Raw genomic sequence first — 56314 nt, 5'->3', positions numbered from 1 at the left:
CCTGCGCGAGATCGCGGGTTTTCCCACCGGCGAGGTCTATGATCCGAAGAAACTCGATCAGGTTCAGTCGCGACTGCAGCGCACCGGGATTTTCTCCTCCGTGGCGATCACCGAGGCGAAGACGCTCAACCCCGATGACAGCCTCGATGTGAACCTCGCCGTGGTCGAGCAGAAGAAACGCAAGATCGGCCTCGGCGCTGAACTCAGCTCCAGCGACGGGCTCGGCCTCAACGGCTACTGGCTCCACCGAAACCTCTTCGGCGGCGGCGAACGCTTCCGCGTCGATGCGGGCATCTCCGGCATCGGCGGCGCGACGGGCGGCACGGATTACTCGATCGGCGCGCGGATCGACCGCCCCGCGACCTTCAACCCGGAAACCAGCGCCTATATCACGACCGAGATCAGCCAGAAAAACGAAGAGGATTACACCGAGAACGCCTTCGATATCGGCTTCGGTCTGACGCGGATCTTCAACGACAAGCTGACCGGCGACGTCTCGATCAATTACGGCTGGTCCAAGGTGACCGACGACTCGGGGCAAACCTATTTCCGTCAGGTCTATCTGCCGACGAAACTCACCTGGGACGATCGCGACAACAAGCTCGACCCGACCAAGGGCTATTTCATTCAGGCAGGCGTGACGCCCTTCGTGGGGATCGGCGGCGATACCGGCACCGGGGCGCAGGTCATGGGCGATCTGCGCGCCTATCGGGGCTTCGGACAGAACGATCGCTTCGTGCTCGCGGGCCGCGTGCAGCTTGGCGGGGTCTATGGCTCCGATCTCGAGGAAACCCCGCGCGACTATCTGTTCTATTCGGGCGGCGGCGGCACCGTGCGCGGTCAGCCCTATCAGTCGCTTGGCGTCGAAGTGCTCGACGGCGGCACGCTGAAAACCGGCGGCACTGAATTCGTGGGCTTCCAGGGCGAGGCGCGCATCGGCATCACCGACAAGATCGGCGCGGTCGCCTTCTACGATTACGGCTATATCGCGGGCGGCGGCGACTCGGGCTCGCAGGCAGGCGCGGGTCTCGGCCTGCGCTACAAGACGGGCATCGGCCCTATCCGCCTCGACGTCGGCTTCCCGGTCTCGGGCGGCACCGGATCGGGGGCGCAACTCTATATCGGTATCGGGCAGGCCTTCTGATGAAACGTTTCGCTATCCTTCTCGCTTTCTGCCTCACGCCGCTGGTCGCCACCGCGCAGGACAGCGCGCCGCAGACCGCGGACGGGGCAGGGGCCGCGACCGACGAGCAGACGCAGCGCGACCGCTCCTATCTGACCGGTCTGATCGAGGATAACCTCTCGGGCGCCGGGCGTACCGTGCGGCTCGACGGGTTCTCGGGGGCGCTCAGTTCGCGGGCGACCTTCGATCAGCTCACGATTTCCGACAAGGACGGCGCGTGGATCACGATCAAGGATGGCGCGCTCCAGTGGAACCGCACGGCGCTGCTGACCGGCAAGATCGAGATCGACGAGCTCTCCGCCGCCGAGATCGACCTGCCGCGCCTGCCGACCTCCGAGAGCAGCTCGACCGCTCCCAGCCCCGAGGCCAAGCCCTTCCAGCTTCCTGACCTGCCCGTCTCGGTGCAGATCGGCAAGATCGACGCGAAGAAGGTGATCCTCGGCCAGCCGATCCTCGGGCAAGAGGCGACGGTCAAAGTCTCGGGCTCGATGTCGCTCGCCGGGGGCGAGGGCAATGCCAAGCTCGACATCGCCCGGATCGATAGCAAGAAGGGCCAGTTCTCCCTCACCGCATCCTACGAAAACGCCACGCGTGAACTGGGCCTCGACCTGCTGGTGGACGAGGGCAAGAACGGGATCATCGTCCAGAAAGTCGGCCTTCCGGGCAATCCGGCGATGACGCTCGCCGTTTCGGGCAAGGGCCCGCTTGACGATTTTACCGCCGATATCGTGCTGAGCACCGAAGGTCAGCAGCGTCTGGCGGGGCAGGTCTCGGTGGGCAGCAAACTGCCCGAGGGCGCACCCGAAGGCAGCGACAAGGTCACGACCTTCTCCGTCGCGCTGGGCGGCGATATCCGTCCGCTTCTGCCGCCCGACTACCACGAATTCTTCGGCAACGAGGTCGCGCTGGTCGCGGATGGCACGCGCACGGCCTCGGGCCAGACCACGCTGAACACGCTCGATCTGAAATCGCGCGCGCTGCAGCTGAACGGCTCGGCGCAGACCGGCGCCAACAACATGCCGGTGAAATTCGACCTCACCGCCAAGCTCGGCCTCGGCGATGGCCAAGAGGTGCTGCTGCCGATCTCGGGGCCGAAAACCTATGTGCAGTCGGGTACGCTCGATCTCTCTTATGACAAGGCCGAAGGCGATGGCTGGAAGCTGACGGGCCGTCTGAACCAGCTGCGCCGCGAGGATGGCACCAAGATGCTGACCGCGAACCTCTCGGGTTCGGGCCGCATCCGGCAGGCTTCGCCGCCCTCTGCGGGTGGCACCGTGCTTTTGGGCATCAACGGGCTGGAGCTGTCCGATCCAAAGCTGAGCGCGGCGGCAGGCAGCGCCGTCACCCTGCGCACCGTGTTCTCGTGGCAGCAGGACAAGCCGCTGCGCCTGTCGCAACTGGCGCTGAAAGGCTCCGGCTACAGCCTGAATTCCAACCTCACGATCGACAATATCAGCGAGGGCGTCACCATCGAGGGCGCGGCGCAGATCGACCATTCGAACCTCTCGATGCTGTCGGGTCTGGCGGGGCGTGATCTCGGCGGCGCGGCGCGGATGACGGTCGCGGGGAAATACACCGTTCTCAGCGGCGCCTTCGACGCCAATCTCAACCTCGTCGGTCAGGACATTTCGGTCGACGAGCCGCAGGCGGATCGCGCCTTGGCGGGCCGGTCGGAAATCGCGATCTCGGCCAAGCGGGATGAGACCGGGCTGACACTGGATTCGCTTAACGTGCAGACAAGCGCGGGCACGCTTCAGGCGCAGGGCGATCTGGCGAGCGAGAACGGCAAACTGACCGCCACGCTCGATACCAATGACCTGTCGCTCCTGGGCGATCAATATGGCGGCAAGTTGGCCGCCGATGCGACTGTGACGCTGAATGGCGGCACCTATGGCGTGACGCTCAAAGGCACCGGCAATTCCCTCGCGATTGGTATCCCCGAGGTGGACCGCGCGCTGGCGGGACGGTCGGAGTTTTCCGTCACTGGCACCCGCAGCGATGCCAGCATGACGCTCGACTCGCTCGATGTGAAAACCGCGGCAGGCGAGCTGCAGGCGCAGGGCAATCTCGACGGCGACAAGGGCAAGGTGACCGCGCATCTCGACACCAAGGATCTGTCGGTGCTGGGCGCGAAATATGGCGGCACGCTTGTAGCCGATGCGACGGCGACGATGGATGGCGCGACTTATGGGCTGACGCTCGATGGCACCGGCAAATCTCTCGCCGTGGGTCAGGCCGAGGCGGACAAGCTTCTGGCGGGCACGACCAACCTCTCGCTGCAGGCCAAATACGCCAATGGCGCGGTCGAAGTGCAGAACCTCGACCTGAAGAACCCGCAGCTCGACGTCTCCGCCAAGGGGACCGCGGGCGAGACCTCGCGCAAGGTCGACCTGAACGCGCGCCTCGCCAATGCCGCGCTGCTTGCGCCGGGCTTCCCGGGACCGGTGACGGTGTCGGGCACGGTCACCGAGGATGGCTCTGGCTATAATCTGAACCTCTCGGGCACCGGACCCGGCGGCTTGGACGCGAAGGTCTCGGGGCGCATGGCGACGAATTTCGCCGATGCCGATCTCTCGATCACGGGGCAGGCGCAGACGGCGCTTGCCAACAGCTTCATCGAGCCGCGCTCGGTCCAGGGCCCGCTCAGCTTCGATCTGCGGATGAACGGCAAACCGGGGCTGGCGGCACTGTCGGGCACGGTGACGTCGAATGGCGCGAAGGTTGTCGCCCCCAATCTCGGCATGGTGCTGGAAAACGTCGACACGCGCGTGCAGCTGTCAAATGGCAGCGCCCAGCTTGGCGTGACCGGGCGTCTGGGCACGGGCGGGCAGATCACCGTCAACGGCCCGATCAACCTCTCCGCGCCTTACAACGGCAATCTCACGATCCGCTTCGACCGCGCGCGGCTGAAGGATCCCGAGCTGTATGACACGCGCGCCTCGGGCACGATCACGATGGACGGGCCGCTGACCGGCGGTGCGAAAATCGCCGGGCGCATCACGCTGAGCGATACCGAATTGCGGGTGCCCTCCTCGGGCGTCGGCGGCGGGGCTTCGGTCCCCGACGGTATCCAGCATGTCGGCGAGAGCGGCGCGGTGCGCGAGACACTGAAGCGTGCGAGCCTGCTGAACAATGGTCAGAGCGATGCGAGCGGTGGCGCGAAGGCCTCCGGTCCGTCCTTCCCGCTCGATGTCACCATCGCCTCCGAGCGCGGTATCTTCGTGCGCGGCCGGGGTCTGGATGCAGAGCTTGGCGGCTCGCTGCGGATCAACGGCACCACGGCGAACGTGATCCCGATCGGGCAGTTCCAGCTGGTGCGCGGGCGGCTCGACATTCTGGGCCAGCGATTCACGCTCGATCAGGGCCGGATCGCGCTGCAAGGCGCACTGGTGCCTTACATCGACTTCACCGCGACCACGACGCAGGACGATTACACGATCTCGATCAACATTCAGGGGCAGGCGAATGCGCCACTGGTGACCTTCGCGTCCTCGCCGGACTTGCCGCAGGACGAGGTTCTCGCGCGGCTGATCTTCGGGCGGTCCATCGACAATCTCTCGCCCTTGCAGGCGGCGCAGTTGGCCTCGGCAGTCGCGACGCTCGCGGGCAAGGGCGGCGAAGGGATCATCGGCAAGCTGCGGAAGAATTTCGGGCTGGATGATTTCGACGTCTCGACCGATGCGCAGGGCAACACCCAGCTCAAGGTCGGGAAATACCTGTCGGACAATATCTATACCGATGTCACGGTGGGCGGCGACGGCACCTCGCAGATCAACCTCAATCTGGATGTGACCAAAAGCCTCACCGCGCGCGGCACCGTGGGCTCCGACGGCAAGAGCGGCATCGGCCTCTATTTCGAGAAGAACTACTGATCCATAAGTTTCACTTCATTTCCGCGCCCGGAAATAAGTGAAACTTATGACGAGGATGCTTCCTTGGCCTTAGCCTCGTCGTCGCCCTCGATCGCGTCGCGGAGTTTCTCTTGCGCGCGACGCTTGCGGAAGGCGGCGAGTTCGGCGTTCAGCGCCGCCCCCATCAGCACCGAAAAGGCGCTGAGATAGAGCCAGACGAGAAGCGCGATCACCGCCCCGATCGAGCCGTAGATCTTGTTGTAATTGCCGAAATTCGACAGGTAGAAGGTCAGCCCGATCGAGCTGAGCCCCCAGAGCGCCGTCGCCAGCACCGCGCCGAGCGTCAGGATCGGATCGCGCTTGCCCTCGGTATTGGGCCCGTAGCGATAGAGAATTCCGAGCGCGGTCAGCATCAGCAAAAGCATCGCCGCCCAAGGCAGACCCGAGAGCAGAATCTTGGAATATTCGTGGAAGGGCAGGAAGTTGATGGCGACGGGGACGACGACCACCGTCGCCATTGCGGCCAGCATCACGCCGACCAGCGCGATCGTCATCAGGTAGCCCATGATGAAGCTCCAGATCGTCGCGCGGGGCCGGGTGCCGTGGATCACGTTGAGGCTGAGCACCAGCGCGGCGACACCCGCGCGGGCCGAGAACAGGGTCACGGCGGCAGAGAACATCACGCCCAGCCCGATCGTCGCGCGTGGCCCGATCAGCCAGTTCTGGATCTGGTCGTTGATCAGCGCATAGGCTTCGGGCGGGATGAAATCATCCGCCACGTTGAGATAGGTGCGGATCACCGTCGGATCGGCAAACGCGCTCCAGAGCGCGATGGTCGCGGAGATGCCGGGGAAGATCGCGAGCATGGAATAGAAGGCGACCCCCGCCGACACGAGGGTGATATTCGATTGGAACAGCCGCCCGAACAGGCTGACCGCGAATTTCGCCGTTTCTCTCACGCGCTACTCCTCGTTTCATTCACCATTGCTCAAGCCCCGCGTGATCGCAACGCGGGGCCCGCGCTTTGCTGAAAGCTGTTGCGTCTCAGGCGCTTGGCGTCGCGCGAGCCGAACCGTGCCTGTGCCCGATAGGGCCGAAAACACAAAATCATGCTGGAATAGGGTCTATTTTTGGCCACCGCTCATGTCAGTGCGGGCCGAGCCACGCGCGCCCTCCGCCCGTGGTCGGGGCCAGGATCACGAAAGCGCCAGATTGTCACAAAAGGGAATCACTTCGCCGTTAGGAGCGTCGTGAACGCAACTAGCCAAGGGATCAGCCATGTCGCTTCGTACGACCCTCCTCCAAGCCACCGCTATCGCTGTGCTGCCGCTTGCGGCGCATGCCGGTGACATCTCTTTCTCGCCCGTTCCTTTCGCCAAGGATGACGCCGCCAAACGTCAGGCCATCGCCTCCGACACGGTCACCATCGACGGCAAGGATTACAAGATCGGCTATCACGTGATGGCGCGCTCGGGCGACAAGATCGGTGACAACACCTTCGCCCTGCTGACCGACAAGGACGGCAACCCGGTCAAGTCGGCTGACGGCTCCGAGCATATCTCGGACTCCGCCGATTTCACCTCGCTCCTCCGTCAGGGCGACAAGCTTTATTCGGTGACGCATTTTGAATCGCGCCCCGGTGCGATGTATCTCAGCGAAGTCGAGCAGGATGCGGATGGCAACCTGAAGCTGGTCTCCACCAAACCGATCGACTTCTCCGAATATCACGGTCTCTGGGTTCCCTGCGCGGGGTCCGTGACGCCGTGGGAGACGCATCTGGGCTCGGAAGAATATCCGGCCGATGCGCGCGTGATCGAAGCGGCGACCTCGCTCGACGAGATCGACGACTACGATTTCCCGATGGTGCGTTATGCGGGCGTGAACCCCGAGGGTATGAGCCTCGAGCAGTTCCGCGACGCTTACAAACCCTATCGCTACGGCTACCCGACCGAGATCACCGTCTCGGAAGACGGTTCGGCCAAGGCTGACAAGCATTTCGCGATGGGCCGCGTGGCCGTCGAGCTGGCCTATGTCATGCCCGACCAGAAAACCGCCTATATCTCGGATGATGGCACCAATGTCGGCCTGTTCCGCTTTGAAGCCGACACCGCAGGCGACCTGAGCGCCGGGACGCTCTACGCGGCCAAGTGGAACCAGACCTCGGCAGAAAATGGTGGCGCGGCCGATCTGGAATGGGTCGATCTGGGCCATGCCGACGATGCGACGATCCAGAAGGCGATCGAAGCTGGCACCCAGTTCTCGGATCTCTTCGAGACCGCCGAGATGGGCGAGGACGGTTCCTGCGCCGACGGCTTCTCGGCTTCGAACGCCGAAGGCAATCCCGAGTGTCTGAAGGTCAAGGACGGCATGGATGCGATCGCCTCGCGTCTGGAAACCCGCCGTTACGCTTCGATGAAGGGCGCGACGACCGAGTTCCGCAAGATGGAAGGCATCACCTACGACGCCGACAAGCATCAGATGTATCTGTCGATGTCGGCGGTCGAGAAAGGCATGGAAGACGGTGCCAAGCAGGATCTGGGCGGGATGAACGCGATCAAGCTGCCCAAGAACAAGTGCGGCACGGTCTATTCGCTCTCGCTGGACGACAAGTTCACCGCGACGAAGATGATGGGTCTGATCTCGGGCAAGCCGCTGACCGAAGAGCACAAGGTCAAAGCGCAGGACGCAAGCTGCGATCCGGCGCATGACATGTGCGGCGACACGGCAGAGCTGAACAGCTGCGATATCAACGGCATCGCGAACCCGGACAACATCACCTACATGCCAGGCTACAACACGCTGATCATCGGTGAAGACACTGGTTCGGGCCACCAGAACGACGTGATCTGGGCGATGAACACCGACACCAGGGAGCTGACCCGCATCCTGTCGACGCCCTACGGTTCGGAAACCACCTCGACCTACTGGTACCCGAACGTCAACGGCCACGGCTACCTGATGGCGGTCATCCAGCACCCCTACGGCGAGAGCGACGAAGACAAGCTGACCGACCCGGCGCAGGCGCGTGCCTATGTGGGTTACGTCGGTCCGTTCCCGCAGATGGATGCCACCGCGAAGACCCAGTAACGGGCGCTCGCGAGACATTTCTGGCGAGGCCCGGCGGAGACCCGGGCCTCGCCTTTTCTTTCAAGACTGAGGGCTGACGGATGCTGCGGATTTCGATTTTGGCGCTGCTGGGTATGACCACGATGGCGGGGGCGGTCGATCTGAAGACCACGGTGCTGGGCAATCCGACGGCCTATATTCCTCCGCAATGCTATACCAAGACGGAAGACACGGCGGGCGAGGTGCATAACCCCTGCCAGACCTGTCACACCTATCCGCGCCATCCCAATTATGTGCGCGATGCCGATCTGCAGACCGAATATGCGTTTCCGGGACCTGCGCTCGAGAACCCGTGGCGCAACCTCTTCGTGGATCGCCGTGCCGCGGTGGCCGCGACGAACAGCGCGGAGATCCGCGCCTATGTGCGGCAGGACAATTACCACGATGCGGCGGGCGGGATCGCCCTGGCCGCGAAGCTCGCCGATCCGCCTGCGGCTTGGGACGCGAACGGCAATGGCGAATGGGACGGCTATATCCCCGACGTTCAATTCGCTTTCGACGACGAGGGGTTCGACCGCAGGCCCGATGGCAGCCTGACCGGCTGGCGCGCCTTCGCCTATCAGCCGCTGCCCGGCACGTTCTGGCCGACGAATGGCTCGACCGATGACGTGATGATCCGTCTGCCGGAGGCGTTTCGACAGAGTGCCGAGGGGGTCGAGGATGTCACCATCTACAAGACCAACCTCGCGATCGTGCAAGCGCTGATCACCCGCGCGGATGTCGCGATCGAGCCCACCGACGAGGTCGCGATGGGCGTCGATCTGGACCGCGACGGGGTGATGGGGCAGGCGGAGGTGGTGAAATTCGCCTTCGCGCCTCTCGACGGGATCACGATGCATTGGGCCGGGCGCGCGGGCGTCGAAGGTGCGCAGCTTGCCGCCGGGCTTTATCCCAAGGGCACGGAATTCGTCCATTCCGTGCGCTATATCGACCCGACGCCCGCGGGCATCGAAATGGCCGCGCGACTGAAAGAGCTGCGCTACATGGTCAAGACGGATTGGGAGAGCTATGCCGATCTTGAAGAGACCGCGCTGGCCGAGCTGAAGGAAGACAGCGCCTTTCCCGACCGCACCAAGCAGTTCTTCGGCAGTTCCGAGACCGGCGTGCCCAACACGTTCGGCTGGCGGCTGCAGGGGTTCATCGAGGATGCGACGGGCGATCTGCGCCCGCAGAGCTTCGAGGAAACCGTGTTCTGTGTCGGCTGCCACGGCACGCTGGGCGTGAACGACGATTCCACCTTCGCCTTCGCGCGCAAGCTGGGCAAGGAGGCCTATCGCAGCGGCTGGTATCACTGGACGCAGAAGGGGCTGGCGGGCACGCCCGACCGAGTGCGCGCCGATGGCAGCGGCGATTACGCCCATTACCTGCGCACCAACGGGGCCGGCGACGAGTTCCGCGCCAATGCCGAGCTCATCGAGGCTTGGCTGAAAGCGGGGACACTTCCGCCCGAGAAAGAGGCGGCTTTGGCCGAGGATATCGGCCCGCTGATCCTGCCCTCGCCGGAGCGTGCCGATGCGCTCAACGCTGCCTATCGGATGATCGTGCGCGACCAGAGTTTCACCCAAGGCCGCGACGCGACGGTGGCCCCGGTCGACGGCACGGTCTGGCGTGAGGTGGAGCAGGATCAGCCCACAGGGATCGAGGAAATCGCCCAGCCGTGGTATAAGCGCCGCTAATCTGAACCAATCTGCGCCAGCCGATTGCGTTTTTCGCCGTCAATTGGCAGTGTTTGCGCAAATCGGTACATTTTTTCGGGAGCGCCATCATGGCAAAAGTCATCCGCCAACTTTCCGCAAGCGCCGCCATCGCGGTCGCTGCTGTCTGCACCGCCGCGAGCGCGCAGGCAGAAAGTGGCGTGACCTTCACCATCGGCGCGGGCGCACGCTATGCCCCGTCCTATTTCGGCGCGGATCATTACGACACCAGCCCCACCGCGAAGGTGAAGCTCAACAGCTTCACGCTGCAGGGGATGCGGTTCGGCTCGGACGATCCGAATTACGAAAAGCTGGGCCCGAACGTGCATGGCTCCTTCCGCCTCGTCGGCGGTCGTAATTCGAGCGATTATTCCGAAATCGCGGGTCTCGACGACGTCACCACGTCGCTCGAACTGGGTCTCGGGCTTGGTTACCAGGCGCCGCAATGGGGCGCTTTTGCCGATATGCGCTACGGCGTGGTCGGGCATAACGCCGTGGTCGCCGAAATCGGCGCCGACTGGAAACCGATCAAGACCGACAATTTCAAGCTGAGCATCGGGCCGCGCGTCTTCTATGGCTCGGGCCTCTACAACCGCACCTATTTCGGCATCAGCCCGTCGGAATCCACGGCGAGCGGTCTGGCGGCCTATTCGCCCGATGGCGGCCTCGTCTCGACCGGTCTGGAACTGTCGGCGACCTACCAGCTCGGGAATGACTGGGCGGTCGAGGGCAAGCTGAACTACGATCGCCTGCAGGGCGATGCGGCGGACAGCCCGATCGTGCAGCAAGGCTCGCGCGAGCAAAGCTCGGTCTCGCTGATGCTGACCCGCCGGGTGAGCTTCCCGTTCTGATCGGGCCAAAGCTTCCTACGAGACACGTAAAGCCAAGCCGCATGGGTCGCCCGTGCGGCTTGCTTTTTTCGGGCGTCGCCGCGCATGTTGGCGGCAGATTTCCTCTCCAGACGTGATGCGCCGATGACCCAGACACAGCCGCCCGCCCGCGATGGCACCGCGCGCGCCCTGATCGAAGCCGGGATGCGCCTGTTCGGGACGAAAGGGTTCGCGGCGACCTCGACGCGGGAACTGGCCGAGGCGGCGGGCGCGAATGTCGCTGCGATTTCCTACCATTTCCAAGGCAAGGAAGGGCTGCGCCGCGCCTGTGCGCTGGAATTTGTGCACCGCATGGAAGAGGTCATGCGCCCGCTCGGCCCCCCGGAGGCGCTGTCGCCCGAGGCGGCGGAAGCGGAGCTCAAGGCGCTGATGGAGGCGATGATCTCGCGCATCCTTACGCAACCGGATGCGGCCTCGATGATCGGCTTCGTGATGCGCGAAGTGACCGAAGGCGGCGAGACGCTCGATATTCTCTATGACCGTCTGATTTCGATCGTGCATGGGCGGCTGCTGGCGCTGTGGGCCCGGGCGAGCGGGACCTCGGAGGACGATCCGGAGAGTGCGCTGCGGGTTTTCGCGATGATCGGCCAAGTGCTCTATTTCCGGCTCGGCGCGGAGGTCGTGCGCCGCAAGATGGGATGGTCGGAGATCGGCGCGGTGGAGGTTGCGCAGATTTCCCGGGTCGTCGCAGACAATCTGGATGCGATGCTGGTGCAGGCGCGCGCCAAGACCGCCCCCGACGCATGAAAAAGGCCGCCCCGGCGGGAGCGGCCTCGAATATTCCTAGCGTCTTCGCAGTTATACCGGCGGTTTGCCTTTTACCGCCCGGGCGACCATGGCCACCACGAACAGGATCAGGAAGACCACGAAGAGGATCTGTGCGATCCCGGCAGATGCGCCTGCGATGCCGCCAAAACCGAGCGCCGCGGCAATCAGCGCGATAACGAGAAAGGTCAGAGCCCAACCAAGCATGGGTATTCTCCTTCGGATGTTGCGTACATTAGCGCTGAGTGCTGCGCTTTCATGACATCCAAACGTGCCGTTTTCCCGAAAGTTCCATTACCCTGAGTCAGTAAATCCGCGGAACATCGTGCGCTTTCCGGCGTTTGGGCGGCGATTCACAACCTCACGAAAAAGGGAGATGGGGACATGGAAATGAATATGACGGGCCTCGGCGGCTTTTGGGGTATCTTACTTCTCGCACTTGATATCTGGGCGCTGGTCTCGATCGTCGGGTCGAATTCCAGCACCGGCAAGAAAGTGCTCTGGGCGCTTCTCGTCTTCTTCCTGCCGCTGATCGGTTTCCTGATCTGGCTGGTGGCCGGGCCGCGCGCCTCGAAGTGACGAAATCAAGGGGGGCGGCTGCGGAGAGCCTCAAGGAACCGCATTCCCCAACCCGCGTTGGAACAACAGAAATCGCGGCAAGAGGCCGTGACATGTTTGGGAGAGGTCGATGAGTTACCACGAGACCGAAGAACCTGACGGCCACGAGGGCCGAGGAACGGTGACCGATTTGCTGAACCGGGTGATCGAGCAGACGCGCGAGATCGCACGGACCGAGGCGGAATTGGTGCGCGCCGAAGCTGCCCATCGGGCGGGTCTTGCGCGCAATGCCGTCATTCTCGGCGCGGTCGCCCTGGTTTTCGCGCTCGGTGCGATCTTCCCCCTGACGCAATCCGCCATCTACGGGCTGGAATGGGCCGGCCTCGACCGGGGCCCCGCGACGTTGATCGTCGGCGTGGTGCTTCTGATCCTCGGCATCATCGCGGCGCTCATTGCCGCGTCGAAGCTGCGCAAAGTGTCGAGCCCACCCACCCGTCTCAAGGAAAACCTGTCTGCCGACGCGCAGGCGCTTAAGGAGAGCTTCAAATGACCGAGAAGAAAACCATTGAGGAAATCGAGAACCGTCTGCGCCAGGACCGTGCCGATCTCGCATCGACGCTCGGCGATCTGACCGGCCGCATCGCGCCGGACTATCTCTCCGATCAAGTGTCGCAAGTCGTGCGCGATTACGCGGCGCCGGCTGCGCGCAGTGCCGAACAGGCCGTGCGCAAGAACCCCGTGGCCTTCGCCCTCGCGGGTGCCGGTATCGCTTGGTTCCTGCTGCGCCAGCGCAACTCGGACACCGTTGAGCAAGAGGATCTTGTCGCCGATGCCGATCCGCTCGTGATGCCGAGCGAAGCGGGTGCCGATGGCTGGATCGACGAGATCGACACCCTGCGCCACGATGCGTCGGTGCGTCTAGAAGATCTCGAGGCCGAGCAGCGCAGCTCGACCGACAAGGCGCGCGACTTCGTCAAGGAGCGCTCCGAGGTGATGCAGAAATTCGCGAGCGACCTGCGCAACTCGCTGTCCTCGGGTCTGAGCGACCTCAATGAGGATGCGCGCGACCGCGTGGTGCGGGCCCGCGAAAGAGCCTATTCCGCCCGGATTCGCCTGCAGGACGGTGCGACCCAAGCCGGGTCGACGAGCAAGCAGATGGTCAAGGATCACCCGCTGATCGCCGCCGCTATCGGCTTCGCCATCGGTGCCGCGATCTTCAACGCGGTGCCCAAGCCGGACGTCAATGTCAGCCGCCGCAGCTTCGGCCCGCGTGCGAACCGTCTGTTCGACGAGGCCGAGCGCCTCTACCGCGACGAGAAGCGCCGTGCGGGCAAGGTTGCCGATCAGTTCACCGACGAGCTGAAGCGGACCGCGCGCTCGGTGATGAGCTCGGCCGGCGACGAGGCACGCAGTGCTGCACGCGACTTCGGCGATCAGGCGATGGCCGCAGGAGAGCAGCTGATCGACCGCCTCTCGCGCCAGCTTGCTCAGGAAGCCAACCGCGCGCTGCGCGATGTCGGCCAGTCGCTGCAGAAAGGCGAAGAGGAAGTGCGCGCCGGGGCCCAAGAGGCCAAGGATGCCGCGAAGTCCAAGGCCGAAGAGGTCGCGTCCAAGGCTGAGGCGAAGACTCACGAGGCGGCTGAGAAGGTGAAGGCGAACCATTCGTCCTCCTCCTCCTCGTCCACGTCGAGCGCGTCCTCGACCAACCCGACGTCCTCGTCGGCGCCGAAAACCACCCACTGATCCGATCGGTGGACCTGATTAGAAAAGGCCGGGCTTCGCGCCCGGCCTTTTTGCTTGGCGGCTCATGGCGCTCGCTGCGCGTGACCGACCCGCAAAAGAGAACCGGCGCCGCAATCTCTGCGACGCCGGTTTATGCTGTTTTACGCGGGAATAGGGTCTAATTCCGAAGATCAGACCGAGCTCGACCAGGTGTCGACTTCGCGCTCGGCGTCCTCTTTCGTCTTGCCGTATTTCTTCTGGATCAGGCCGACCATCTGCTCGCGATGGCCTGCGGCCTCCTCAAGCTCGTCGTCGGTCAACTCGCCCCAGTTCTCGCGGGCCTTGCCCTTCATTTCTTTCCAGCTGCCTTTAATCTGATCCCAATTCATGGCGTCGCTCCTTTCAAGATGAAGACGCGGGTCTCGGCGTCGTCCATCAACGTTTCGCCGGGGGCGATGTTCCTGTGGGTGAGGGCGCAAAAACTCGGGAACTGCGGGGGCTCCAGCGGCGTTAGCTCGCGAAACCCAAGAGGGAAGTAATTCTCGAAATGCATCGCCTGGAGACCCTGTCGCGCATCGCCATGATCGCGATCGCTGTAATCGCTGTCGTGGCTGCGCTTAGCCAGGTGGAAAGCTTGCTCGCCCCCGTCGTGCTCGCGCTCGTCGTTGGGATCGTGCTTTCACCAATTTCCGATGCATGGGAGAAAAGAGGTCTGTCGCCTGTCTGGGGGGCACTTACCTCGCTCGTTATTTCTCTGATGATCGCCGTGCTGCTGGTTCTCGTGATCCAGCCGGTGATCGCGGAGCTGATGCGTCAGGCGCCGAAGGTGATGGACGACATGCGCTCCACCATCATTCACATGCGCCACATGTTCCAAGGCATTCAGGACGCCTCGAAGGAAGTGAGCGATGCGATCACGCCGGCAAAGGATGCCGCGCAGGATGGCGGTGGCAATGGCGACAAGAGCGCCGTGCCGGACGCCAAGGATCTCGTCATGCTCGCCCCGGCCATCATTGCGCAGGGGCTGATCTATATCGGGGCGCTGTTCTTTTTCCAGCTCTCGCGGACCGAGATTTACAACTGGATCGCAAAGCATCTTGCGGAGCCGGCGAGCCGCGGCGCGACGGCTGCGCGGCTGCGCAAGGCGGAGACGCGGGTGTCGCATTATTTCCTCACGATCACCGTGGTGAATGCCGGCCTCGGGCTGGCGGTGGGCGTCGCGATGCAGCTGATCGGGCTGCCGAATGCGCCGCTCTGGGGGCTGGTGGCCTTCCTGATCAACTACATCCTGTATCTCGGCCCCGCGGCGCTGATTATTGCGCTGGGATTTGCGGGCGTGGCCACGTTCGACGGGATCCGGGTGATCCTGCCGCCGCTGATCTACGTCATGCTCAACGCGACCGAGGCGCAATTCGTGACCCCGGCCGCGATCGGGCGGCAGATGCGGCTCAATCCGCTTCTGGTCTTCCTGTCGCTGACCTTCGGGATCTGGCTCTGGGGGCCGCTGGGCGGGATCGTGGCGATTCCGCTGCTGCTCTGGGCGTTGGTGCTGACCGACAGCCTGCCGGATCCGAAATCCGAGGCGGAGCAGAAGCTCGAAACCAACTGAGCCGACGCGGCCCGCCCCAGATGAGGCAACGTCGCCCGCGATCCGCCAGTGCGGATCAGACCATCTCTTCGGGAATGAATGGCAGCTTGCGCGCAATTTTGCGCGCGGCTTCCATGTCGTAGGGGAGCACGAAGCCTTCCCGGTCCTCGGGGGCTTTGGTGCCGTTCTCGCGTGCGAGTTCGGTCCAGGCCGAGACCGCGCGCGTCGGGTCGAAGAACGCCTCTTCCGGCGCGGGCGGCAGCCAATGGCGCATCAGGCGACGGCGCATGGCCGGGATGCCGTCGTTGCGGCGTAGATAGACGCCCGCCTCGCTGTCCCAGTGCAGCGACCGGCCGTTGAGGTTCGCGGAGGTGATCAGCGCCGCGTCCTCGTCGAAGATCGAGACTTTCGCATGGACGTAGATCAGCGGCGCGCCACCGGTGCGCATCGCCCCGTCATCGTCGGGAGCGGCGAGGCGCGGCTCCGCCGGGCAGCCGATGAACAGGCGGCTGCCGAAGGCTTCCCGGATCGTATCCAGCGCGCGGACCTGAAGATACTCGCCATAGCGCACGTCGCTGGTCGGGCGGTCGGCCAGCATCAGCGTCTCGGGCACGGCGGGCAGCATCAGGATCAGGTTGAGATTGGGGTTCTCGCGCGCGGCGCGGGCCAGATGATTTGCGAGGTTGCGCGAGCGGAAGAACTGGCTTTCGAGATAGATCAGCTTCTGCGCGCGCGCGATCAGCATCTCGTGCGCGTTCTCGATCTCGGTCCGATAGAGCTTCGGCCCGATCCGGAGGGTCGCGAATTTGCGCCGCTGCGAGATCGTGCGGAGCAGGCGACGCGGCGGCTTTGCGAGTTTGTCGCCGGCACAGCTTTCGTGGAAGGTTTCCAGATGGGCCTTCGCTTCGGCGACCACGGGGCCGGTCATCATCAGCTGCACATCGTGCCAGGTCATCTCGCCGTCGCGCTCGTGGAGGGGCGTGTCGAAGCGGCGGTTGTCGAGATCCAGCCCGCCGATATAGAGCTTCTTGTCGTCGAACACGGCGAGCTTCTGGTGATGCGTCGCCGGGAACAGTTTCGGCGGCGCGCCGCGGAACTTGCGGTGAATTTTCTTGTCCGATCCGGCCTTGAGATATTCCCGCAGCCCCGGCATGTCGCGCATCGCCGTCAGCCGCTTGGCCTCGTCCATCTCGTTGAGCCAGCTCGCATGGTTGCCGAGCTTGTAATAGACATAGGGCCAGAAGATCGTGCGCGGCAGGATGCCCGATTGCGCCGGATGCATCAGCGCGCGCAGCCGCAGATTGGCGTTCGGCCCGGCCAGTTCGCGCGCGGCGCAGAACATGCGGATCGACGACCACGTCATGCGGTGCAGCTCGGGCTTGGCGCAGGGGTCGAAGTCGGTCAGGTCGATCTGCATCGCCACGCCACGTTTCAGCAGGTGGATGATCAGGTCGAACCAGGTCGCGCCGATGGCGCGCCCGCGATCCGATTTAAGCTTCGTGTTGAGGTCGAAGACGCGGAAGGAGCCGTGGATCGAGTGCCGCGAGTCGAGGAAGGCATCCTCGAGCACGGGATAAGCCTCGGCTGCTGTCAAAAGCAGTCTGACGCGGCTCTCGGCGTGAACTCCGGCTTGTTTAAGACGTTCCATGCGGCTCGTTTTTTCTGAACGGCCGCGAAGGTGACCAGAGGTCGCCGCGGCAGGTATCTCACTCAATTGCTCTCTTCAGAAACTGTTTCGTGTTTCCGAGATTTCAAGCGCTCTTCGTGACGCAATTCGCTCTCGACGAGGGGGCGCAATGTGAAGTCCGCATTGAGCAGGTACTCGTCGTCTGTGGTCTCGATCTCGATCGTGCCGGAGAGCTGTTGCACGAAGGCGTTGACCAGTTGCGACCCCAGCCCGGTACCGTCCACAGCCTCCAGCGGCGGGGCGTCCGTGTCGACGGTATTGCGCACGCTGAGACGCGCCTGCATCCCTTCGAGCTTGTTCAGCGAGATGTCGAGTTTCGGTTTGCCGTCGCGGGCGGAGGCGTATTTCATTGCGTTGGTCATCGCTTCGGTAAGCAGAAGCGAAAGCGGCACGGCCTGATCGGGCGTCAGGTGAATGTCGTCGATATGGCAATCGACCGAGACATGGCGCCCCGGCCCGGTTGCAAGGCGGGTGATCTGGCGCACGATATCGGGCAGCAGCTCCTGCGCGCGGATATCGGTGAGCCCGGAGGTCTGGTAGAGGCCGCGGTGGATCGTCGCGAGCGAGATGACCCGCTCCTGCAGCGATTTCATCAGCCCCTTGGCTTCGGGCGTGCGCGCCTGCCGCATCTGCATGTTGATGATCGAGGCGATGAGCTGGAGGTTGTTCTTCACCCGGTGGTGGACCTCGCGGAGCAGCACTTCCTTGTGGTGCACCATGTCTTCCAGTTCGGCCTCGTCATGCAGAATAGTCTCGGTCATCCGGTCATAGGCTTCGGCGAGATCGCGGATTTCCGAAGGCGCGGTCGACAGGTTGAGATTACCCACGATCCGGCTGCCGGTGGCAAAGCTGGTGATCGCGCTCGACAGTTTGCGGACATGGCCGATCACCAGTTTCTGCATCGCGAAATAGGCGACGAGCAGGCTCGCCATCCACATCAGCGCGGGGAACAGCACCGGCGAGATATCGGCGAAGGGGCTCAGCGCGGAGGCCGCCTGTGCGGGCCAGCTGCCGAGTGCGTAGAGTTGGTCGGGGACGAGTTCGACGACGGAATAGACCCGCTCTATGCCGCGATTGGAATCTCCCGAGAAGGTCACCGCGCCATTGCCCGCCAGCAGCTTCAGCGAGCGGTCGACGGGCAGGTGCGACTGCGTGTTCGCCAGCCCGTCCGAGGAGGTCAGGATCGTGCCCTCGCGGTCGAAGGTCATGATCACCAGCGGCCGGTCATCGGCGAGCTTCGGCCCGTCTTTCGCCAGCGAAAGCGAGGAGTGGCTCATCGAGATCGCGATGATCCCGATATGATCGCCCGCCGCGTTGTAGACGGGATGGGCCACGCCCAGAACCGAGGTGCCCGACACCGGCGCATCGCGATTGACGTAGAAGCTGGTGCGATCCGCGGTCATCATCCTCTCGAAGATGTCCTGACCTTTGAAATCGTAACTCTTGCCGGAGTTCGAGCAGCTCATCTTGCCGCTGTCGGGAATGAAGGCGACCAGCGAGAACTCGGGGAACGCGCCCGAGATCTGCCGCATCCAGTTCGAGCAGGCCTCGTCACTACCCACGAGCGGTTGGACGGTGCTGGCAAGGACGCGGGCTGCATCCTGCGCGTGCTGGATCACCCGCGTCTCGCCTGCGACGGCGCGCATCGTCTCGCCCATCAGGGCAGCCTCGGAGCGCGCCTGCGCTTCGCGAACGACCGAGGTCGATTGCAGCACGGCGATGATCAGCAGGGGAAAGAGCGCAACGGCCAGCATGAAGGCCAGACGCACGCCAAGCCCGTCAAAAAAGGGAATGACGCCCCGTTTCCGAGCTTGAAACGGGGCGTGGTCACTGTAGTGCTCGTCGTCTGCCGCTTTCGCGGCTTCCGAATTCATGCGGCGGCAACTCCGGATTTGCCCATCACGGCCAGCGAATTTCGATCCGAGCCGGACAGAATGTCTTCACCTTCTTCCAGCCCGAGCATCTCCGCAAGCCGGGCGCGGGCTCGGTTGGCACGACTTTTCACCGTCCCGACTGCGACGCCCATCATTCCGGCGGCTTCCTCGTAGGAGAAGCCCGAGGCGCCGACGAGGGTCAGAACCTCGCGATGTTCGGGGCTGAGCTGATCGAAGGCCACGACGAAATCGTTCATCGCGAGACGTCCGTCATGCGCAGGTTTCTCGTAGAGCGAAGCCGCGTGGATACCCTCGGGGTCTGCAACCTCGCGCTTACGCTTTCGGCGGTCCGAGTAGAAGGTATTGCGCAGGATCGTGAAGAGCCACGCACGCAGGTTCGTGCCGCGCTCGAATTTCTCGATATTCGACCACGCCTTGACGATCGTGTCCTGCACGAGGTCGTCGGCAGAGGCCGAATTCCGGGTCAGCGACAGGGCGAAGGCGCGCAGGGCCCCGAGATGATCGGGCAGTTCCTCACGCGGATCGCGGGCTTCGGTAGACGAGTTGGCTTTGGAGGACGAAGTCATTTTTCGCCCTCCTTCGCCTTGAGTTGCGCCAGCAAGTCTTTGAACCGATCTGGCACTTCTTCCTGAAGCGCCTCCTCATAAACCTTCTTCAGGTTTTGATTGATCTGGTCCCTGATACTGGACTTAGGCTTTTCGTCTGCCATATCACTATACATCCGGTTTCGATCCCACTCATTTTGCACGGAACCGAACGCGGGGCCAGAGAGTTTGGTTCCCGAAAAAACGCAAAAGGGGGTTTTCATGTCCGAAGACATCGCCGGCACCATCGGAGCCAACCTGCCGTATCTGCGGCGCTACGCCCGAGCCCTTACCGGCAGCCAGGACAGCGGCGACAGATACGCCGCGGCTACGCTCGAGGCCATACTCGAAGACACGACGCCTTTCGAGAATAACGATCCGAAGCTCGCATTGTTCCACGCCTTCCATCTGGTCTGGGCCTCCGCGGGCGCACCGCTGGGCGAGCCGGACAACCGGCTGTCGGCACGCGCGCAGGATCACATGTCGACGCTCACGCCGAACACGCGCGAGGCACTTCTGCTGCACTCGATCGAGGGGTTCCGCGTCGAGGAAATCGGCACGATCATGCAGGTCGACACCGACGAGGCGAAGGAACTGATCGACATCGCGATCCGCGAGATGGAAACCTCCGTCGCGGGCAAGGTGATGATCATCGAGGACGAGGCGATCATCGCGATGGATATTCGTGCCATCGTCGAGGATATGGGTCACCAGATCACCGGTATCGCCCGGACCCGGACCGAGGCGGTGGAGCTTGCCTCGACCGACAAGCCCGACCTGATCCTTGCCGACATTCAGTTGGCGGACAATTCCTCGGGTATCGACGCGGTGAACGACATTCTCGCGCAGTTCGGCAACGAACTTCCCGTCGTCTTCATCACGGCCTTCCCGGAGCGTCTGCTGACCGGCGAGCGGCCTGAACCCGCGTTCCTGATCACCAAGCCCTACACCGAGAGCCAGGTGCAATCGGCAGTCAGCCAGGCCATGTTCTTCTCCTCCACGGAGACGCTCGCGGCCTATCGGCCGGATCAGGCGAACACATGAAAAAGGCGACTCCGGGGATCGGGGCTGCCTTTTTCACATGCGGGTCGCGCGGCTTTTCGTTGAAGGCGGTCAGCCCTTCACGGCCGAACGATAGGCGGTGATCGCCGCGATCATCCCGGCATGGGACAGTCCTTGCGGGAAGTTGCCCAGCTGCGCGCCGGTCTCCGGGTCGTGCTCTTCCGCCATCAGGCCAAGATCGGTAGTGGCTTTCAGCATCCCCTTGATCTGGGTTTTGGCATCGTCGAGCCGCCCCGCCCGCACGAGGTAATCCGCCGCCCAGAAGCCGCAGGCGTTGAAATACCCCTCGACGCCAGGCAGCCCGTCTTCCCGCAGGTCGTAGCGCCGCAGATGGACGCCCGAGCCCAGCCGCTCGCGGATCGCGGTGTAGGTCGCGGCCATCTTCGGATCGTCGGCTGCGATCACCCCGATGCGCGGCATCAGCAGAACGCTCGCATCGAGCCAATCTTCGCCAATCGCCCCGGTGAAGGCGCCGATCTTCTCATTCCACGCCTCTTCCCGGATCAGCGCCTCGATCGCGGCGCGCTCGGCCTTCCAGAGCTTCGTGTCGGCATCGATCACGCCGCGCTCGACCAGCGCGATCACCGCGTTCAGCGCGCCCCAGCACATCGCCTTGGAATAGGTGTGGTGGCGGCGCGGATCGGGCATTTCCCAGATCCCGTTATCGGGCCGGGTCCATTGCGAGACCACGACATCCGCGAAATTCGCAAGCCGGATACCTTCGCCGGGATGCAGCTCGCCGCCCGCTTCGACATAGGCGCGCGCGGCCATGATCATCGAGCCGTACGCATCGAGTTGCAGCTGCGTCGCAGCGCCGTTGCCAAATTGCACCGGGGCCGAGTGGCGGTAGCCCTCGACCGTCTGCAGCTTGTGCAGCGAGACGTCGCTGTCGCCCCGCACCGTGTAGAGCGTGCCCAGCTCCGGCGCGGTTTCGCGCGTGGCCGCCATCAGCCAGCGGAAGAACGCGTCGGCCTCGCCGGTCAGGCCCTGATCGAGAAAGGCATGCAGGACGAAATAGGCGTCGCGCAGCCAGCAATAGCGATAATCGTAATTGCGGATACCGCCGATCACCTCGGGCAGGCCCATCGTCGGCGCGGCGATCACCGCGCCAGTGGGCGCATGGACCAGCAGCTGCAGGGCCATCAGCGAGCGTTTGAGCGACCCGGAGAAAGGCCCGTCGCTGAAATCCGTCTTCGACTGTCGCTTGCGCCATGCCTCGCGGGTGGCGGCGAGCGCCTTATGGGCCGCGTCCATCCCGCCGACATGGCCGTGACCGCCTTGGGTGATGGTGAGGGTGACGTAGCCTTCCTCTCCGGCGGCGAGGGTGCCGCGCCCGTTCAGCCGGCCCGAGCCTTCGATCTCCAACTCGATGGAGCTGTCGATCAGGACGATGTCGCCGTCTTGCGTGAATTGCCAGCTGCCCAGGCCGCGGCGGATGAAATCCGGGGTGTTCAGCGCGTAATCGCAGCGTGGGGCGATGCAGATTTCGACTTCGGCGTCCCCCTCCTGCGCCTCGAACAGCCGCACGACGGAACGCCCGAAGCTCGCCGCTTCTTCGAGCGAGTCCGGGAGGTTCATGAAGTCGGTGACCTTGAGCTGCCCGGCTTCGGTCGGGTGGGTCGTGGTCAGGATCGGGCCGTAGTCTTCATAGGCGCGTTCGGGGGTGGTCGGGCGGTCCGCATCCGGCACCGGGCCAAGGTAGAACGTCCCGCCGCGAAACTGGTCGAGCAGCCGCCCGAAGACCGGATCGCCGTCGAAATCGGGGCCGCAGAGCCAATCGATCGCGCCGTCGCGGGCCACCAGCGCCGCCGTGCGCGTATCCCCGATCACCGCGTAATCGCCAATCGGGAGGTAGCCCCGGCGCCCTTCGAGAAAGCGCAGCGGCGGGCTGTCCGGATCGGGCGTGGTCTTCGCGGATCGGTCGGCGGAAGGGTGAGTGAGATCGGTCATGGAATGCATGTCCTTCGTCAGCATCTCCGGGCGTCGCCCTCGGAGTCAGTCACATCCCTCTCATTGGTCGAACGGACCCGCCGCGCCGCAGTTCCTTGAACAAACCGTGTGCACTCGAGAGCCCCGCGTGGGGTAAACCCGGTCGCGGAGGCTGCGGCCTCCAGTCGTCCGCTAGGGCGCTTTGATCAGGACGGGCATCCGCGCGAAGCTCATGGAGATATGGCCGCGCCGCATATGGCCGAGCGCATCGAGATCGCCGAGCCGCAAGGCGCGCAGGATGTCGCGCAGCTCGTCATTGTAGATCTCGATCTCCTGCATCAGGTCGATCTGCGAGGCGGTGACCTGCTGCAGCCAGATCCGGGCCGTGCGGAAATACAGCGCCTCCGACATTTCCCTCAGCGGCGCATTCGCGGTCAGGTCCAGCAGGCAGAGGAAGGTATCGCGGTCCAGCTCGGCGAAAGCGCGGGCGGTGGGTGCATCGACAAGGGCGCGGCCGCGTTCCTGAAGCTTGACAAAAGACGCGATCAGCGCGGCGCTTGGCGGCACCGGGTCGAGCGTGGTCTGCAGCACCGTGAGTTCGCGCCGCAGCCGGAAGACCTGAGCAAGTTCGGTGTAATCGACATCGGTGACGAACGTGCCGACCCCATGCATCGAGCGCAGCAACCCGTCATCCTCGAGCCGCGCCAGCACCCGGCGCAGCGGTGTTCGCGAGATGCCGAATTCGGACGCCAGCGCGGTTTCCGACAGGCGCATGCCGGGCGGGTAGTCGAGCAGGCAGATGCGGCTACGGATTTCGGCATGGATGAGATCCAAGCGGTCGCGGCCACGCAGTCGTTCCGGTTCGGTTTGCCGAGGGATCAGGGGTATCTCGTTCATCGGGTTTTGTCGTCTCTTCGCGCGAGGGCCATGATCGGCGGCGGCGGCGCGCAGGTCAATCTGCTTCGCGGCGACGGACCAAAAGGCATTTGATTTCACATATTGCGCCTGTGGGGGCGGAGCAATCGGCCCGATGCGGAGGTTGTTGCCCGCACAGGACCTGCACGGGGCCTGCACTGCGTCCGCACGGGCGCGCGAGATATGCGCGTTCCGTGTTCAACGCTGCGATATTGGGCAATATTGGTGCACAACATCTGCGCAGGGAACTTCACAAGCCCACGATATCTGTCTGGCAACCCTGTATAATCAATGTGATCTGCTTGACACTCCCCGGAATCTCATAGGTGTTGTGTACATCAAGCGCGGAAGGCTTTCGGCTTTCCGTTAACAAGAGCCAACAGGAGAGACGCATGAAATCGATTTGGAAATCTGTCGCCGCTGCCGGTATGGGCCTCGCCATGAGCGCCACCGCCGCACTGGCCGGACCCCTGATGGACCGTATCAACTCGGGCGAGCCGATCCGCATCGGCTTTGCGAACGAAGTTCCGTGGGCCTATCCGGGCGAAGACAACAAGCCGCTGGGCTTCGTGAACGCCTATGTTCTGGGTGTGCTCCACGAGATGGGCTATGACAACATCACCCCCGTCGTGACCGATTGGGGCGGGCTGATCCCGGGCCTCAACGCGAACCGCTTCGACATGGTCACGGGCGGTCTCTACATCCTCAACTCGCGCTGCCAGAACGTCGCGTTCTCGGAGCCGATGGCGAAGGTGGGCGATGCGTTCATCGTGCCGAAGGGCAACCCGAAGGACCTGAACAACTACGAGCAGGTCGCCAAGGCTGGCGCGACCTTCGTGACGGGTGCGGGCTACAACCAGGTGGAATCCGCAGCCAAGGGCGGCATCGAAGACAGCAATGTCATGACCGTGCCGGGTCCGACCGAAATCCTCGCCGCCGTGAAAGCGGGTCGTGCGGATGCAGGTGGCGTGACCTACTTCACCGCGCAGAACCTCGCCAAGCAATCGGACGGTTCGGTTGAAGTGTCGGACGTGAGTCAGCTGCCGGAATGGACCCAGAACTGGGTCGGCATCGGCTTCCGCAAGGCGGATCAGGACTTCGTCGACAAGTTCAACGAAGCCCAGAAGAAGTATCTCGGTTCGGACGCCATGATGAAGGCTGTTGAGGAATACGGTTATTCCAAGGACAACCTGCCGGGCGACAAGACTTCGGCTGAAGTCTGCAAGATGCGCTAAGCGCAACTGCTGAAGATATGGACGGGCCAGCGCATGGCCCGTCCATTTTGACATTCACCGCCGGGGCGGGACGGGAATGAGTTACATAGAATTTTTGAAAGAATACGGGCCGCGCTTCTGGGACGGCACGCTCGTGACGGCGGGCCAGTTTTTTCTGGCGTCCGCTCTGGCGATCGTCATCGCGCTTGTTGCCGGGCTGATGAAGCTCTCGCGCAACGGGCTGATCCGGGGCATCGCCGTCGTCTATATCGAAATTTTCCGCGGCACCTCGCTGCTGGTCCAGCTGTACTGGATCTTCTTCGTGCTGCCGCTGTTCGGGCTGACGCTGCCGAAATTCACCGCGGGCTTCGTCGCGGTGGGGATGAACCTCGGGGCCTACGGCGCCGAGCTGGTGCGCGGCGGCATCCAGTCCGTGCCGAAGGGGCAATGGGAGGCGGCCTATGCGCTGTCGATGAGCCCGATGAGGCGGATGTGGCGGATCATCCTGCCGCAGGCTTTCGTCAACATGCTGCCGCCTTGGGGCAACCTGCTGATCGAACTGCTGAAGAACACCGCGCTGGTCGCGCTGATCTCCGTGTCGGACCTGATGTTCGAAGCCAAGCAGATCAACGGCTCCACCTTCCTCTCGGCGCAGACCTTCGGCACGGCGCTGATCATCTACTACGTCTTTGCGCGCTTCATCGTGACGCCGTTCATGCGCTGGCTGGAGCTGGTCATGCGGCGCAAGCTGGGGAGGGCCTGATCCATGGGGTTCAACTGGAACTGGGAATTCACTTGGGAAATCCTGCCCAAGCTGATGCATGCGACGCTCAACACGCTGATGGCGGCAGGCTTCGGCTATGCCATCGCGGTGGTGCTGGGCATGGTCTTCGCGCTGGCCCAACGCACGCCCTACTGGGTCCTGACCAAGGTCGTGCGCGAATTCATCGAGTTCATCCGCTCGACGCCGCTGATCCTGCAGATCTTCTTCGTCTATTACGTGGGCCCGCAATTCGGTCTGAAGCTGGGGCCGTGGACGGCAGGCATGATCGCGATCGGTCTGCACTATTCGGCCTATCTGTCGGAGGTCTATCGCGGCGGTCTCGACGCGGTGCCGAAGGGCCAATGGGAGGCCTGCACCGCGCTGAACATGTCGACCCGCGACACCTACTGGCGCATCGTCATCCCGCAGGCCATTCCGCCCGCGCTGGCGGGGATGGGCAACTACCTCGTGGGGATCTTCAAGGACACGCCGATGCTCTCGGTGATCGGGGTGGCAGAACTGATGCACACCGCGAATGCGATCGGCTCGTCGAGCTATCGCTATCTCGAACCCTATACGCTGGTGGGGATCATCTTCCTCGCCATCTCGCTTCCCACCGCTGCCCTGATCCGCGTCTTCGAGGATCGCGTGCGGCGTAAACTCGGATTGAAATGATGGAAGACCTTTCGAACTATCCGCTCGAACTGACGGGCGACAATGTGCCGATGGTGCGGTTCCTGAAAGTCACCAAGCGCTATGGCGATCTGGTGGTGCTCGACCAGCTCGATCTCGACGTGGCCGAGGGGGAAATGGTCACGATCATCGGCCCGTCCGGCTCGGGCAAGACGACCGTACTGCGGATGCTGATGACGCTCGAGACGATTAACGAGGGCGTAATCTACGTGGACGGCAAGCCGCTGACCCATATGGAGAAGAACGGCAAGCTGGTGCCCGCGGACCGCAAATATCTGCGCAAGGCGCGCAGCCAGATCGGAATGTGTTTCCAGCATTTCAATCTCTTCCCGCATATGACCGCGCTAGAGAATTGCATGGAAGGCCCGGTGCAGGTGCTGGGCATGAAGAAGGCCGAGGCGCGCGAACGGGCCGAGGAACTGCTGGAGCTCGTGGGCATGTCCGACAAGCGCGACCAGCACCCCTCGCGGCTCTCGGGCGGTCAGCAGCAGCGCGTGGCGATCGCGCGGGCGCTGGCGATGCGCCCCAAGGTGATGCTGTTCGACGAGGTGACCTCCGCGCTCGACCCGGAGGTGATCGGCGAGGTGACCAATGTGATCCGGTCGCTCGTGGAGAAGCACAATCTGACGATGCTGATGGTGACGCACCAGATGGGCTTCGCGAAGGACATCTCGGATCGGGTCTGCTTCTTCTTCGACGGCAAGATCGAAGAGCAGGGCGCCCCCGAGGATCTGTTCGGCAACCCGCAGAAAGAGCGCACGCAGCAATTCCTCTCGGCGGTGAAAGAGGCCGACTGACGCGCCTCACGATTTCGCGCAATGGCCTTTCTGAAAAGGTCATTGCGTGCGCGGACGTCTCGTTGCCTTATGGGCCTGCTTCCATCGCAGCGAGGGGCCGACATGCCGATCATCATAGACAATCCCTGGCGCGGTGACGGGCTCGATCCGGAGGGTGTTCAGCCCATCGCGGATGCCTCGGGCGTGGCCCGCCTGCTCGCCCAATGTCCGGCCCATCGCGAGACCCCGCTGCGTGCGGCGCCCGAGATTGCGCAGCTTGCCCGGGTCGGCAAGGTCTGGATCAAGGACGAGCGTGAGCGCATGGGGCTTGGCAGCTTCAAGGCGCTGGGCGCGGTCCATGCGATTGCCCGGGAGGCGGCGGCGAGGGCCGAAGGCGGCGACCTGCAAACGGCCCTCTCCGGTGAGACCTATGTCGCGGCCAGCGCAGGCAACCACGGCCTCTCGGTCGCAGCAGGTGCGCGGATATTCGGGGCCCGCGCGATCATCTATCTGGCCGAGACCGTGCCCGCCGCCTTCGCCGCGCGGTTGGAGGCACGCGGGGCTGAGGTCGTGCGGGCTGGCGCGGAGTATCAAGCGAGCATGGAGGCCGCCGAGACCGCCGCCGCGGAGAACGGCTGGACGCTTCTGTCGGACAGCTCGTGGGAGGGCTATGTCGAACTGCCGCTGCGGGTGATGGAGGGCTACACCCAGCTTGCCGCCGAGGCCGTCGCGCAGATCGACGCACCGCCGACACATATCCTGCTGCAGGCCGGGGTCGGCGGTCTGGCGGCCGCCGTCGCGGCGCATGCGCGGCTGGCTTGGGGCAACGGGCCTCAGATCATCGTGGTCGAACCCGATGCGGCTCCCGCGCTGATCGAGAGCATTCGCGCAGGCCATCTGGTGAGCACGGAAGGGCCGGTCTCCGCGATGGGGCGGCTCGATTGCAAGACGCCTTCGATGGTGGCGCTGGCGGGTCTGTCGCGCGACGCGGATCGCTTCGCCACGATCACCGAAGCCGAGGCGCAGTCCGGCGTCGATATCCTCGCAGCGCACGGGCTGGCCACGACGCCTTCGGGTGGGGCCGGGCTGGCGGCTCTGCTTGCCGGAATGTCGCTGGGACCGGAGGCACGGGTTCTCGCGATCCTCAGCGAAGGCCCGGAAGATGGCTGAGCGCTCGCTCATCTTCCCGGCGGAGGAGTTTCGCACCCGCGTCGGTCGCCTGCAGGCCGAGATGAGCGCACAGGGTCTGGAGGCGCTGTTCCTGACCTCGGCTGCGGATATCTTCTACGTCACGGGCTTCCTGACCCGGTTCTGGGAAAGCCCGGCGCGCCCGTGGTTCGTGATCGTTCCGGCCAGCGGTGACCCGATCTCGGTGATCCCCTCCATCGGGGCGGAACTGATGGGCCGCACATGGATGACGCAGGTTCGCACTTGGGATGCGCCCGACCCTGAGGATGACGGTGTGAGCCTGCTTGCCGAGACGCTCTGCGATCTTCTTCCGGAGAGCGCGCAGATCGGTGTGCCGATGGGGTTGGAGACGCAGCTGCGGATGCCGCTCGCGGATTATGCGCGGCTCGGGGAGCGTATCGCGCCGCGGCGCTTCATCGACGGCACCGCCGCGATCCAGCGGGTGCGCGAGGTCAAGAGCGAGGCGGAGATCGAGAAGATCCGCACGGCCTGCGCCATCGCGGGGCGCGCCTTCGCGCGCGTGCCGGAATTCGCGGGGCAGGGGCGTCCGCTCGACGGGATTTTCCGCGCCTTCCAATCGGCGCTTCTGGAGGAGGGGGCCGATTGGGTCAGCTATGTCGCCGGGGCTGCGGGGCCGTCGGGCTATGACGATGTGATCTCGCCCGCCGGGCCCGAGCCGCTGCAGGCGGGCGATGTGTTGATGCTGGATACCGGTGCGGTGCGCGACGGGTATTTCTGCGATTTCGACCGCAATTTCTCGGTCGGCCCGGCGTCGGAGCCGGTGCGGCGCACCCATGCCGCGCTGTGGGAGGTGACCGAGGCGGTGATGGCGCAGCTGCGGCCCGGGATGCAGGCGCATGATGCGCATCGTCTGATGGTCGAGGGGCTCGCGGCGCGCGGTGTCGCGGCGGGCGGCGGACGTTTGGGCCATGGGCTGGGGATCACGCTGACGGAATGGCCCTCCTTCACTCCGCGCGACGACACGGAGCTGCGCGAGGGCATGGTGCTGACGCTGGAACCCGGCGCTTGGGTCGAGACCGCGGATGGCCCGCGCCGCCTGTTGGTCCATGAGGAAAACATCGTCCTGCGCGCGACCGGGGCGGAGCTGCTGTCGCCGCGCGCCCCCGAAACCCTGCCGGAGCTGAGCTGATGGCCGATTTCCCCTATCGTCTTCGCGAAGACGCCACGCCGACGATGGGGCTGATCGTGCTGCGTGTGGACGAGACCATCGAGGATGAATTCCGCCGCTACATCCCGCCGGGTGACGCGCGGATGCATGTCACGCGCGTCCATTCGGGCGATGACCTGACCCCGTCGAGCATCGCCGAGATGGAGCGCGCTTTGAGCGGCGCGGCGGCGCTGCTGCCGCCTGCGGCGACGTTCGATGTGGTGGGCTATGGCTGCACCTCTGGCGCGACGCTGATCGGGCCGCAAGAGGTGCGGGCGAATGTCATGGCGGGCGTCACGACGCGGCATGTGACCGATCCGCTGAGCGCCGCGCTGGCCGCGATTTCCGATCTCGGGCTGGAGCGCGTGGGCATCGTCTCGCCCTATGTCGCCTCGGTCGCGGAGCCTTTGCGGGCGGCCTTTGTCGCCGCGGGGATCACCGTCCCCGCGACGCTGTCTTTCGGCGAGGAGGTTGAGGCGCGGGTGGCGCGGATCGACCCGGCCTCGATCGCGGAGGCCGCGCGAAGCCTTGCGGGGCAGGCCAAGCTGGACGGGATTTTCCTGTCCTGCACCAACCTGCGCACGCGGCGGATTTTGCCGGAGCTGAAAGCGGGGCTCGGGATGCCGGTGCTCAGCTCAAATCAGGCGCTGGCTTGGCATATGCGAAAGCTGGCGGGGCTGGGGGAGCCGAAGTGAAACAAGGCGCCCGTCGGGGCGCCTTGTAAGGTCGTTTCGAAAAATCAGCGGCGCGATCTGACGAATTCGACGATGCCATAGACCGCGAGGGCGGCGACGCCGACGATCAGCATCGGCTCGACACCGTGGGTATGGAAATGCGTGCCGGAATGCGCGAGGGCCGGGCTGGCGAGCGTTGCGCCCAGAAGCGTTGCGAAGCTGGTCTTCATTGGTCGATCTCTTTCTTGCGTTGAGTCAGGAAGTCGCGGATGTCGAGCACGGATTTCTCGTCCATCGACACGTAGATCAGCGACATGTTGGTGCGTTCGCGGACCATCTCGCCCGGGAACGGAAGGTAGGACAGTTCACGCGAGCCGAAGGAGGGCGAGGCGGTGCCCACCTGCCATTCGGTCTTCAGCTCCACATCCACGAGTTTCAGCGATTTCGGCCCCGTGGACGAGGGACGCTCGAAGGGGACACCCGCGAGCTTGAGATAGCTCGTCTTGTCGGAGGCCTGCATGAAGCCGTCGATGAACTGGGTGGCGAGAACCTGCAGGTCCGCCGCCTCGTCCTCGTGCTGCATGTGGCTGTGCAGATGCTCGCCATGGGCGTGGTTGTGACCATGCCCGTGATGCGCGTGGTCATGGGAATGCCCGTGGCTGTGCCCGTGATCGTGGTGGTGATGGTGCCCGTGGGGGGCGTGATCATGCGGCATGGCTCAGCCCACCTTATGCGGTTCGGAATTCGACCAGCGCTTGCCCTCAAACTCGCCATGGGGCAGCGAGACGGGCTTGTCGATATGCTTGCGATGCGCGCCGAGTTTGCCATTGGCGACCAGCGAGCCCAGCACATCCACGATCACCCGCGTGCCCATCAGCGCGGTGATGTCGGACACGTCGTAGGGCGGCGCGACCTCGACCAGCTCCATCCCGCAGATGCCCTCGGCGGCGATGCCGGAGGCCAGCGCCAGCGCCTCGCGGGGCAGGAAGCCGCCCGGTTCGGGCCAGCCGGTGCCGGGCACGAAGCCGCAATCGATGGAGTCGATATCGAAGGACATGTAGACCATGTCGACCCCTTCCCACGCCATTTCGAGCGCCATCTCGATCGTCTTGTCGATGCCCATCTTCTCCATGTCGCCCATGGTGATGATGTTGGTCTCACGCTCGCGCGCGACCTTCACCGCCTCGCGCGGGACCTGCCAGCCGCCGATGCCGATCTGCACGAGGTTCTTCGCAGGCACGTTGGGCAGGTTGGTCGAGTGGAACCACGGCGTGGTGTGCATCCGCTCGTCGAGGTCTTTTTCCTGAATGTCGGCATGGCGGTCGAAATGGACGATGCCGATCTTCTTCGAGGTGCATTCGGCGATGCCGCGCACGCAGGGAAAGCCGATCGAGTGGTCGCCGCCGATCATGATCGGGAGCGAGCCCGAGGAGAAGACGTGGCTGACCGCGCGGCTGATCTGGTCGAAGCTCTTCTCGATATTCGCCGGGATGGTGAACACGTCGCCCGCATCGCAGAGCGTCATCTGCTCGCGTAGGTCGACGCCGATCTCGTAGTTGTAGGGCGTGTAGAGCGCGGAGATCTTGCGCACGCCCTGCGGCCCGAAGCGGGTGCCCGCGCGATAGGTGGTGCCGCCGTCGAAGGGGATGCCCAGCACGGTCGCGTCGTAATGCGAGACCTCCAGCACGTCCTCGGCATAGGGCGCTTTCAGGAAGGTGTTGATGCCCGCGTAATGGGGCAGCTCGCCGCGCGCGAAGGTCGGGATCGACTTGTCCTCGATGCTGTCCGCGCCGGTCAGACCCATGCGCAGCGCCCAGCGGCGTTCCTCGTCCCAGCGGCCTTCGGGGAGTTCCGCCTCTTTGCGCATCGCCTTCCAGCCGGCGAGCTTGGTCAGGTCCGGGTGGTGCTGGCGGCGCTCGCGCAGGGCATGCGCCGCGATGGCCGCTTGCGGGTGGTGCGGGCGCGATCGCCCGCCTGGCAGGTCATGGAACATCTCTGTCTCCAATCTATCGAAGCCCCTGATCGGGGCAGGCTGTCTGGACCTTGGCGGCGGCCCGCGCGCGGGGCCCAGCGGCGCGCGCGGTGAAACTTTGATCTCAGTCCGGCGCGGGCGCAGGGTCGCTTTGCGCGGCCAGAGACGGGATCTTGTCGAGGATGTGCTGATACGGGATGCCGTGATCGCGGGCGTCGAAATCATAGGTGATCGTCGCGCCGTAGCGTTCGGGATAATCCGGGTCCCAGCGGGTCTTGTCGAACACCAGAACGCGGTCGCCCAGTTTGAAGCCCTCGCCCAGATCATGGGTGACCATGAAGACGGTCATGCTGGTCTCGGCGCGCAGCTGCGTCAGGAATTCGTGCATCGAGAGCCGTGTGCCCGGATCGAGCGCGCCGAAGGGCTCGTCGAGCAGCAGGATGCGGGGCCGCGCATGCAGCGCCTGCCCTATGGCGAGACGTTGCTGCATCCCGCCCGAGAGGGTCGAGGGGTAGTTCTTCGCCACATGGGCCAGCCCGATCCGCTCGAGAACCTCATCGGCGCGGGCCCGGGCCTCGCGCAGCTTCGCGCCACGAAACCAGCCGAAGCCTTTCGGGAAACTCTCGGCGGCGACGATGTTGTCGCGCACGGTCATATGCGGGAAGACCGAGTATTTCTGGAACACCACGCCGCGCTCGCGGCCCGGTTCGCGCGCGGGCCGACCGCCATCGACGGTGATGCGGCCCCGCGTGGGGGTCTCGTCAGCGAGCAGAAGCCGCAGGAAGGTGGATTTGCCGCAGCCGGAGGCGCCGACGATCGAGACGAACTCGCCCTCGGCCACGTCGAGATTGACGCGTTCGATGATCGGGCGACCGTCGTATTCCTGGAAGACATCGCGGACGGTGACGAAGCTCATAGCCCACCTCCCAGCCACGGGAAGGCTTTGCGCGAGAGCGTCTTGAGCGCGAAGTCGATCAGGAAGGCGAGTAGCGTGATCCAGATGACGTAGGTCAGGATGATATCCATCGCGAGGTAACGTCGGACGAGGAAGATGCGGTAGCCAAGGCCGACCTCGGCCGCGACGGCTTCTGCGGCAATGAGGAACAGCCACGCGGCGCCAAGCGACAGGCGGATGGCCGCGATCAGGCGCGGCAGGATTTGCGGCAGCACCACGCGCAGCGCGATGACCCATGTGGAAGCGCCCAGCGTCTGCGCCTTCACGATCTCTTCGTGCGGAATGTCGAGCACGCGTTGCGAGAGGTCGCGGATCAGGAAGGGCGTGATGCCGATGACGATCAGCACGATCTTCGAGGTCTCGCCCAGTCCGAAAACGATGAAGAGGATCGGCAGGAGCGCCAGCGGCGGCACCATCGAGAGCACCGCGACGAAGCTCGACAATCCGCGTCGCACGTAAGGCAGCAACCCGATCCCCACCCCGACCGTCAGAGAAATCAGCGCCCCGATGCCGACCCCGAAGGCCAGACGCCGCAGGCTCGCGAAAGTATCGGCCCAGAGGAGGATTTCGCCGGTACGCTTGTTCGGCTCGGTGAAGAGCCGCCCGGCGGTGTTCATGATGGTCTCGGGCGCGGGCAGAAGCTTGTCTTGCGGGTTCGCCGCGAGCCGGATTTCCGAGCCGATCCAATAGGCGATGAGCACCGCCACGAAGGGCAGCGCGGCCAGCAGGATGCCGGTGGGCCGGGTCGGATGTCGGTTGAGCAAACGCATGGGCGCTTTCGGCAATTGTCGGAAAAGGGCCCGGCCCGAAGGCCGGGCAAGTCAGATCAAAGCGCGCCGTCGGCCGCCATCTGCATGTAGGTCGTGTCGAAGCGCAGCTTCACATTGGCTTCGTCGCCCGTGACTTTGCCGTCAGGATATTCGACGCCCACGAAATCGGCCGAGGGTGCATCGACACCAAGGATGCCCTTGTCGAACAGGAAGTTCGCGACCGTGGTCATGGTCTCGGGCATCTCTGCGCTCGAAGCCTGCTCGACCGCCTTGGCCGGATCGTAGAACATCGCCGTCGCGGCGAGCTGCGCCTTGTAGCCTTCGAGATCGGTGCCGGCAGCCTCGGCCATCGCGGTCAGGGCCTCTTCGTCGCCTGCGGCCATCTTCGACATGACCTCATACCAGGCGCCGACCACGGCCTTGCCGAAATCGGGATTGTCCTTGAGCGTCTCGGTATTCACCACCATCAGATCGAGGATCTCGCCCGGGATCTGCGAGCTGTCGAAGAGCTTGTTCGCATCGGGGTTGGTGTCGAGAATTTCCGACACCAGCGGGTTCCACGTCACGACAGTCTCGACCTCGGGGGTCGCGAAGGCGGCGATCATGTCGGCGTCGGAGGTGTTCACGACACCGGCGAGATCCTTCTCGGCCAGCCCGGCCTTGTCGAGCGCGCGCGCCAGCAGGTAATGCGAGACCGACAGCTCGACGAGGTTCACCTTGGTGTCCTTCAACTCCTCGATCGAGGTCGCTTTCTTCGAGATGATCGCGTCATTGCCGTCGGAATAGTCGCCGACGATCAGCGCGGTCGTGTCGACGCCGCCGCCCGACGGGATCGAGAGCGTGTCCATGTTCGTCGCCGAGACGCCATCGAAGCCGCCCGCGGTGTATTGGTTGATCGATTCCACGTAGTCGTTGATCTGAACGATATCGACGGTGATGCCGTATTTCTCGGCCCATTTGTCCATGATCCCCGAGCTGTCCAGATAGCCCCAAGGCATCCAGCCGGCATAGATCGACCATGCGAGTTTGAAATCGGTTTTCTGCTCGGCCATCGCGGGCGAGAGAGAGGCGGCGAGAACGCCCAAGCTGAGGGCCGTGGCGGACAGGAATTTCGTTCTGGTCATGGTCTTCCCCGTTGGCATGCGTCCCGCCTTTTTATGGCGTAGAGGCCGACCCGCTGGCGGAACAAGAGATGAGGCGCGGGTCAGACCTGCGCAGTAATCTCCCGGGATTTTGGCCCGCCGTGTGCCCGCACGGAATTTGCCGCGTGGGTGGCACTTCTCGGACCAGACCTGCCTTGTCGGCAACGGAACCCTAAGCGCCCTGCAGGTTCATTCGGGCATGACCTTGGTGCGTTTCCAAAGGTGGAGAGGGGGCAAAAGCCGCCCGGATTGCGCCCCGCATGGCAATTGGGCGCAAAAAACTCTCAAGTGATGGCTTTTTGGGCAGCGCCCCAAGCATATTTGATCGGTTGGTGCGCTTTTCGTGCGGCTTCGTGATTCCTCGCGAGGTGTTGAAGGCGGGGCGTGAGGCGCAGCTTAATCGCCCGATCGGGCCTCCACCGGTGCGCCGTCTTCCAGCGTTTCGACGGGATAGAGCACGACCTTGTCGCCTTCGTTCAGACCGTCCTGAAGCTCGGCATAGGTGCCATTGTCGGTCCCGATTTCCACGTTCACTTCCCGCGCACGCCCGTCCTCGACCTTGAAGACGGCCCAGCCGGTGCCGCGCCGGAACAGGGCGCTCGACGGCACCCTCAGCGCGTCGGGGTTCTGCCAGACCACGATCCGGGCGGTCACCTGAAAGCCGTGACCCAGACCGGCCCGCTGCGCGGCATCGCCGGTAAAGGCGATGACCACGCCGACGCGTTGCTCCTCGACGCCCAAGGCGGAGACCTTCGTCGTGCCCGATGGATCGATGCGGACCACCTTGCCCTCCAGCACGTCCGGCCCGCCCCAATCGGTGATTTCCACCGGATCGCCGAGGCGCACGCGCACCGCGTCGCGCGACAGAAGATTGGCCACCACTTCGAGCCCCTCCGAGATGTCGCCGATCTCCATGATCGGGGAGCCCGCAGAGAGCACGGTCTCGTTTTCCTGCAGGATTTGCAGCACCGTTCCCGTGGCGGGCGCATAAAGGGGGATCGGCTCGACCCCGTCGCTGTTGTTCGCGGCGGCATCGTTCTGCAGCACGGATTTCGCGGAGGCCAGCGCCGCCTCGCGCATCGCGATGGCAGCTTTCGCGGCGGCTTCCTGCGCGGCGGCGTAATCGGCATTGATCTGATCGCGGTCCAGCTTGGACTGGCTGATCGTGCCGGAAAGCGCGAGCCGCTGCGACCGCGCGAGATCGCTATCGGCCTGTTCGCGCATCGCGACGGCGGCGCGGTAATCGCCCTCGGCGGCACTCAGCGCGGCTTGGGCCTCGGCCAGCGCGGCTTCCGCCTGCGCCCGGCTGCGCGCATCCAGCACGGCGGGCAGGGCAGGGCGCATCCGGGCGACGACCGTCTCATTCGCGACGACATGATCGCCGACATGGATATCGAGCCGCTGCAGCCTGCCGCTCACCGGGGTCGAGACGGTGTAGCTTTCGCTCACGCGGGTCCGGCCATCATCCTCGATGACAAGCTTCATCGGGCCGCGCGTGACCTCGCCCATATCGACGGTCTGCGGCTGCGGCCAAAGCAGCGCGGCAATTGCGCCCGCCGCGATCAGGCCGATCAGGATGAGAATGAGCCATCTGGTCCGGGGTTTTGGTGTCACGGGTCAGTCCCTCGCCTTGAGCGCCGAAATCATGTTCAACCGATCCAGCGCGCGGCGCAACATCAGGATCGAGGCCAGTGTCGCGGAGACCACGACCAGCACCGCCGTCGCGATGCTGGGCAGATCGAAGCTGACGCTGACCCGGTAGAGTTCATTGGAGAAAACGCGTGCGATCAACTTGGCAAGCGTCCAGCCGAACCAGATGCCGACCGGGAGCGCGCAGGCGACCAGCAGGGTGATCTCCCCGGCCAGGATCAGCGTCACCTCTCCGCGGGTGAAGCCAAGGACGCGCAGGCTCGCCAATTCATGCGCGCGTTCCGCGAATGCGTTGCGCGCGGCGTTGTAGACGATGCCGAAGCTCAGCACGAAGGCGATCGCCCCGAAGACGAAACGCATCTGGCCCGCGCCCTCGTCGGCGATTTCCCGGAACGCCGCCAGGCTGTCGGATTTGATCGAGACGCCCGCGACTTTGGGACGCTCGCGCAGCTCGTGCAGAAGCTCAGGCGACGGGGCGCCCTCGGTGCGGATCGAGACCGAGGTGATCCGGTCCGCCTCGCCCACGGCCCGGGTCAGCGAGTCGAGGCGCATATAGGCCGGAGCGCCCAGCAGGGTGTCGGAGATCGCCGCGACCGGCAGCGAGAGGGTCCGCTTGCGGCCCTCGGTGACCTCGGCGGTGAGGTTTTCGCCGGGCTGGAGTTTCAGTACATCCGCGAGCCCCCGCGAGATCACGACGCCCTGCGCGGGTAGGGCGATCGGCTCCAGATCGGGGCGCAGCGCGCGGTTGAGCTGCGCATCCTCGGACAGGCCGGTCAGTTCGCCGCGATGGGTGATGACGCCGTTGCGGAAGAGGACCGGCACATAGCGCGTCGGTTCGGCCTCCAGCACGCCGGGCAGGTGCGCAATCTCATGCGTCACATCGCGCGAGACCGGGTGGATGAAGCTCACCGTCGCGTCGGAGCGGTCGGCAAAGCCGAAGGTGACATCCATCGTGTGGTCGAAGCCCGAATAGATCATCAGCATCGCCATGTTCAGCGCGAGCCCCGCGGCCACGCCCGCGACCGTGCCGAGGCTGCGCACCGGCTGCCGCGTGATCTGGCGCAGGATCATCCGCCCCGGCTGGTCGAAGACCCTCGTGACGGTCGCGAGGAAGCCGACCCGGCCATGGGTAAAATCGGGCGGGGCCGGGGGGCGCATCGCCTCGGCGGGTGTCAGGCGGAACACCGTGCGCAGCGCAATCGCCGCACCGAGCGCGGCGGCGATCAGCGAGAAAGCGAGCCCCCCGGCGAAGGGGCCGGGACGCATCGAGAAGACGAGATAGGGAAATTTGTAGAATTCCATGTAGAGCCCGGTGATCGAGCGCCCGAGCATCACGCCCAGTGCCGATCCGAGCAGCGCGCCCGCGAAGGCGATCATCAGCGCCATTTCGAGGTAGTGCCCCGCGATCTCCGCCCCGCTATGGCCGAAGGCTTTCATCAACCCGATCTCCCGCCGCTCGGCCTGCACGATCCGGGTGATCGTGACGTTGAGCAGGAAGGCCGCGACGGCGAGGAAGATCGGCGGCAGAAACACCCGCGACTGGCGCAGGCCTTTGAGTTCCTCCTCGATGAAGCGTGCCGAGGTCTGCTGGTCCTGCACATAGCCCGCGCCGCCGCCATAGGGCGCCATCAGCCGGTCGAGATCGGCCAGCACCGCCTTGCGGGGCCGCTCGCGTGTGGTGAGCGCCAGCACCTCGTTGAACGCGCCGTCGAGATCGAGCACGGCACCGGCGGCCTTGCGCTCCATCCAGATCACGGCGAAGCGGCCATCGGTCGGGAAGAATTCGCCCGGTGCGGGCATGAACAGAAACTCCGGTGCGCGGGCGAAACCGACGACCTGCAGTTTTTGGTGGCGGCCTTCGACGGTGACGCCGAGCGTGTCGCCAAGCGCGATCCCGCGGGCGGCTGCGAATGTGTCGAGCAGCACGACCTCGTCGCTGCGCCCGGCGATGGGCTTGCGTCCTGCCGTCATCAGGATGCCGTTGAGCCCCGCCGCACCGGGCAGCGACAGGATGCGCGCCTGCACCGGCTCGCCGCCGTCTGCGTCGATCCGGCCGAAGCCGCTGATCCGGCCTTCGGCGGCCAGCACGCCGGGAATGGCGTTGACCTGTTCCATCATCGAGCTGGGCGCGCGGGTGAGCGGCTCGAAAACCTGCGCCAGCCGGTGCCGTTCGAAATAGGCGTCGCGGGTGACGGTGAGCGTGTCGGTCAGCCCCGCCATCATCACTTGCACCATCACGCCCAGAGCGACGACCGCCGAGATCGCAAGCGCCTGCGCCCGGATGCGCCAGAGGTCGCGGAAGAGCTTGCGATGGAGAACGGTCAGGGCCATCGGCTTACCATTCGATCTCGGCAGGATCGGCGCGGGTCTCGTTGACGATCGTCTCGCGCAGTTGGCCATCGGTGAAATGCAGCACGCGATGCGCCATCGCCGCTGTCGCCGCCGCATGGGTGACGATCAGCACGGTGGTGCCCAGTTCGCGATTCACATCGTTGAGCACCTGAAGCACACGGCGCCCCGTCGTGCTGTCGAGCGCCCCGGTCGGCTCGTCGCAAAACAGCACCGCCGGACGCTTCGCGATGGCGCGCGCGATGGCGACGCGCTGCTGCTCGCCGCCCGACATCTGCGCCGGGAAGTGGTCGAGCCGTTCCTCCAGCCCCACCAGCCGCAGCGCCTCGCCCGCATCCATCGGGTCATGCGAAATCTCGGTCACCAGATCGACATTCTCGCGCGCGGTGAGGCTGGGCATCAGGTTGTAGAACTGAAAGACGAAGCCGACATGGCTGCGCCGATATTGCGTCAGCGCGCGGTCGGACATCTCGGTCAGGTTCTGATCGCCGAACCACGCCTGACCCGAGCTTGGCCTGTCGAGCCCGCCGATGATGTTGAGAAAGGTGGATTTGCCGCTGCCCGAGGGGCCCAGCAGCACGACGACCTCGCTGCGCGGAATTTCCAGCGTCACCTCTCGGAGCGCGTGGACCGCGGCAGGACCTTCGCCGTAGGTCTTCGACAATGCTTCGGTGCGAAAGGCAGGCTGCACGCTCGGCCTCTTGAGATAGATCGGGCAAAGTGCCCGACCCAGATCAGATCACAGCTTCTTCAGGCAGTCAAAATTTGTCGGCTCTGGCGGGGAGTTGAGCGCTTCAGCGTGGCCCCGCCGCATCGAGGCGCAGGGGCGCGTTACGTGCTGAGGCTGTGGAAGAAGAGGTCGATCTCGAGCGCCAGTCCGAACTCGAATTCGTTCAGCTCGGGATGGGTCCATTCGTGCTGCTCGAGATGGTCGAGGAAGTCGCGCCGTTTGCGCTCGTCGCTCGCATCCAGCGACAGGGTCTCGGCGGCGCGCAGCAGGTCGATCCGCTTATGGACCTCGCGCATGGCGGAGAAGGCTTCCATCATCACCGGCATCAGGCGCGGCTCGCTCTGCCAGGTTTGCCCGCCGAAGACCTCCTGGACGACACGGTTGCCCGAGCCGAGGCAATCATAGGCGACGCAGCCCGACATGCCTTCCTGCGTCAGCTTGTCGTGGATCGAGCATTCGTGCCCACAGAGATGCCGGCAGGGCTCGCCGGGGTTCTTGCTAAAGGCGAAATCTTTGCCCTTGTCGAAGGCCAGCACCAGACAGCACAGGGCTGCGCATTGGGAACAGTCGGTCTTGAGACGGTCGGTCTGGGACATTCTGGCCTTCGCTTAACGGGACCTCGCATGCGAGGTCGTCGGGCCGTGATATCCCGCAAAACGGCTCTCGAATGCAAGGGCTGCGCGGGAGGCGCGCGTCGATGCCCCGGCAGCGGAGGAGGCCTCGCTGCCGGGGTCATTCCAGCTCAAAGGGCTTCAATCGCCTTTGCCAGCATGTCGCGCACTTCACCTGCGACCGACTTGAGCTGCGGATTGTCGATCGCCGTCATCGAGGCTTCCGGGTCGATCGCGCAGACGAGGATGTCCGAACCGTCCTGCCGCAGAATGACGTTGCAGGGCAGCATCGCGCCGACATTCGGCTCCAGCTGGATCGCCTGATGCGCCATCTTCGGATTGCAGGCGCCGAGGATCAGGTAGCCGGGCATGTCCGCGTCCAGCTTCTTCTTCATCGTGCCCTGCACGTCGATCTCGGTGAGCACGCCGAAGCCTTGTTCCTTGAGGGCCTCGCGGGTCCGGGTGTCGGCCTCTTCCAGCGTGGTATCGGTGAGGCGTTTGTCGATGGTGTAGCTCATGGTGTTGGCTCCTTGAGTTGAAAGCGGTTCAGGTTTCGACCGGGTAGTCCTGCGCGGACCATGCGCCGAAGCTGCCCGGTACGGCGGAGACGTTTTTGAACCCGGCACGGTGCAGCAGGCTCGCAGCGACGCTGGCACGGTAGCCGCCCTGACAATAGACCGCATAGTCGGTCGAACGGTCGAGCTGGCCCATCTCGTCTTCGAGCGTGCCGAGGAAATGGTGGATCGCGCCGGGGATATGGCCGCCGTCCCATTCCTCGTCCTTGCGCACGTCGAGCGGGGTCAGATCGCTGCCCTTCAGCGCCTGCACGGTGACCTGCGGGATATGCGCAAGCGGTCGCCCGGAGGTGCGCCATGCGGCGATGCCGCCGTTCAGGTAGCCTGCGAATTTCGTGAAGCCGACGCGCCAGAGACGCAGCACAGCCTCGTCGATGTCGCTAGCTTTTTCGCTTACAAGCGCGATGGGTTTGTCGGGATCGAGCATCCATCCGGCCCAGACCGAGAGGATCGGCTGCAGCCCGATGTTGATCGAGCCCTCGATAAAGCCGCCGCCGAAGGCGAGCATGTCGCGGAGATCGACGAGCTGCACGTCATCCTTGGCAATCAACGCCTCGAACTCCTCCGGGGTCTTGCCGATGCAGCGCGGCAATCCGTGCATCACCTCGGGGCCCGCCGCGTTGACCTTCTTAAGGCGCGGGTAATGCGTGGGCACCGGCGGCGCGTCCTTCGTCATCTCGTCCTTGAAGGCCTCCAGATCGGTGATCTGGACGTATTTGTTATGGGCTTTCTCATAGGCGATGCTGGTCGACATCCGGTCGCCGATATTCGGCCCGCAAGCTGAGCCCGCGCCGTGACAGGGATAGACCAGCACGCCGTCAGGGAGTTGCATGTAGAATTCCTGCGTGGTGCGGAACAGCGCCTCGGTCAGTTCCTCGGTCTTGTCGTCGCCCAGCAGGTCGGGGCGGCCGACCGAATCCACGAAGAAGGAATCCCCGCTCAGCACGCCCCACGGGTCGTCATTCTCCTTCTCGTAGAGAAGGAAGGAGACATGTTCGGGCGTGTGCCCCGGCGTGTGCCGCGTCTCAAGCGTGAGTTGGCCGAAGGTGAATTTGTCGCCATCGCGGATGCCCTCATGCGCGAAGTCATATTCGGCGCCGCCTTCGACGCTGACGCAAAGCTTGGGCGTGCCATCCAGCCGGTCCACCAATTCGCGCGCGCCCGACAGGAAGTCGGCGTGGATATGGGTCTCGAAAACATGGGTGATCGTCAGGCCGAGCGCCTTGGCGCGCTCGATATAGATATCGCAATCCGGGCGGGGATCGACGACCGCGGCGGTGCCGCTGCCGGTGTCGCCCAAGAGGTAGGAGCACTGGGCGATCCCTTCCGCAAGGATCTGTTCAAAACGCATGGTCATGTCATTTGCCTCCGAATTTCCGTCAGCTCGGGATTGCCGGAGAAATGCGCCGCGATCGATTCATGTTCCAAAACTTGAATATGTAGGCAGGACATCGCTCATAAACGATGCGTGAGGATGATGACCGTTTCAGGTGTTCAGGAGCGGCGCGTGCCGGGAAGGCCAGCGCGGGCGTCGGGAAGGTTTAGCGTCACACGCAGCCCGGTCTCCGCATTCGCGATGCTCAGCGTGCCGCCGACGGCCTGCGCGATCTCGGCGCTGATCGACAGTCCCAAGCCATGGCCGCTTTCATCGGCGCGCGCACCGCGTTTCTGAAGATGTTCGATGCGGTCCGCCGAGATGCCGGGGCCGTCGTCCTGCACCTCGATCGCGATCGCCGCGTCGCGGCGGCTGGCGCGGATCGTGACCTGCGATGTGGCGTGTCGGCTGGCATTCTCGATCAACGCGCCCAAGGCTTCGGCAAGATCACTGGCGTCGAGCGTCACCTGCAGATCCTCGGGCACCGCGATGTCCCAATCCACCGCGCTGCCCGTGGGCGTGCGCCGGACGACCGAGACGATCTGCTGCACGACAGGAGCCACCGTGGCCTTGTCTTTCACCACGCGCCCCGCGAGGCGCGAGCGGGTCAGCTCGCGGTCGACATGGCGGCGCATCGCTTCGGCAATTTCCTCGATGGCGGCGGCAGGCTCGGTCTGGCCGGTCTGGCGCAGCCGGTCGGCCTCGCCCATCAGCGCCTGCAGAGGGGTCTTGAACCCATGCGCGAGATCGGCGGCGCGGTGGCGCGCGCGGTCGAGCTCGGCCTCGCGAGCGTCGATCAGCGCGTCGACTTCATTCGCGAGGGGCTGCACCTCTTTCGGAAAATCGCTCCCGAGGCGGCGCTGTTCGCCCGAGCGCACGGCGAGCACGCGGCGCCCGACTTCCGACAGGGGCCGCAGGCCGAAGAACAGTTGAACCCATCCGGCGACGATCAGGGCGGCTGCGAGGATCGCGTTATAGGGCAGAAGTTCTTTCAGAAAATCGCTGCGCGCCTGATCCAGATCGACCGTCGTCAGCGCGACCGCCGCGCGCACTTGGCTCCCGCCCAGCGAAGGCGGCAGAGTCACGCTGCGCTCCAGCGTCAGAAGGGTGTCGCCTGTTTGGTCGGGGAGACGATGCACGTGGATATGCCCGTCGGGCAGCTCATCGGGCGGCAGGGGCAGCGCGTAATCCCAAAGCGAGCGCGACCGCAGCAGCGTGTCGCCGAGGTCGATCTGCCAATAAAGCCCGCTGAGAGGTTGATCGAACCGCGGATCGGCGGGCGGCGTTTGCAGCGCCAGCCTCCCGTCGGCATCGCGCCCGAGCCCCGCCACGACCTGATCGAGCTGCACCGACAGTTCGGCCTCGGCCCGGCGCTGAACATGGGCGGCGAACAGCGCCGTCAGCGCCGCGGAGGCAATCGCCAGCGCCAGCACCACCGCCAGTGCGCCGCCAAGCGCGAGCCGGAGGCGCAGCGACAACCGCATCACGCGTCGCCGCCTTCGAGGAAATAGCCAAAGCCGCGCCGCGTGCCGATCACGCCGGGGCCGAGTTTGCGGCGCAGCCGCGCGACGAGCGCTTCGAGCGCATTGGCCTCGCGCGAGTCGTCATCGCCGTAGAGATGTTCGAGCAGTTCGGTCGGCGGCACGACCCGGTCGCGATGCAGCATCAGGTAGGAGAGCAGCCGGAATTCCAGCGCCGTCGCCGCGATCGGCACGCCGCGGATCGACACGCTCATCCGGTTCGCGTCGAGCGTCAACTCGCCCACGCTCTGGTTCGACGAGGCCCGTCCCGCCGAGCGCCGGATCAGGGCCCGCGCACGGGCGACCAGCTCTTCCATGCGGAACGGTTTGGGCAGGTAGTCGTCGGCGCCTGCGTCGATGCCTTCGACCCGCTCGGTCCAGGCGCCGCGCGCGGTCAGCACCAGCACCGGCATCTCGCGATCATTGGCGCGCCATTTCTTGAGGATGCTCAGCCCGTCCATCTTCGGCAGGCCCAGATCGAGAATGACGAGGTCGTAATCTTCGGTATCGCCCAGAAACCACGCATCAAGCCCGTCCGCGCAGGTCTCGACGAGAAATCCCGCCGCCTCGAGCGCAGCCTTGAGATCCGCCGCGATCCTCTGGTCGTCCTCGACCGCCAATACGCGCATTACTTGTCCTCGTCGCGCTCGCTGTCTTCGGGACCACCAATCGGCAAACCGGTCGCCGCGTCAACCTCAAGCTCGATAATCCGGCCTTCCGGGGTGATCAGCTTGAGCTCGTAGACATAGTGACCGTCATCCGATTCGAGATCCAGCTTGATGACGCGGCCGCCGAAACGGTTGCGCACACTGCCGAGGATTTTCGACAGCGGAAGGATTTCCTCGCGCTCGACCGCGCTGCGCGCCCGGTCGTGATCCGAGCTGCCTCGGCCCGAGCCGCCGCCGCCTCCCGCACGATCGGCGAGGGCGGGCGTGGCCATGGCCAGCGAAAGAAGGAGGAGGGTCGTGAGCGTTTTCATGCGGCCTTCCTAGCGCAAACAAGCTGACAGAACGCTGACAAAACCCGTCAGCACGGCGTCAGAGTGAATCTGCCAATGTCGTCTCATCCGGGCAACTCGCCCCTATCCGATCACAGGAGTTAAAGATGAAACGCACTCTTCTCTTCACCGCCGCCCTCGGTGCCGCTGTCGGCGCATTCAGCCTCGGTGCCGCACAGGCGCAGGGTCCTGGTGGCAATGGGAATGGCGGCGGCGGGCAGTCGGGCGGTCAGGTCATGCTGCCGCAGAAGAATGCCACGCAGACCAAGTCCCAGAACCGCGAGACCTACGAATACCGGAACGAATATCGCAACTCGTATCGCAATGGCGAGTCCGAGGGCGAATATGGCATGCCGTCGAACTACCGCGAGGAAGTTCGCAACATGAATCAGGCGCGCGAGCAGTGGAAGAAGATGGACGAGGTCGCCAGCGACCTGCGTGCCGAGGGCTACCAGATCAGCAAGATGGAGATGGAGCGCTACAGCTACGAAGCCAAGGTCCGCGATCGCGACGGTCGTCGGCTTGAGCTGAAGCTCGACCCGGTGTCGGGCGAGATCATCGGCTCCGAGCTGGACTGATGAGCGAAGGAGCGGCCAGGCGGGTCTGAGGCCCTTTCGTCCGCTTCGGATACTGCGGGCTGGTGGCGAGATTCGCCACCGCCCACCTGACACTCGATTTGAGTGTCCTACATTTGGGAGGCGTGCACCTCGCGGGCCACTCCCATCCCGAACACCTCGCGAGAGCCATGGTCACCGGCCGCAAACACGCCTGACCTGAGCCGCGGGGTATCGAGCGAGCTTTGTTGTGCCGTCCCCACACCCCTCACAAAGCTCGCTCGATTATTCTCCAAAGCTCCGAAATGGCGAATATCCGAACGCCGCTATCTGCTGGCCCGCCGCTCGGGCCTGCCCGCACCTTGGACATGGACGCAGTTGCGGGGCGCCCTCCGGTTGACCCGCACTGGACTTCTGTGTCAGGCACGCGACCTTTCATGAGGACCCTCGGCGCACGTGCCGGGCCCAGCCGAAGGAAGGACATATGGCACTTACCCTGCGCCGCAACCGCGACCGCGATCTGGCACCCTTGGCAGCAATGCTGTCGGACGCCGAAATCCCGCTGCTCAATCCCAATGCGAAAGTCCCTTTCGACGAGATGGAATGGCATCAGAAGTGGCTCGGAGACCGCGAAGATGTCTCCTTCTACCTGCAGGATGCCGCGGGGCGAGATGTGGGTTTCTTCGCGCTGCGTGAGGGTGTCGGGCCGGAAGTGCGGCATCTCACCTATGTCTATCTCATCGAAGAGGCACGCGGTGGCGCCGCTGCGGAGCTTACGAGCCATGTGGAGCAGGCGGCGCGCGACCTCGGGGCGCTGACCCTGACCTTGAAGGTGGAAGTCGACAACGCGCCAGCCCACAACGCCTATCTCTCGGCTGGCTATGAGGAGCTGTCGCGGCGGCAGGGCATGGCCACGATGCGGCTGGATCTGGAGGAGCGGCACGCCGAGTGAGCGGGCCCTCTGGTCGCAGTTTTGGGCCGCGGTCGTGAAGATCGCCTTCGTCTCCCGCGATGCACCCTGCGGCTTCGGCAATTGCCGTCGCTCTCTGCGAGGGCGTTCGCGTGCGGCGAAATTCGTGCTATTCGGAGCGCTACCTGACCGCCCCGAGGGTTTTCCGAAATGGACAAGCTTTCCGTCATGCAAGCCTTCCGCCGCATTGTCGAGCGCGGCAGTTTCGCGCGCGCGGCGGAGGATCTCGGGGTGTCGCCCGCGCTTTTGAGCCGCGAGATCAAGCTGCTGGAAGAAAGCCTCGGGAGTTCGCTGCTGACACGCACGACGCGCTCGATGTCTCTGACCGATGCCGGGCGTCTTTACTATGACGAGGCGAGCGGTATCCTCGACGCGGTGACCTCGGTCGAGACACGTATCCGCGACGGGGCGGGGGCGGTGCGCGGGCATCTGAAAGTGAACGCCTCGAGCTCTTTCGGGCAGACGGTGATTTCCCCGATTCTGCCGGAGTTTCTGGAGGCGCATCCTGATCTGCGGCTGTCGCTCTCGCTCGATGACCGAGTTGTCGACATGGTGGAGGGCGGCTTCGATGTCTCGATCCGCATCCGACCGGCGATGCCGGACTCGGCTCTGGTCGCGCGCAAGATCGGCACCATGCGGCAGCGCATCTTCGCCGCGCCTGCCTATCTTGCCCGAGCTGGGACGCCCGAAGGGCCGGAGGATATCGCGGGGCATAGGGTCATCGGCTTCCTGCTGGCCGACCATCTGACGAAATGGGCGCTGCACGGGCCGTCCGGGGCCACCACGCTAGATCTCGATCCCGCCATTCGCGTGGGCAACAGTCTCGTGCTGCGCGACCTGCTGATCGCGGGGCAAGGCATCGGCACCTTGCCGGATTTCGTCTCGAACGAGCCAGAGAGGCGCGGCGATCTGGTGCGCGTCCTGCCCGAGTGGGAACTGCCCGCGCCGGAGATTTTCGCCGTGACCGCCTCGCGGCTGGGCATGGATGCGAAAGTGACGGCGTTTCTCGATCACCTGCGGGCGGCGATGGCGCCCTGACATTCTTCAACCGGCGTAAAGAGTGATTTGCGCATCGGCCGCTTATTCCCAAGCGGCTGATCCGCGATCTTCTCAGGCAACGAAACCCATGCCCTGAGAGGATCAAATGACCCGCGTTCTCGTTCTCTATTACTCCAGCTACGGCCATGTCCGTGCGCTCGCCCAAGCCGAGGCGGAGGGCGCACGCAGCGTGCCCGGCACGCATGTCGATCTGCGCCGCGTTCCCGAAACCCTGCCTGACGACATCCGGCAGAAGGCTGGCTTCGCCGCAGACGATACGCCCGTCGCCAGCCCCGCCGATCTCGAAGCCTATGATGCGATCATCTTCGGCACGCCCACGCTGTTCGGGATGATGGCCGGGCAGATGAAGTCCTTCCTCGATCAGGCGGGCGGGCTCTGGGCGCGCAATGCGCTGGTCGGCAAGGTTGCCGCCGTGTTCACCTCGACTGGCTCGCAGCATGGCGGGCACGAGGCGACGCTGCTTTCGACGCAGATTCCGCTGCAGCATTTCGGGATGCTCATCGCCGGGATGCCCTACACTTTCGCCGATCAGACGCGGGCCGACGGGATCGTCGGCGGAGCGCCCTACGGCGCTGGCACGATCGCCGGGGCGGACGGGTCGCGGACACCGACCGAAACCGATCTCTCGGGCGCACGCTTCCAAGGCGCTCATGTCGCGCGCATCGCGGCGCGGTTGGCAGGAGCCGCTCTGAACGAGGAGGCCGCGTGATGCCCAAGCTCACCATCGATTTCTTTCACGACGTCGTCTGCTGCTGGTGTTTCAACATCTCGTCGCGGATGCGCAGCCTCGCCGCCGAGTTCGATCTCGACATTCGGCATCGCACCTTCGTCCTGCAAGCCGATCGTGCCGAAATGGCCACGCGCTGGGGCTCCCCCGAAGCCGCGCGCGAGACCATCCTCGGGCATTGGGCGGTCTGCAGAGAGGTCAGCGACCGGCCAGAGCTTGTCGATATCGAGGCCATGCGAGCCGCGCCGTTCGACTATCCCCACGGGATGACCGCCGCGCTCGGATGCAAGGCCGCAGAGGCGCTGGGCGGGCAGGACGCCCATTGGGAGATGTTCGACCGGCTGCAGCGCGCGCATCTCACCGAGGCCCGGAACATCGCCGATCCGGTCATCGTGCGCGACGTCGCACGAAGTCTCGGGTTCGAGGCGGCGGCCTTCGCAGAGGCGTTCGACGATCCGGCCACGGCGGAGGCTGTCGAAGCCGATCGTCAACGCGCCCGTGCCCTTCAGGTGCGCTCCATCCCCGCGCTGATCGTCCGGGAAACCGGTGCGCGGCTCGTGAACGGGACGCGTGAAGACCTCGCGGCACAGCTGCGCAGCTCGCTGAAACTCGTCGCCTGAGGAATGCCCCTGATGAAGATCCGTTTGTTGTTCCGTGGTCTCCGGCATCGGCGCTTCCATCCGCGACGTGTGCCGCGCGATCTCTCGCCCCATCTGATGCGCGATATCGGGCTCGAGCCTTGGCCCGAGCGCCCCTGTCTTTCTCCTCGCCACTTCCGCTGAGCGACCCGACCGAAGGCGCCAAAGGCACCTTCACGCGGTCCGCCGATACCGCCCGCGAAAGCCCGGTCTTCTCCCTGAATACGAGTCACCCAATGTCACGCACCACCGATATTCTTCTTACGGCGCTCGCCCCGGCTATCTGGGGGAGCACCTATCTCGTCACCACCGAGGCGCTGCCCGCTGGCTACCCCATCACGCTTGCGGCCCTGCGCGCCTTGCCTGCGGGGCTGTTGCTGGTCGCGTTCACGCGGTCGCTGCCGCCGCGTGCATGGCTTGGCCGCACTTTCCTCCTTGGCAGTCTGAACTTCGCCCTGTTCTGGAGCCTTCTCTTCGTGGCGGCCTATCGTTTGCCCGGCGGGGTCGCGGCGACGCTCGGCTCGCTTCAGGCGATGATGGTCATCCTCATGGCGCGCGGCTGGCTTGGCACGCCGGTGCGCGCCGGGGCCGTCACCGCTGCGGCGACGGGCGTTCTGGGTGTCGCGCTTCTGCTGCTGGGGCCCGAGGCCGCGCTCGATCCCGTGGGTGTTATCGCCGGTATTGGCGGGGCCGCGTCGATGGCGGCGGGCACCGTGCTGAGCCGCAAATGGCAGCCGCCTGTCTCGGCGCTGAGTTTCACCGGCTGGCAACTGACGGCGGGCGGGCTGGTTCTGCTGCCGCTGGCTTTGATCGTCGATCCGTCGCTGCCGCCGCTGACCGCGCTGAACCTGTCAGGTCTGATCTGGCTTGGCCTGATCGGGGCGGGCGCGACCTATGCGATCTGGTTCCGGGGCATTGCCCGTCTCGAGCCCGGCGCGGTCTCGATGCTGGGGATGATGAGCCCGGTCACGGCGGTCACCCTCGGCTGGCTCTGGCTGGGGCAGGGCCTGTCGTTGCTCCAGATGAGCGGCGCGGCTATCGTTCTAATCTCGGTTTGGGCCGGGCAGCGCGCGAACCGTCCGCATGCGCCGGGCACCTTCAGACCCACGGTCGTGGCGCAATCGAGAGCGGTCTGACAGGCAATCAATGGAGGACTTCCGCGTGGCCCAACTTTCCCTGACGGACGACCTGATCCGAAAGTCGCGCCTCGCTGGGCTGCTATATCTCATCATCATCGTCATGGGGCTCGGCGCGGAGCTTGGCCTTCGCGCTCCGCTTATCGACCTTTCGGATGTCGCGGGCACGGCCTCGGCGATACTGGCGGCGCCGGGCCAGTTCCGGCTGGCGATCATCGCCGATCTGGTGATGGCGCTGAGCGATGCGGGCCTTGCCGTCTTGCTTTATCTGATTTTCCGCAGCATCGCTCCGGGTCTTGCCCTGTCGGCGATGGTGTTCCGGCTGGTTCAGGCCGTCCTCATCGCGGCAAATCTGATGGCCTTGCAGACGGCTTGGCTGCTCCTGTCAAACGCAAATGATGTGGCCGACGCCCAGTCGCTGGCGCTGATCTTTCTCGACCTGCATGGCCATGGCTACGATCTCGGGTTGGTCTTCTTCGGTGTGAACAGCCTGATGATGGGCGTTCTCGTCTGGCGCTCGGGCCTCTTCGCGAAAGCTTTCGGGGTGGGGCTCGCGCTGGCCGGTCTGGTCTATCTGATCGGCAGCGGGATCCGGTTTCTCGCCCCCGACCTCTCGGCGGCTTTTGCCCCGGCATATGGGGTGACGATCCTCGCAGAGACTGCGTTCTGCCTCAGGCTACTGTTTCCGCCGCGCCGACACGGGCGGAGCGTGAGCTGACCATGGTTTGGCCCTGCGACTGTCGGTGCATCGGAATCCGAAGCGGCCCGGATCGGATCGGGGCCACTTCGGCGATGCATCATCAGGACCAGGGGGTCACGAGGTATTTCTCGCCGGTCTTCATCTTCCGGTAGTCGGTCACGGCTTCCTTCGTCAGCATCTCGTCGAGATTGACGCGCGTCTTGTAATGGCTGGCGAAGGTGGTGGTGAGATTGTCGCGCACGCGCTTGCGCATGCGGCCGACGGTTTCTTGCCCCGCCGCTTGCAGGAACGGGAACAGCAGCCAGCCTGACAGCGTCCAGCCGAAACCGTAGCTCGGGGAAAGCGTCGTCGGGCCGGTGTCGAGCCGCCCGTAGATGAACATCCGCTTGGGCTGGTTCGAGCCGTAGCGCGAATATTCCGTCATCCGGCTCACCGCGACCTGTTCCATCGCCTTGAAGGCGTTGTCGACCGCGTGGCCGCCGCCGATCGGATCGAAGCCGTAGAAGGCGCCGGTGTCGTCGATCGCGGCGCTGAGTTGCTCCATGAAGTCATCCTGCGAGGAGTTCACGACATGGGTCGAGCCGATCTTCTCGAGCAGATCGACCTGATCGTCCTTGCGCACGATATTGACCAGACCGAGCCCGTCCTCCTGACAGATGCGGGTCAGCATCTGGCCGAGGTTCGACGCCCCCACCGTGTGCAGGATCGCGTCCTGCTTATCCATCTTGGCGTTCTCGGCGAACCCCAGCGCGGTCATCGGATTGACGAAGGCGCTCGCGCCCTGCTCGGAGGAATGATCGCCTAGCGGCAGGCACATCTGCGCGTCGGCGATGCAATATTGGCTGTAAGCGTTGCCCGGCACGCAGGACACGCGTTGTCCCATCAGCGCCTTGGCCGCGTCGCTGTCACCGGTCGCGACCACCGTGCCCGCGCCCTCGTTGCCCGCAGGCAGCTTGAGGCCGTGCCGCGCTTTCGAACCCGCGTTGAACGGCTCGGGCATCTTGGCCACGAATTTGCCGGGGGAATATTCCGCGTTCTCCATATCCGCCGCGCCGACGAGTATGGCGAGGTCCGACGGATTGATCGGAGCCGCCTCCATCTTCACGAGGACTTGGTTGCCGGTCGGATCGGGGCAGTCCACGTCCTCGATCGCGACGGTGAGCGTACCGTCTGCCTCCAGCGTCGTGAACAGTTGCTTGCCAGTGGTCGCCATGTCGATCTCCAGATTTGAATGTCGTCGGGAAGAGGTTGGTTCACGCACGGGGGTTTCCGAGGGCGCGCTTGCATTGCCAGATAGAGCGCCCTGCGTCCGAGGCGACCGCAAAGCGTGCAGCGACAAGGCGCGCGGCTACGTTCCGCTGCGTCTTTTCCGGGGTCTTCAAATGCTTGGCCCCGGGTGAGAGCGACAAGGCCGGGCTTGGGACAAGTTTTCGTGGTCAGCAGTGACCGTTTCGCGGGCCGAAAGACGCCGCGTTACCGTCGGCGGCGCTGGAACTCCTCCACTGCGGTGCAAGTTTCCCCGGTGAAATCGAAGGAGTTCTCATGTCCACGATCACCACCACCAACCCTGCGACGGGCGGGACGATCCAGACCTATCCGCTGATGTCCGAGCAGGAGGCCGTCGAGAAACTCGAGGCCGCGCAGTCCGCTTTTCTGGAGTGGCGCAAGATGTCCCATTCCGAACGCGCGCCCTACCTGACCAAGATCGCCGAGAAACTTCGCGAGAATGCGGAGGAGCTGGCCGCGCTGATGACGCGCGAGACTGGAAAGCTGTTGAAGGACGGCAAGGCCGAGGTCGAGATCTGCGCCGCGATCTTTGAATATACCGCGAAGACCGGGCCCGACGCGCTCGCCGACGAGGAACGCACCCACGGCGCTAACGGATCGCGTGGTGTCGTCACCTATCAGCCGATCGGCGTGATCTACTCGATCCAGCCGTGGAACTTCCCGCTCTATCAGCCGGTGCGCGTATTGGCGGCGAACCTGATGGCGGGCAACGCCTGCGTGCTCAAACATGCGAGCATCTGCACCGGCTCCGGGCTGCGCCTGCGGGAACTGTGCATCGAAGCTGGGCTGCCGGAGGATCTGTTCCAGGTCATCCTGATCGACCACGAGACCAGCGACAATCTGATCGAGCATCCGCTCGTGCGCGGTGTGACCCTGACCGGCAGCGACGGCGCAGGTCGGCATGTGGGCAGCGTGGCGTCGAAGGCGCTGAAGAAGACCGTGCTGGAGCTGGGATCGAACGATGCCTATCTCGTGCTGGAAGATGCCGATATCGAAACGGCGGTGAAATTCTCGCTGATGGGGCGGCTGTATAACAACGGCGAGACCTGTGTGTCGGCGAAGCGGTTCGTCGTGGCGGACAAGGTCTATGACGCCTTCGTCGAGGCCTTCGTCGAGCAGATGAAGGCGGTGAAGATGGGCGATCCCACGAAAGACGACACCCAGCTTGGTCCGCTGTCCAGCGAGGATCAGTTCGAAACCGTGAAGGAGCAGGTCGAGCAGAGCCTCGCCAAGGGTGCAAAGGCTCTTTGCGGTGGCGAGGCCCCGGGCGGCACCGGCGCCTATTACCCCGCGACGGTGCTGGTCGACGTGGTCCCCGGCATGCCCGCCTATGATGACGAAATCTTCGGTCCCGTCGCTGCGGTGATCCGCGCCAAGGATGACGAGGATGCGATGCGCATCGCCAATGATAGCCGCTATGGCCTTGGCGGCGGGATCTTCAGCAAGGATGAAGACCGCGCCCTCAAACTCGCCCGCGATCACTTCGACACCGGGATGGTCCGGATCAACTCCTTCGGGACCGCCGATCCGAACATGCCCTTCGGCGGGGTGAAGGATTCCGGTTACGGGCGAGAGCATGGCGGCTTCGGCATGAAGGAATTCGTCAACGCCAAGGCGGTGTTCCTGCCATGATCACGCTTCACGCTCTGCACTATTCCCGCGCGACCCGGGTGCTGTGGCTGCTCGCCGATCTTGGCGAGCCTTGCCACCGGGTCGATTATCAGCGCACCGAGAATTTTCGCGCGCCGGAGGCCCTGTCCCGGGTTCACCCCTTGGGCAAGTCTCCGGTGATCGAGGACGGCAATCGGATACTCGCGGAGTCCGCGACGATCCTTCGCTACCTCGTCGCGAAATACGGCGACGAGACCCACACACCGCCGCGGGGCACTCCGGAATTCTGGCAGCACGAGGAGCTCCTCGATTACGTCGAGAGCTCCTTCGCCGAGGTCGTGCTGCAAGCGATTTTGCCAGCCTTTCGCGACAAGCCGGTCCCCGCTCAGGCGCAGGCGGCGCTTGATGCCCATCTCAATTTCATCGCACGGGCGATCGGTACGGGGCCTCTGCTGTTCGGCGACAAGGCGATGCTGGCCGATATCCAGATGTCCTATGTCATTGCCTTGTTGGCGCGGTTCGACCTGCTCGCGGATCATCCGAAGGTCGCGGCCTATTGGGCGGCGCTGCGAGCGCAGCCGGGATACATCGCGGCGACGGAAGCCGCCGGCCCGATGGCGCCTCCCGGGTGAGAGCCGTCGCGGATTTCGCTGCGGTGACTCGGGCTTGAAAGGCCGGATCGATCTGGTCAACCCGCCGGCCCGAGCGCCCGCGGAATGCCCGCTTGCAGACCCTGACATTCTTGTAGAGGTCTTCTTTACCGCATCCATCGGGTTGCGGTGACGACTGGCGGAGCAGGAGACAGCTATGCAGCAATTGACAGCCTTTGGACCGGATTTCCCCTTTTCCTATGAGGACTGGATCAGTCATCCCGCGGGTCTCGGCACTATTCCCAAAGACATGCTTGGCGCGCCTGTCGCCATCATCGGCGCCGGAGCGGCCGGGGTGATCGCGGCCTACGAATTGATGAAGCTGGGACTGCGGCCCGTTGTCTACGAGTCCTCTCAGTTCGGCGGGCGGCTACGTTCGCAGAGTTTCGAAGGAACGAATGGGGTCGTGGCGGAGCTTGGCGGGATGCGCTTCCCCGTCTCCTCGCGTGGGTTCTACCACTATGTCGATCTCGTCGGATGCGAGAGCCGACCCTTTCCCAACCCGCTGACGCCCGCCGCCGGGTCGACCGTCATCGAGCTCGAAGGCCAACGGCATTTCGCCCGCAGCCTCGAGGACCTGCCCGAGCAATACCATCAGATTGCAGAGGCCTATGACGAAGCGCTGCGCAGTCAGGCGGCTTTTCCCGACCTGCAAGCCGCGGTGCGCGCCAAGGACATTGAGGCCATCAAGGCGATCTGGGATCCGCTCGTCCAAGACTGGGATGAGCGCACCTTCTACGATTTCGTGGCCCATTCCGACGCGTTTCAGAAGCTCGATTTCTCGCACCGGGAGATTTTCGGTCAGGTCGGCTTCGGCACTGGCGGCTGGGACTCTGATTTCCCGAACTCGATGCTGGAAATCCTGCGGGTGAATCTGCTCGGGCTCGACGACGATCAGCGCTACATCGTGGGCGGGGTGGAAACTGTCCTGCATCGCCTCTGGAACGCGGCGCCTGCCTGCGCGCCTTGGCCGGAGGGTACGACGCTCGCGAGCCTGCATGGCGGTGCGACGCGCAGCCGGGCGACCGCCCTGAGCCGCGCAGGCGAGATGATCCGGCTTCGCGACCAATGGGGCAACGAGGACGACTATGCGGCGGTGCTGGCGACGTGCCAGACGCACCTGCTGACGACGGCGATCGAGACCGAAGAGGATCTGTTCGATCAGAAGATGTGGATGGCGCTCGACCGGACCCGCTACATGCAGGCCGCGAAAACCTTCGTCATGACCGACCGACCGTTCTGGAACGACATCGATCCGGAAACCGGCGAGCCGCTGATGTCGATGACGCTGACCGACCGGCTGACGCGCGGCACCTATTTCTTCGACAACGGGCCCGACCACCCCGGTGTGATTTGTCTCAGCTACGCTTGGATGAGCGACGCGCTCAAGGTGCTGCCGCTCAGTGCGGAGCGCCGGGTCGAGCTGTCGCTGCAGGCGCTAGGGAAAATCTACCCCGGCGTCGACATTGCCTCGCATATCCGCGGCCAGCCGATCTGCGTGAGCTGGGAGGCGGATGAAAACTTCCTCGGGGCCTTCAAGGGCGCCCTGCCGGGTCACTATCGCTACAACCACCGCATCTACGGCCACTTCATGCAGCAAGACATGGCCGAGAGCCAGAAGGGCGTCTTCCTCGCCGGTGATGGTGTGAGCTGGACCCCCGCCTGGGTCGAAGGTGCGGTGCAGACGTCGCTCAATGCGGTGTGGGGGATCATGACGCATCTCGGAGGACGCAGCCCCGCGGCAAACCCCGGTCCCGGCGACCTCTATCCCGAGCGCGGGCCGATCAGGCTGGCCGATTGACCCAAACGGCGCGCGCGGCAGGAATGTCATGCCGCGCGTGGGTCAGGTGTCCTGCCCTCAGGAGGAGGCCGCCCCAAGGGATGCATGCCGACCAATAGGCCCTGAGCCTAGTCTTGGCTCGGCGTCTTCATCGCTTTGATGGCTGTTCGATTCCGTACGTTTCGCTGGTGACTCGGGCGGTTTGGCGTGCTGCCCTTGGGGCATGGTGCTCAGGAGGTTTCGCGGGGGTGGGTGATTTGCGCAAGATTCTTCCCTGCGCTGGTTTGGTGTGAATTGGGTGCATTTGCGGTGGTGTTGAAAACGTAGCGATTTCAGTGGTTTGGTGAGTTCTTTCGAGAAAAGTGACAGTTTTTCGAAAAAGGCACTTGCGACTCCGCGGAGTGATCCGTAAATACCGCCTCACCGAAGCGGCACACACCGCAACGGGGCGCCGGAAGGGATCGCAAGAGACTGAAGGCGAAGGAAATTTTGGAGATACGGTTGGCAGGCGGCGCCCCAAGAGATTGAGGCGAGGCCGGTTGATTTTGTCTCCGCGCTCTTTGACATTGATAGATATCTGAAGAGATATGCGGGCGGTTTGGTCGATGATCGATGCGGACCGGAGCATATC

53 protein-coding genes and 1 riboswitch (1 of these 54 cut by a window edge) are annotated in these 56314 nt (G+C 64.5%); of the genes, 28 read left to right on the top strand and 25 right to left on the bottom strand.

The window, feature by feature from the left end; genetic code table 11:
* Together BMI89_RS08225 and BMI89_RS08220 are read left to right on the top strand one after the other, a co-directional pair.
* Positions 1–1144 carry the 3' portion of an autotransporter assembly complex family protein gene (locus BMI89_RS08225; protein WP_246831993.1) on the top strand. It extends 536 nt beyond the left edge of the window, so the window shows 1144 of its 1680 coding nt (coding positions 537–1680); the start codon falls outside the window, past its left edge; the stop codon is at positions 1142–1144.
* Positions 1144–5055, top strand: a complete 3912-nt coding sequence (locus tag BMI89_RS08220; protein WP_078570557.1) for a translocation/assembly module TamB domain-containing protein — start codon at positions 1144–1146, stop codon at positions 5053–5055. The genes BMI89_RS08225 and BMI89_RS08220 overlap by 1 nt, the downstream gene beginning before the upstream one ends.
* A gap of 44 nt (positions 5056–5099) precedes the next feature.
* Here BMI89_RS08220 and BMI89_RS08215 read toward each other — a convergent pair whose 3' ends face one another.
* Positions 5100–5993, bottom strand: coding sequence for a YihY/virulence factor BrkB family protein (locus BMI89_RS08215; RefSeq protein ID WP_078570556.1), 894 nt, complete (start codon positions 5991–5993; stop codon positions 5100–5102).
* A gap of 319 nt (positions 5994–6312) precedes the next feature.
* Here BMI89_RS08215 and BMI89_RS08210 point away from each other — a divergent pair, with 319 nt between their 5' ends.
* The 4 genes from BMI89_RS08210 to BMI89_RS08195 all read left to right on the top strand — a co-directional run bounded on the left by BMI89_RS08210 (position 6313) and on the right by BMI89_RS08195 (position 11491).
* A complete protein-coding gene (locus tag BMI89_RS08210; RefSeq protein WP_078570555.1) occupies positions 6313–8121 on the top strand; it encodes an alkaline phosphatase PhoX in 1809 nt (602 codons plus the stop codon).
* An 80-nt stretch (positions 8122–8201) separates the two neighbouring features.
* Complete coding sequence (locus tag BMI89_RS08205) at positions 8202–9836, top strand: hypothetical protein (protein ID WP_078570554.1); 1635 nt, start codon at positions 8202–8204, stop codon at positions 9834–9836.
* Positions 9837–9925: 89 nt separating this feature from the next.
* Positions 9926–10705, top strand: coding sequence for a MipA/OmpV family protein (locus tag BMI89_RS08200; protein ID WP_078522741.1), 780 nt, complete (start codon positions 9926–9928; stop codon positions 10703–10705).
* A 123-nt stretch (positions 10706–10828) separates the two neighbouring features.
* Positions 10829–11491: a CerR family C-terminal domain-containing protein gene (locus tag BMI89_RS08195; protein WP_168176784.1), complete on the top strand. Its 663-nt coding sequence runs from the start codon at positions 10829–10831 to the stop codon at positions 11489–11491.
* Positions 11492–11542: 51 nt separating this feature from the next.
* Here BMI89_RS08195 and BMI89_RS08190 read toward each other — a convergent pair whose 3' ends face one another.
* Entirely contained in the window at positions 11543–11716 is a 174-nt protein-coding gene (locus BMI89_RS08190; RefSeq protein ID WP_075776656.1) for a DUF1328 domain-containing protein, read from the bottom strand.
* Positions 11717–11893: 177 nt separating this feature from the next.
* On the opposite strand from BMI89_RS08190, the gene BMI89_RS08185 reads away from it, so the two are divergent.
* From BMI89_RS08185 to BMI89_RS08175, 3 genes are all read left to right on the top strand, one after another.
* Entirely contained in the window at positions 11894–12088 is a 195-nt protein-coding gene (locus tag BMI89_RS08185; protein ID WP_093477206.1) for a PLD nuclease N-terminal domain-containing protein, read from the top strand.
* Positions 12089–12197: 109 nt separating this feature from the next.
* A complete protein-coding gene (locus BMI89_RS08180; RefSeq protein ID WP_078541429.1) occupies positions 12198–12617 on the top strand; it encodes a phage holin family protein in 420 nt (139 codons plus the stop codon).
* Entirely contained in the window at positions 12614–13810 is a 1197-nt protein-coding gene (locus BMI89_RS08175; RefSeq protein ID WP_078570552.1) for a hypothetical protein, read from the top strand. Before BMI89_RS08180 ends, BMI89_RS08175 begins: the two co-directional genes overlap by 4 nt.
* 170 nt (positions 13811–13980) lie before the next feature.
* Here BMI89_RS08175 and BMI89_RS08170 read toward each other — a convergent pair whose 3' ends face one another.
* Positions 13981–14178, bottom strand: coding sequence for a CsbD family protein (locus tag BMI89_RS08170; protein WP_078522745.1), 198 nt, complete (start codon positions 14176–14178; stop codon positions 13981–13983).
* Positions 14179–14336: 158 nt separating this feature from the next.
* Between BMI89_RS08170 and BMI89_RS08165 the strand changes: the two genes are divergently transcribed.
* A complete protein-coding gene (locus BMI89_RS08165; protein WP_078551086.1) occupies positions 14337–15398 on the top strand; it encodes an AI-2E family transporter in 1062 nt (353 codons plus the stop codon).
* A gap of 55 nt (positions 15399–15453) precedes the next feature.
* Here the strand turns inward: BMI89_RS08165 and BMI89_RS08160 are convergent, their stop codons facing one another.
* The 4 genes from BMI89_RS08160 to BMI89_RS08145 form a co-directional block, all read right to left on the bottom strand.
* Complete coding sequence (locus BMI89_RS08160) at positions 15454–17025, bottom strand: phospholipase D-like domain-containing protein (protein WP_078570551.1); 1572 nt, start codon at positions 17023–17025, stop codon at positions 15454–15456.
* Positions 17026–17087: 62 nt separating this feature from the next.
* The gene (locus BMI89_RS08155; RefSeq protein WP_078570550.1) at positions 17088–18938 is read right to left on the bottom strand and encodes a histidine kinase dimerization/phosphoacceptor domain -containing protein; all 1851 of its coding nucleotides are present in this window, start codon (positions 18936–18938) and stop codon (positions 17088–17090) included.
* Positions 18935–19525: an RNA polymerase sigma factor gene (locus tag BMI89_RS08150; protein ID WP_078522749.1), complete on the bottom strand. Its 591-nt coding sequence runs from the start codon at positions 19523–19525 to the stop codon at positions 18935–18937. Before BMI89_RS08150 ends, BMI89_RS08155 begins: the two co-directional genes overlap by 4 nt.
* Entirely contained in the window at positions 19522–19668 is a 147-nt protein-coding gene (locus BMI89_RS08145; protein ID WP_078522790.1) for a NepR family anti-sigma factor, read from the bottom strand. Before BMI89_RS08145 ends, BMI89_RS08150 begins: the two co-directional genes overlap by 4 nt.
* 97 nt (positions 19669–19765) lie before the next feature.
* Between BMI89_RS08145 and BMI89_RS08140 the strand changes: the two genes are divergently transcribed.
* Positions 19766–20587: a response regulator gene (locus BMI89_RS08140; RefSeq protein ID WP_078570549.1), complete on the top strand. Its 822-nt coding sequence runs from the start codon at positions 19766–19768 to the stop codon at positions 20585–20587.
* 69 nt (positions 20588–20656) lie between these two features.
* Here the strand turns inward: BMI89_RS08140 and BMI89_RS08135 are convergent, their stop codons facing one another.
* Both BMI89_RS08135 and BMI89_RS08130 read right to left on the bottom strand, forming a co-directional pair.
* Complete coding sequence (locus tag BMI89_RS08135) at positions 20657–22555, bottom strand: glycoside hydrolase family 15 protein (RefSeq protein ID WP_168176783.1); 1899 nt, start codon at positions 22553–22555, stop codon at positions 20657–20659.
* Positions 22556–22726: 171 nt separating this feature from the next.
* A complete protein-coding gene (locus BMI89_RS08130; protein ID WP_078570547.1) occupies positions 22727–23431 on the bottom strand; it encodes a GntR family transcriptional regulator in 705 nt (234 codons plus the stop codon).
* Positions 23432–23841: 410 nt separating this feature from the next.
* On the opposite strand from BMI89_RS08130, the gene ehuB reads away from it, so the two are divergent.
* The 7 genes from ehuB to BMI89_RS08095 all read left to right on the top strand — a co-directional run bounded on the left by ehuB (position 23842) and on the right by BMI89_RS08095 (position 29946).
* Positions 23842–24684, top strand: a complete 843-nt coding sequence (ehuB, locus tag BMI89_RS08125; protein WP_078570546.1) for an ectoine/hydroxyectoine ABC transporter substrate-binding protein EhuB — start codon at positions 23842–23844, stop codon at positions 24682–24684.
* A gap of 76 nt (positions 24685–24760) precedes the next feature.
* Positions 24761–25426, top strand: coding sequence for an ectoine/hydroxyectoine ABC transporter permease subunit EhuC (gene ehuC, locus BMI89_RS08120; protein WP_078551092.1), 666 nt, complete (start codon positions 24761–24763; stop codon positions 25424–25426).
* A gap of 3 nt (positions 25427–25429) precedes the next feature.
* A complete protein-coding gene (gene ehuD / locus BMI89_RS08115; RefSeq protein WP_078541419.1) occupies positions 25430–26101 on the top strand; it encodes an ectoine/hydroxyectoine ABC transporter permease subunit EhuD in 672 nt (223 codons plus the stop codon).
* Positions 26101–26916, top strand: coding sequence for an ectoine/hydroxyectoine ABC transporter ATP-binding protein EhuA (gene ehuA / locus BMI89_RS08110; RefSeq protein WP_078522757.1), 816 nt, complete (start codon positions 26101–26103; stop codon positions 26914–26916). The genes ehuD and ehuA overlap by 1 nt, the downstream gene beginning before the upstream one ends.
* Before the next feature lie 102 nt (positions 26917–27018).
* Positions 27019–28065: a pyridoxal-phosphate dependent enzyme gene (locus tag BMI89_RS08105; RefSeq protein ID WP_078570545.1), complete on the top strand. Its 1047-nt coding sequence runs from the start codon at positions 27019–27021 to the stop codon at positions 28063–28065.
* Positions 28058–29233, top strand: a complete 1176-nt coding sequence (locus tag BMI89_RS08100; protein ID WP_078570544.1) for a Xaa-Pro peptidase family protein — start codon at positions 28058–28060, stop codon at positions 29231–29233. Before BMI89_RS08105 ends, BMI89_RS08100 begins: the two co-directional genes overlap by 8 nt.
* Positions 29233–29946, top strand: a complete 714-nt coding sequence (locus BMI89_RS08095; RefSeq protein WP_078570543.1) for an aspartate/glutamate racemase family protein — start codon at positions 29233–29235, stop codon at positions 29944–29946. Before BMI89_RS08100 ends, BMI89_RS08095 begins: the two co-directional genes overlap by 1 nt.
* 44 nt (positions 29947–29990) lie before the next feature.
* Here the strand turns inward: BMI89_RS08095 and BMI89_RS20585 are convergent, their stop codons facing one another.
* The 15 genes from BMI89_RS20585 to BMI89_RS08025 all read right to left on the bottom strand — a co-directional run bounded on the left by BMI89_RS20585 (position 29991) and on the right by BMI89_RS08025 (position 44553).
* Positions 29991–30155 (bottom strand): peptidase M23, encoded by a 165-nt coding sequence (locus BMI89_RS20585; RefSeq protein WP_143593862.1) that lies wholly within the window; start codon positions 30153–30155, stop codon positions 29991–29993.
* Complete coding sequence (locus BMI89_RS08090; protein ID WP_078570542.1) at positions 30152–30640, bottom strand: hypothetical protein; 489 nt, start codon at positions 30638–30640, stop codon at positions 30152–30154. The genes BMI89_RS20585 and BMI89_RS08090 overlap by 4 nt, the downstream gene beginning before the upstream one ends.
* A gap of 3 nt (positions 30641–30643) precedes the next feature.
* The gene (locus BMI89_RS08085; protein ID WP_210402152.1) at positions 30644–31918 is read right to left on the bottom strand and encodes an agmatinase family protein; all 1275 of its coding nucleotides are present in this window, start codon (positions 31916–31918) and stop codon (positions 30644–30646) included.
* Positions 31919–32021: 103 nt separating this feature from the next.
* A complete protein-coding gene (locus BMI89_RS08080) occupies positions 32022–32813 on the bottom strand; it encodes an ABC transporter ATP-binding protein (protein ID WP_078570541.1) in 792 nt (263 codons plus the stop codon).
* Positions 32810–33622: an ABC transporter permease subunit gene (locus tag BMI89_RS08075; RefSeq protein ID WP_078522763.1), complete on the bottom strand. Its 813-nt coding sequence runs from the start codon at positions 33620–33622 to the stop codon at positions 32810–32812. Before BMI89_RS08075 ends, BMI89_RS08080 begins: the two co-directional genes overlap by 4 nt.
* A 56-nt stretch (positions 33623–33678) precedes the next feature.
* Positions 33679–34746 (bottom strand): putative urea ABC transporter substrate-binding protein, encoded by a 1068-nt coding sequence (locus tag BMI89_RS08070; RefSeq protein ID WP_078570540.1) that lies wholly within the window; start codon positions 34744–34746, stop codon positions 33679–33681.
* A gap of 96 nt (positions 34747–34842) precedes the next feature.
* Positions 34843–34951, bottom strand: a riboswitch (guanidine-I (ykkC/yxkD leader).
* Positions 34952–35160: 209 nt separating this feature from the next.
* Positions 35161–36378 carry an HlyD family efflux transporter periplasmic adaptor subunit gene (locus BMI89_RS08065; RefSeq protein ID WP_078570539.1) on the bottom strand — a complete coding sequence of 406 codons (1218 nt, stop codon included), beginning with the start codon at positions 36376–36378 and terminating at the stop codon, positions 35161–35163.
* Between the two features lie 3 nt (positions 36379–36381).
* Positions 36382–38745 carry an ABC transporter permease gene (locus tag BMI89_RS08060; protein WP_168176782.1) on the bottom strand — a complete coding sequence of 788 codons (2364 nt, stop codon included), beginning with the start codon at positions 38743–38745 and terminating at the stop codon, positions 36382–36384.
* Positions 38746–38749: 4 nt separating this feature from the next.
* A complete protein-coding gene (locus BMI89_RS08055; RefSeq protein WP_078551102.1) occupies positions 38750–39454 on the bottom strand; it encodes an ABC transporter ATP-binding protein in 705 nt (234 codons plus the stop codon).
* A 140-nt stretch (positions 39455–39594) separates the two neighbouring features.
* The gene (locus BMI89_RS08050; protein ID WP_078570537.1) at positions 39595–40089 is read right to left on the bottom strand and encodes a hypothetical protein; all 495 of its coding nucleotides are present in this window, start codon (positions 40087–40089) and stop codon (positions 39595–39597) included.
* Positions 40090–40235: 146 nt separating this feature from the next.
* Positions 40236–40622: a DUF302 domain-containing protein gene (locus BMI89_RS08045; protein ID WP_078570536.1), complete on the bottom strand. Its 387-nt coding sequence runs from the start codon at positions 40620–40622 to the stop codon at positions 40236–40238.
* A gap of 28 nt (positions 40623–40650) precedes the next feature.
* Complete coding sequence (locus BMI89_RS08040) at positions 40651–42036, bottom strand: MBL fold metallo-hydrolase (RefSeq protein WP_078570535.1); 1386 nt, start codon at positions 42034–42036, stop codon at positions 40651–40653.
* A gap of 137 nt (positions 42037–42173) precedes the next feature.
* Positions 42174–43538, bottom strand: coding sequence for a HAMP domain-containing sensor histidine kinase (locus tag BMI89_RS08035; RefSeq protein ID WP_078570534.1), 1365 nt, complete (start codon positions 43536–43538; stop codon positions 42174–42176).
* A complete protein-coding gene (locus BMI89_RS08030; RefSeq protein WP_078522772.1) occupies positions 43538–44203 on the bottom strand; it encodes a response regulator transcription factor in 666 nt (221 codons plus the stop codon). The genes BMI89_RS08035 and BMI89_RS08030 overlap by 1 nt, the downstream gene beginning before the upstream one ends.
* A complete protein-coding gene (locus BMI89_RS08025; protein ID WP_246831992.1) occupies positions 44203–44553 on the bottom strand; it encodes a PepSY domain-containing protein in 351 nt (116 codons plus the stop codon). Before BMI89_RS08025 ends, BMI89_RS08030 begins: the two co-directional genes overlap by 1 nt.
* A gap of 125 nt (positions 44554–44678) precedes the next feature.
* Here BMI89_RS08025 and BMI89_RS08020 point away from each other — a divergent pair, with 125 nt between their 5' ends.
* The 7 genes from BMI89_RS08020 to BMI89_RS07990 all read left to right on the top strand — a co-directional run bounded on the left by BMI89_RS08020 (position 44679) and on the right by BMI89_RS07990 (position 50373).
* Positions 44679–45149: a PepSY domain-containing protein gene (locus BMI89_RS08020; protein WP_078522774.1), complete on the top strand. Its 471-nt coding sequence runs from the start codon at positions 44679–44681 to the stop codon at positions 45147–45149.
* A gap of 460 nt (positions 45150–45609) precedes the next feature.
* On the top strand, positions 45610–46077 hold the full coding sequence (locus tag BMI89_RS08015) for a GNAT family N-acetyltransferase (protein WP_078570533.1): 468 nt from the start codon (positions 45610–45612) through the stop codon (positions 46075–46077).
* Between the two features lie 168 nt (positions 46078–46245).
* Positions 46246–47133, top strand: a complete 888-nt coding sequence (locus BMI89_RS08010; RefSeq protein ID WP_078570532.1) for a LysR family transcriptional regulator — start codon at positions 46246–46248, stop codon at positions 47131–47133.
* Positions 47134–47239: 106 nt separating this feature from the next.
* The gene (gene wrbA / locus BMI89_RS08005; protein WP_078570531.1) at positions 47240–47863 is read left to right on the top strand and encodes an NAD(P)H:quinone oxidoreductase; all 624 of its coding nucleotides are present in this window, start codon (positions 47240–47242) and stop codon (positions 47861–47863) included.
* Positions 47863–48501, top strand: coding sequence for a DsbA family protein (locus tag BMI89_RS08000; RefSeq protein ID WP_078570530.1), 639 nt, complete (start codon positions 47863–47865; stop codon positions 48499–48501). The genes wrbA and BMI89_RS08000 overlap by 1 nt, the downstream gene beginning before the upstream one ends.
* A gap of 254 nt (positions 48502–48755) precedes the next feature.
* Entirely contained in the window at positions 48756–49655 is a 900-nt protein-coding gene (locus tag BMI89_RS07995) for an EamA family transporter (RefSeq protein ID WP_078570529.1), read from the top strand.
* Between the two features lie 25 nt (positions 49656–49680).
* Positions 49681–50373: a DUF4386 domain-containing protein gene (locus BMI89_RS07990; protein ID WP_246831991.1), complete on the top strand. Its 693-nt coding sequence runs from the start codon at positions 49681–49683 to the stop codon at positions 50371–50373.
* 82 nt (positions 50374–50455) lie between these two features.
* Here BMI89_RS07990 and BMI89_RS07985 read toward each other — a convergent pair whose 3' ends face one another.
* On the bottom strand, positions 50456–51568 hold the full coding sequence (locus BMI89_RS07985) for a zinc-binding dehydrogenase (protein WP_078570527.1): 1113 nt from the start codon (positions 51566–51568) through the stop codon (positions 50456–50458).
* A 329-nt stretch (positions 51569–51897) separates the two neighbouring features.
* On the opposite strand from BMI89_RS07985, the gene BMI89_RS07980 reads away from it, so the two are divergent.
* The 3 genes from BMI89_RS07980 to BMI89_RS07970 all read left to right on the top strand — a co-directional run bounded on the left by BMI89_RS07980 (position 51898) and on the right by BMI89_RS07970 (position 55704).
* Positions 51898–53274, top strand: a complete 1377-nt coding sequence (locus BMI89_RS07980) for an NAD-dependent succinate-semialdehyde dehydrogenase (RefSeq protein ID WP_078570526.1) — start codon at positions 51898–51900, stop codon at positions 53272–53274.
* The gene (locus tag BMI89_RS07975) at positions 53271–53885 is read left to right on the top strand and encodes a glutathione S-transferase (RefSeq protein ID WP_078570525.1); all 615 of its coding nucleotides are present in this window, start codon (positions 53271–53273) and stop codon (positions 53883–53885) included. The genes BMI89_RS07980 and BMI89_RS07975 overlap by 4 nt, the downstream gene beginning before the upstream one ends.
* A gap of 175 nt (positions 53886–54060) precedes the next feature.
* A complete protein-coding gene (locus tag BMI89_RS07970; protein ID WP_078570524.1) occupies positions 54061–55704 on the top strand; it encodes an NAD(P)/FAD-dependent oxidoreductase in 1644 nt (547 codons plus the stop codon).
* The last annotated feature ends 610 nt before the right edge of the window (positions 55705–56314 follow it).

This window comes from Thioclava sp. F36-7, assembly GCF_002020075.1.
GTDB classification, from domain to species: domain Bacteria; phylum Pseudomonadota; class Alphaproteobacteria; order Rhodobacterales; family Rhodobacteraceae; genus Thioclava; species Thioclava sediminum.
The sequence above is the reverse complement of the archived record's forward strand: the minus strand, read 5'-3'. Positions and strand labels throughout refer to the sequence as shown.

Excerpts from the sequence above, each read along its gene's own strand:
- BMI89_RS08220 (WP_078570557.1), top strand. The coding sequence starts at position 1,144 with ATGAAACGTTTCGCTATCCTTCTCGCTTTCTGCCTCACGCCGCTGGTC.
- BMI89_RS08210 (WP_078570555.1), top strand. The coding sequence starts at position 6,313 with ATGTCGCTTCGTACGACCCTCCTCCAAGCCACCGCTATCGCTGTGCTG.
- BMI89_RS08205 (WP_078570554.1), top strand. The coding sequence starts at position 8,202 with ATGCTGCGGATTTCGATTTTGGCGCTGCTGGGTATGACCACGATGGCG.
- BMI89_RS08200 (WP_078522741.1), top strand. The coding sequence starts at position 9,926 with ATGGCAAAAGTCATCCGCCAACTTTCCGCAAGCGCCGCCATCGCGGTC.
- BMI89_RS08195 (WP_168176784.1), top strand. The coding sequence starts at position 10,829 with ATGACCCAGACACAGCCGCCCGCCCGCGATGGCACCGCGCGCGCCCTG.
- BMI89_RS08190 (WP_075776656.1), bottom strand. The coding sequence starts at position 11,716 with ATGCTTGGTTGGGCTCTGACCTTTCTCGTTATCGCGCTGATTGCCGCG.
- BMI89_RS08185 (WP_093477206.1), top strand. The coding sequence starts at position 11,894 with ATGGAAATGAATATGACGGGCCTCGGCGGCTTTTGGGGTATCTTACTT.
- BMI89_RS08180 (WP_078541429.1), top strand. The coding sequence starts at position 12,198 with ATGAGTTACCACGAGACCGAAGAACCTGACGGCCACGAGGGCCGAGGA.
- BMI89_RS08175 (WP_078570552.1), top strand. The coding sequence starts at position 12,614 with ATGACCGAGAAGAAAACCATTGAGGAAATCGAGAACCGTCTGCGCCAG.
- BMI89_RS08170 (WP_078522745.1), bottom strand. The coding sequence starts at position 14,178 with ATGAATTGGGATCAGATTAAAGGCAGCTGGAAAGAAATGAAGGGCAAG.
- BMI89_RS08165 (WP_078551086.1), top strand. The coding sequence starts at position 14,337 with ATGCATCGCCTGGAGACCCTGTCGCGCATCGCCATGATCGCGATCGCT.
- BMI89_RS08160 (WP_078570551.1), bottom strand. The coding sequence starts at position 17,025 with ATGGAACGTCTTAAACAAGCCGGAGTTCACGCCGAGAGCCGCGTCAGA.
- BMI89_RS08155 (WP_078570550.1), bottom strand. The coding sequence starts at position 18,938 with ATGAATTCGGAAGCCGCGAAAGCGGCAGACGACGAGCACTACAGTGAC.
- BMI89_RS08150 (WP_078522749.1), bottom strand. The coding sequence starts at position 19,525 with ATGACTTCGTCCTCCAAAGCCAACTCGTCTACCGAAGCCCGCGATCCG.
- BMI89_RS08145 (WP_078522790.1), bottom strand. The coding sequence starts at position 19,668 with ATGGCAGACGAAAAGCCTAAGTCCAGTATCAGGGACCAGATCAATCAA.
- BMI89_RS08140 (WP_078570549.1), top strand. The coding sequence starts at position 19,766 with ATGTCCGAAGACATCGCCGGCACCATCGGAGCCAACCTGCCGTATCTG.
- BMI89_RS08135 (WP_168176783.1), bottom strand. The coding sequence starts at position 22,555 with ATGACCGATCTCACTCACCCTTCCGCCGACCGATCCGCGAAGACCACG.
- BMI89_RS08130 (WP_078570547.1), bottom strand. The coding sequence starts at position 23,431 with ATGAACGAGATACCCCTGATCCCTCGGCAAACCGAACCGGAACGACTG.
- ehuB (WP_078570546.1), top strand. The coding sequence starts at position 23,842 with ATGAAATCGATTTGGAAATCTGTCGCCGCTGCCGGTATGGGCCTCGCC.
- ehuC (WP_078551092.1), top strand. The coding sequence starts at position 24,761 with ATGAGTTACATAGAATTTTTGAAAGAATACGGGCCGCGCTTCTGGGAC.
- ehuD (WP_078541419.1), top strand. The coding sequence starts at position 25,430 with ATGGGGTTCAACTGGAACTGGGAATTCACTTGGGAAATCCTGCCCAAG.
- ehuA (WP_078522757.1), top strand. The coding sequence starts at position 26,101 with ATGGAAGACCTTTCGAACTATCCGCTCGAACTGACGGGCGACAATGTG.
- BMI89_RS08105 (WP_078570545.1), top strand. The coding sequence starts at position 27,019 with ATGCCGATCATCATAGACAATCCCTGGCGCGGTGACGGGCTCGATCCG.
- BMI89_RS08100 (WP_078570544.1), top strand. The coding sequence starts at position 28,058 with ATGGCTGAGCGCTCGCTCATCTTCCCGGCGGAGGAGTTTCGCACCCGC.
- BMI89_RS08095 (WP_078570543.1), top strand. The coding sequence starts at position 29,233 with ATGGCCGATTTCCCCTATCGTCTTCGCGAAGACGCCACGCCGACGATG.
- BMI89_RS20585 (WP_143593862.1), bottom strand. The coding sequence starts at position 30,155 with ATGAAGACCAGCTTCGCAACGCTTCTGGGCGCAACGCTCGCCAGCCCG.
- BMI89_RS08090 (WP_078570542.1), bottom strand. The coding sequence starts at position 30,640 with ATGCCGCATGATCACGCCCCCCACGGGCACCATCACCACCACGATCAC.
- BMI89_RS08085 (WP_210402152.1), bottom strand. The coding sequence starts at position 31,918 with ATGTTCCATGACCTGCCAGGCGGGCGATCGCGCCCGCACCACCCGCAA.
- BMI89_RS08080 (WP_078570541.1), bottom strand. The coding sequence starts at position 32,813 with ATGAGCTTCGTCACCGTCCGCGATGTCTTCCAGGAATACGACGGTCGC.
- BMI89_RS08075 (WP_078522763.1), bottom strand. The coding sequence starts at position 33,622 with ATGCGTTTGCTCAACCGACATCCGACCCGGCCCACCGGCATCCTGCTG.
- BMI89_RS08070 (WP_078570540.1), bottom strand. The coding sequence starts at position 34,746 with ATGACCAGAACGAAATTCCTGTCCGCCACGGCCCTCAGCTTGGGCGTT.
- BMI89_RS08060 (WP_168176782.1), bottom strand. The coding sequence starts at position 38,745 with ATGGCCCTGACCGTTCTCCATCGCAAGCTCTTCCGCGACCTCTGGCGC.
- BMI89_RS08050 (WP_078570537.1), bottom strand. The coding sequence starts at position 40,089 with ATGTCCCAGACCGACCGTCTCAAGACCGACTGTTCCCAATGCGCAGCC.
- BMI89_RS08045 (WP_078570536.1), bottom strand. The coding sequence starts at position 40,622 with ATGAGCTACACCATCGACAAACGCCTCACCGATACCACGCTGGAAGAG.
- BMI89_RS08040 (WP_078570535.1), bottom strand. The coding sequence starts at position 42,036 with ATGACCATGCGTTTTGAACAGATCCTTGCGGAAGGGATCGCCCAGTGC.
- BMI89_RS08035 (WP_078570534.1), bottom strand. The coding sequence starts at position 43,538 with ATGCGGTTGTCGCTGCGCCTCCGGCTCGCGCTTGGCGGCGCACTGGCG.
- BMI89_RS08030 (WP_078522772.1), bottom strand. The coding sequence starts at position 44,203 with ATGCGCGTATTGGCGGTCGAGGACGACCAGAGGATCGCGGCGGATCTC.
- BMI89_RS08025 (WP_246831992.1), bottom strand. The coding sequence starts at position 44,553 with ATGAAAACGCTCACGACCCTCCTCCTTCTTTCGCTGGCCATGGCCACG.
- BMI89_RS08020 (WP_078522774.1), top strand. The coding sequence starts at position 44,679 with ATGAAACGCACTCTTCTCTTCACCGCCGCCCTCGGTGCCGCTGTCGGC.
- BMI89_RS08015 (WP_078570533.1), top strand. The coding sequence starts at position 45,610 with ATGGCACTTACCCTGCGCCGCAACCGCGACCGCGATCTGGCACCCTTG.
- BMI89_RS08010 (WP_078570532.1), top strand. The coding sequence starts at position 46,246 with ATGGACAAGCTTTCCGTCATGCAAGCCTTCCGCCGCATTGTCGAGCGC.
- wrbA (WP_078570531.1), top strand. The coding sequence starts at position 47,240 with ATGACCCGCGTTCTCGTTCTCTATTACTCCAGCTACGGCCATGTCCGT.
- BMI89_RS08000 (WP_078570530.1), top strand. The coding sequence starts at position 47,863 with ATGCCCAAGCTCACCATCGATTTCTTTCACGACGTCGTCTGCTGCTGG.
- BMI89_RS07995 (WP_078570529.1), top strand. The coding sequence starts at position 48,756 with ATGTCACGCACCACCGATATTCTTCTTACGGCGCTCGCCCCGGCTATC.
- BMI89_RS07985 (WP_078570527.1), bottom strand. The coding sequence starts at position 51,568 with ATGGCGACCACTGGCAAGCAACTGTTCACGACGCTGGAGGCAGACGGT.
- BMI89_RS07980 (WP_078570526.1), top strand. The coding sequence starts at position 51,898 with ATGTCCACGATCACCACCACCAACCCTGCGACGGGCGGGACGATCCAG.
- BMI89_RS07975 (WP_078570525.1), top strand. The coding sequence starts at position 53,271 with ATGATCACGCTTCACGCTCTGCACTATTCCCGCGCGACCCGGGTGCTG.
- BMI89_RS07970 (WP_078570524.1), top strand. The coding sequence starts at position 54,061 with ATGCAGCAATTGACAGCCTTTGGACCGGATTTCCCCTTTTCCTATGAG.